The 57,671-nt window shown below is 62.7% G+C and carries 45 protein-coding genes; 9 read left to right on the top strand and 36 right to left on the bottom strand.

Annotated elements, in window-relative coordinates; translation table 11 throughout:
• Nucleotides 1-63 precede the first annotated feature (63 nt).
• A complete protein-coding gene (locus KIH81_RS05645; RefSeq protein ID WP_214304476.1) occupies nt 64-771 on the bottom strand; it encodes an SDR family NAD(P)-dependent oxidoreductase in 708 nt (235 codons plus the stop codon).
• A 110-nt stretch (nt 772-881) separates the two neighbouring features.
• Nucleotides 882-2,483: a ribosomal protection-like ABC-F family protein gene (gene abc-f, locus KIH81_RS05640; protein WP_214304475.1), complete on the bottom strand. Its 1,602-nt coding sequence runs from the start codon at nt 2,481-2,483 to the stop codon at nt 882-884.
• A 302-nt stretch (nt 2,484-2,785) separates the two neighbouring features.
• On the opposite strand from abc-f, the gene KIH81_RS12355 reads away from it, so the two are divergent.
• Nucleotides 2,786-4,636, top strand: coding sequence for an NAD(P)H-hydrate dehydratase (locus KIH81_RS12355; protein WP_420829129.1), 1,851 nt, complete (start codon nt 2,786-2,788; stop codon nt 4,634-4,636).
• A gap of 178 nt (nt 4,637-4,814) precedes the next feature.
• Nucleotides 4,815-5,444, top strand: a complete 630-nt coding sequence (locus KIH81_RS05625) for an HAD family hydrolase (RefSeq protein WP_214304474.1) — start codon at nt 4,815-4,817, stop codon at nt 5,442-5,444.
• Nucleotides 5,445-5,628: 184 nt separating this feature from the next.
• Here KIH81_RS05625 and KIH81_RS05620 read toward each other — a convergent pair whose 3' ends face one another.
• The 4 genes from KIH81_RS05620 to KIH81_RS05605 all read right to left on the bottom strand — a co-directional run bounded on the left by KIH81_RS05620 (nt 5,629) and on the right by KIH81_RS05605 (nt 8,209).
• On the bottom strand, nt 5,629-5,856 hold the full coding sequence (locus tag KIH81_RS05620; RefSeq protein ID WP_214304473.1) for a helix-turn-helix domain-containing protein: 228 nt from the start codon (nt 5,854-5,856) through the stop codon (nt 5,629-5,631).
• Between the two features lie 326 nt (nt 5,857-6,182).
• Nucleotides 6,183-6,491 carry a HigA family addiction module antitoxin gene (locus KIH81_RS05615; protein ID WP_214304472.1) on the bottom strand — a complete coding sequence of 103 codons (309 nt, stop codon included), beginning with the start codon at nt 6,489-6,491 and terminating at the stop codon, nt 6,183-6,185.
• Nucleotides 6,463-6,750: a type II toxin-antitoxin system RelE/ParE family toxin gene (locus KIH81_RS05610; RefSeq protein WP_214304471.1), complete on the bottom strand. Its 288-nt coding sequence runs from the start codon at nt 6,748-6,750 to the stop codon at nt 6,463-6,465. Before KIH81_RS05610 ends, KIH81_RS05615 begins: the two co-directional genes overlap by 29 nt.
• 181 nt (nt 6,751-6,931) lie before the next feature.
• Entirely contained in the window at nt 6,932-8,209 is a 1,278-nt protein-coding gene (locus KIH81_RS05605; protein ID WP_236029316.1) for a DUF4236 domain-containing protein, read from the bottom strand.
• Nucleotides 8,210-8,569: 360 nt separating this feature from the next.
• On the opposite strand from KIH81_RS05605, the gene KIH81_RS05600 reads away from it, so the two are divergent.
• Nucleotides 8,570-9,493 carry a LysR family transcriptional regulator gene (locus KIH81_RS05600; protein WP_214304470.1) on the top strand — a complete coding sequence of 308 codons (924 nt, stop codon included), beginning with the start codon at nt 8,570-8,572 and terminating at the stop codon, nt 9,491-9,493.
• Between the two features lie 267 nt (nt 9,494-9,760).
• On the opposite strand, the gene KIH81_RS05595 is transcribed toward KIH81_RS05600, so the two are convergent.
• The 17 genes from KIH81_RS05595 to KIH81_RS05515 all read right to left on the bottom strand — a co-directional run bounded on the left by KIH81_RS05595 (nt 9,761) and on the right by KIH81_RS05515 (nt 31,816).
• On the bottom strand, nt 9,761-10,540 hold the full coding sequence (locus KIH81_RS05595; RefSeq protein ID WP_214304469.1) for a hypothetical protein: 780 nt from the start codon (nt 10,538-10,540) through the stop codon (nt 9,761-9,763).
• Nucleotides 10,541-10,755: 215 nt separating this feature from the next.
• Entirely contained in the window at nt 10,756-11,517 is a 762-nt protein-coding gene (locus KIH81_RS05590; RefSeq protein ID WP_214304468.1) for a hypothetical protein, read from the bottom strand.
• A 109-nt stretch (nt 11,518-11,626) separates the two neighbouring features.
• Nucleotides 11,627-11,815 (bottom strand): hypothetical protein, encoded by a 189-nt coding sequence (locus KIH81_RS05585; RefSeq protein WP_214304467.1) that lies wholly within the window; start codon nt 11,813-11,815, stop codon nt 11,627-11,629.
• Between the two features lie 137 nt (nt 11,816-11,952).
• Nucleotides 11,953-12,648 (bottom strand): orotate phosphoribosyltransferase, encoded by a 696-nt coding sequence (gene pyrE / locus KIH81_RS05580; RefSeq protein ID WP_214304466.1) that lies wholly within the window; start codon nt 12,646-12,648, stop codon nt 11,953-11,955.
• Between the two features lie 6 nt (nt 12,649-12,654).
• Complete coding sequence (locus tag KIH81_RS05575; RefSeq protein WP_214304465.1) at nt 12,655-13,638, bottom strand: dihydroorotate dehydrogenase; 984 nt, start codon at nt 13,636-13,638, stop codon at nt 12,655-12,657.
• On the bottom strand, nt 13,626-14,450 hold the full coding sequence (locus KIH81_RS05570; protein WP_214304464.1) for a dihydroorotate dehydrogenase electron transfer subunit: 825 nt from the start codon (nt 14,448-14,450) through the stop codon (nt 13,626-13,628). The genes KIH81_RS05575 and KIH81_RS05570 overlap by 13 nt, the downstream gene beginning before the upstream one ends.
• Before the next feature lie 23 nt (nt 14,451-14,473).
• Complete coding sequence (gene pyrF, locus KIH81_RS05565) at nt 14,474-15,445, bottom strand: orotidine-5'-phosphate decarboxylase (RefSeq protein WP_214304463.1); 972 nt, start codon at nt 15,443-15,445, stop codon at nt 14,474-14,476.
• Nucleotides 15,446-15,597: 152 nt separating this feature from the next.
• Entirely contained in the window at nt 15,598-17,127 is a 1,530-nt protein-coding gene (locus KIH81_RS05560) for a dihydroorotase (protein ID WP_214304462.1), read from the bottom strand.
• Nucleotides 17,124-17,543: an aspartate carbamoyltransferase regulatory subunit gene (locus KIH81_RS05555; RefSeq protein ID WP_109056531.1), complete on the bottom strand. Its 420-nt coding sequence runs from the start codon at nt 17,541-17,543 to the stop codon at nt 17,124-17,126. The genes KIH81_RS05560 and KIH81_RS05555 overlap by 4 nt, the downstream gene beginning before the upstream one ends.
• Complete coding sequence (gene pyrB / locus KIH81_RS05550; protein ID WP_214304545.1) at nt 17,543-18,505, bottom strand: aspartate carbamoyltransferase; 963 nt, start codon at nt 18,503-18,505, stop codon at nt 17,543-17,545. The genes KIH81_RS05555 and pyrB overlap by 1 nt, the downstream gene beginning before the upstream one ends.
• A 161-nt stretch (nt 18,506-18,666) precedes the next feature.
• Entirely contained in the window at nt 18,667-21,480 is a 2,814-nt protein-coding gene (locus KIH81_RS05545; RefSeq protein ID WP_214304461.1) for a DEAD/DEAH box helicase family protein, read from the bottom strand.
• A 231-nt stretch (nt 21,481-21,711) separates the two neighbouring features.
• Complete coding sequence (locus tag KIH81_RS05540) at nt 21,712-24,900, bottom strand: bifunctional [glutamine synthetase] adenylyltransferase/[glutamine synthetase]-adenylyl-L-tyrosine phosphorylase (RefSeq protein ID WP_214304460.1); 3,189 nt, start codon at nt 24,898-24,900, stop codon at nt 21,712-21,714.
• Between the two features lie 182 nt (nt 24,901-25,082).
• A complete protein-coding gene (gene metF, locus KIH81_RS05535; protein WP_214304459.1) occupies nt 25,083-25,931 on the bottom strand; it encodes a methylenetetrahydrofolate reductase [NAD(P)H] in 849 nt (282 codons plus the stop codon).
• A 178-nt stretch (nt 25,932-26,109) separates the two neighbouring features.
• Nucleotides 26,110-28,413, bottom strand: coding sequence for a 5-methyltetrahydropteroyltriglutamate--homocysteine S-methyltransferase (metE, locus tag KIH81_RS05530; RefSeq protein ID WP_214304458.1), 2,304 nt, complete (start codon nt 28,411-28,413; stop codon nt 26,110-26,112).
• 185 nt (nt 28,414-28,598) lie between these two features.
• Nucleotides 28,599-29,156, bottom strand: coding sequence for a SixA phosphatase family protein (locus tag KIH81_RS05525; protein ID WP_214304457.1), 558 nt, complete (start codon nt 29,154-29,156; stop codon nt 28,599-28,601).
• 204 nt (nt 29,157-29,360) lie between these two features.
• Nucleotides 29,361-30,440, bottom strand: coding sequence for a tRNA (adenine-N1)-methyltransferase (locus KIH81_RS05520; protein WP_214304456.1), 1,080 nt, complete (start codon nt 30,438-30,440; stop codon nt 29,361-29,363).
• 134 nt (nt 30,441-30,574) lie between these two features.
• Entirely contained in the window at nt 30,575-31,816 is a 1,242-nt protein-coding gene (locus tag KIH81_RS05515; RefSeq protein WP_214304455.1) for an ATP-binding protein, read from the bottom strand.
• 267 nt (nt 31,817-32,083) lie between these two features.
• On the opposite strand from KIH81_RS05515, the gene KIH81_RS05510 reads away from it, so the two are divergent.
• Complete coding sequence (locus tag KIH81_RS05510; RefSeq protein ID WP_214304454.1) at nt 32,084-32,815, top strand: alpha/beta hydrolase; 732 nt, start codon at nt 32,084-32,086, stop codon at nt 32,813-32,815.
• A 6-nt stretch (nt 32,816-32,821) separates the two neighbouring features.
• Here KIH81_RS05510 and tenA read toward each other — a convergent pair whose 3' ends face one another.
• Complete coding sequence (gene tenA, locus KIH81_RS05505; RefSeq protein WP_214304453.1) at nt 32,822-33,565, bottom strand: thiaminase II; 744 nt, start codon at nt 33,563-33,565, stop codon at nt 32,822-32,824.
• Nucleotides 33,566-33,868: 303 nt separating this feature from the next.
• Complete coding sequence (locus KIH81_RS05500; protein WP_214304452.1) at nt 33,869-34,612, bottom strand: putative ABC transporter permease; 744 nt, start codon at nt 34,610-34,612, stop codon at nt 33,869-33,871.
• A gap of 574 nt (nt 34,613-35,186) precedes the next feature.
• On the opposite strand from KIH81_RS05500, the gene KIH81_RS05495 reads away from it, so the two are divergent.
• From KIH81_RS05495 to KIH81_RS05485, 3 genes are all read left to right on the top strand, one after another.
• On the top strand, nt 35,187-35,933 hold the full coding sequence (locus KIH81_RS05495; RefSeq protein ID WP_214304451.1) for a metallophosphoesterase family protein: 747 nt from the start codon (nt 35,187-35,189) through the stop codon (nt 35,931-35,933).
• A gap of 171 nt (nt 35,934-36,104) precedes the next feature.
• Complete coding sequence (locus KIH81_RS05490) at nt 36,105-36,959, top strand: aldo/keto reductase (RefSeq protein WP_214304450.1); 855 nt, start codon at nt 36,105-36,107, stop codon at nt 36,957-36,959.
• Between the two features lie 273 nt (nt 36,960-37,232).
• Nucleotides 37,233-38,084, top strand: coding sequence for an SDR family oxidoreductase (locus KIH81_RS05485; protein WP_214304449.1), 852 nt, complete (start codon nt 37,233-37,235; stop codon nt 38,082-38,084).
• A 119-nt stretch (nt 38,085-38,203) separates the two neighbouring features.
• Here KIH81_RS05485 and KIH81_RS05480 read toward each other — a convergent pair whose 3' ends face one another.
• A complete protein-coding gene (locus KIH81_RS05480) occupies nt 38,204-38,422 on the bottom strand; it encodes a hypothetical protein (RefSeq protein WP_236029314.1) in 219 nt (72 codons plus the stop codon).
• 161 nt (nt 38,423-38,583) lie between these two features.
• Here KIH81_RS05480 and KIH81_RS05475 point away from each other — a divergent pair, with 161 nt between their 5' ends.
• Complete coding sequence (locus tag KIH81_RS05475) at nt 38,584-39,420, top strand: hypothetical protein (RefSeq protein WP_214304448.1); 837 nt, start codon at nt 38,584-38,586, stop codon at nt 39,418-39,420.
• Here KIH81_RS05475 and KIH81_RS05470 read toward each other — a convergent pair whose 3' ends face one another.
• The 4 genes from KIH81_RS05470 to glgA all read right to left on the bottom strand — a co-directional run bounded on the left by KIH81_RS05470 (nt 39,421) and on the right by glgA (nt 43,764).
• Nucleotides 39,421-40,293: a nitrilase-related carbon-nitrogen hydrolase gene (locus KIH81_RS05470; RefSeq protein ID WP_214304447.1), complete on the bottom strand. Its 873-nt coding sequence runs from the start codon at nt 40,291-40,293 to the stop codon at nt 39,421-39,423. It lies immediately after the preceding gene.
• Between the two features lie 81 nt (nt 40,294-40,374).
• Nucleotides 40,375-41,223: an HAD family hydrolase gene (locus tag KIH81_RS05465; RefSeq protein WP_214304446.1), complete on the bottom strand. Its 849-nt coding sequence runs from the start codon at nt 41,221-41,223 to the stop codon at nt 40,375-40,377.
• A 228-nt stretch (nt 41,224-41,451) separates the two neighbouring features.
• Nucleotides 41,452-42,300: an ABC transporter ATP-binding protein gene (locus KIH81_RS05460; RefSeq protein WP_214304445.1), complete on the bottom strand. Its 849-nt coding sequence runs from the start codon at nt 42,298-42,300 to the stop codon at nt 41,452-41,454.
• A gap of 213 nt (nt 42,301-42,513) precedes the next feature.
• Nucleotides 42,514-43,764 carry a glycogen synthase gene (glgA, locus tag KIH81_RS05455; protein WP_214304444.1) on the bottom strand — a complete coding sequence of 417 codons (1,251 nt, stop codon included), beginning with the start codon at nt 43,762-43,764 and terminating at the stop codon, nt 42,514-42,516.
• A gap of 318 nt (nt 43,765-44,082) precedes the next feature.
• Between glgA and KIH81_RS05450 the strand changes: the two genes are divergently transcribed.
• On the top strand, nt 44,083-45,105 hold the full coding sequence (locus tag KIH81_RS05450) for a zinc ribbon domain-containing protein (RefSeq protein ID WP_214304443.1): 1,023 nt from the start codon (nt 44,083-44,085) through the stop codon (nt 45,103-45,105).
• A gap of 182 nt (nt 45,106-45,287) precedes the next feature.
• Here KIH81_RS05450 and KIH81_RS05445 read toward each other — a convergent pair whose 3' ends face one another.
• The 6 genes from KIH81_RS05445 to gltB all read right to left on the bottom strand — a co-directional run bounded on the left by KIH81_RS05445 (nt 45,288) and on the right by gltB (nt 57,308).
• On the bottom strand, nt 45,288-45,752 hold the full coding sequence (locus KIH81_RS05445) for a tripartite tricarboxylate transporter TctB family protein (RefSeq protein ID WP_214304442.1): 465 nt from the start codon (nt 45,750-45,752) through the stop codon (nt 45,288-45,290).
• A gap of 108 nt (nt 45,753-45,860) precedes the next feature.
• Nucleotides 45,861-47,813: a DUF5696 domain-containing protein gene (locus KIH81_RS05440; RefSeq protein WP_214304441.1), complete on the bottom strand. Its 1,953-nt coding sequence runs from the start codon at nt 47,811-47,813 to the stop codon at nt 45,861-45,863.
• 317 nt (nt 47,814-48,130) lie between these two features.
• Nucleotides 48,131-49,771 carry a peptide ABC transporter substrate-binding protein gene (locus KIH81_RS05435; RefSeq protein WP_214304440.1) on the bottom strand — a complete coding sequence of 547 codons (1,641 nt, stop codon included), beginning with the start codon at nt 49,769-49,771 and terminating at the stop codon, nt 48,131-48,133.
• A gap of 186 nt (nt 49,772-49,957) precedes the next feature.
• Nucleotides 49,958-50,863: a C39 family peptidase gene (locus KIH81_RS05430; protein WP_214304439.1), complete on the bottom strand. Its 906-nt coding sequence runs from the start codon at nt 50,861-50,863 to the stop codon at nt 49,958-49,960.
• Nucleotides 50,864-51,196: 333 nt separating this feature from the next.
• A complete protein-coding gene (locus tag KIH81_RS05425; RefSeq protein WP_214304438.1) occupies nt 51,197-52,735 on the bottom strand; it encodes a glutamate synthase subunit beta in 1,539 nt (512 codons plus the stop codon).
• A 1-nt stretch (nt 52,736) separates the two neighbouring features.
• Nucleotides 52,737-57,308, bottom strand: a complete 4,572-nt coding sequence (gltB, locus tag KIH81_RS05420; protein WP_214304437.1) for a glutamate synthase large subunit — start codon at nt 57,306-57,308, stop codon at nt 52,737-52,739.
• Between the last annotated feature and the right edge of the window lie 363 nt (nt 57,309-57,671).

The raw sequence follows: 57,671 nt of genomic DNA, 5'->3' as shown, positions 1-57,671 counted from the left end.
CTTTGCCTGCACGCGCAGTTACTGCCCCTACTTCGGTGAGTGTATCGCCACCTAACCGCGGTTTCAGCTGTTGCGGTTGATCTCGATGTCCGTGACGGTGAGGTTCGCCTCGTTGATGAGGTTGAACAGAATGACCTCGGCCAACGGGCCGGGCTGCATGAAGGTGTGCTGCTTGGCCTCGGACACGTAGTCGTGGCTGTCACGGTAGAAGGCGGTGTCGATGCCGCCGGGGTAGACGGCCACCACCTTGACGCTCGTGCCCTTGTATGCGGCCTGCAGGCTCTTGGTGTAGCCCTTCTCGCCCCACTTGGTGGCGCAGTACACGCTTTCGTTCGCGTTGCCACGGGTGGCGGCGGTGCTCATGATCTGAGCGATCTTGACGTCCTTCTCGTCGCAGGCCTTGAGCGTCTCCACGGTCCACAGGATCATGCCCTTGAGGCCCTTGAGGCACTTGTCCACGTCGGCGGCCTCGTAGGCGGTGGGCACCTTGAAGGACGGCTGTCCGGCGTTGTTGATGAGCAGGTCGATGTGGCCCAACGCGGCGATGTCGGCCACGGATTCACGCACGAACGCCTCGTCCGTGATGTCGCCCACGTACGCGCGGTACGATTCGGCGGGCCATTGCGCGGTGAGCTCGGCCTGACGCTCGGCGTTGAAGTCGATGCCGGCGACGAGCCACCCCTTGGCGATGAGCTGGCTGGCGAACTCGTAGCCGAGCCCCAGCGCGCTGCCGGTGACGATGGCGATCTTCTGTCCGTTCGCAGTGGTCATGGCGCTTCCCTTCATGGTGATGATTGAGGTTTGAGGATTACGGGATCACCTTCATTATCCCGGAAGGGCTCCCCCTCGGGAAGAGGAGCCGAAAAACAAGAGAGAGGAGATTATTCCTCGGCGACGAGCTCCAGGTAGGAGTCGTTCCACAGATCCTCGTCACCATCCGGCATGAGCAGCACGCGCTCCGGGTTCAGGGCCTCAACGGCGCCCTCATCGTGGGTGACGAGCACGATCGCGCCCTCGTACTTGGCGATGGCCTTAAGGATCTCCTCGCGCGAGGCCGGGTCGAGGTTGTTGGTGGGCTCGTCGAGCAGGAGCACGTTGGCGCGCGAGGTCACCAAGGTCGCCAATGCCAGACGGGTCTTCTCGCCGCCGGAGAGCACGTGGGCGGGCTTCATCGCGTCATCGCCGGAGAACAGGAACGAGCCCAAGATGGAACGGGCCTGCGTGTTGTCCAGTTCGGGGGCCACATGCTGCAGGTTCTCCAGCACGGTGGCGTTGAGGTCGAGCGTGTCATGCTCCTGGGCGAAGTAGCCGATCTTGCAGCCGTGGCCGTAGTCCACGGAACCGGTGTCCGGCTCCTCAAGATGGGCCAGCAGACGCAGGGTGGTGGTCTTGCCGGCGCCGTTGTAGCCGAGGATCACCACGCGCGAGCCCTTGTCGATGGCGAGGTTCACGCCGGCGAACACGATGTTGGAACCATACGCCTTGGAGATGTCCTTGGCCATGATCGGCGTCTTGCCACAGGGCGCGGGCTCCGGGAAGCGGATGTCCGCCACCTTCTCCTTCTTCTGCGCCTCCGAGGTTTCGGAGAGCAGCTTCTCGGCGCGGCGCATCATGTTCTGCGCGGCCACGGCCTTGGTGGCCTTCGCGTGCAGACGGATGCCCTGCTTCATGAGGCGTTCGGCCTTCTTCTCGGCCACCTCGCGTTCGCGGCGGCGACGCTCCTCGTCCACCACGCGCTGGTGCAGGTAGCCCTTCCAGCTCAGCGAGTACATGTCGATCTGGCCGAGCTGCGCGTCCAGATGCCACACCTTGTTCACGGTCTCGTCCAGCAGTTCGGTGGAGTGGGAGATGACCAGGAAGCCGCCCTCGTACTTCTTGAGGTAGCCGCGCAGCCATTCGATGGAGTCGGCGTCCAAGTGGTTGGTGGGCTCGTCGAGGATGAGCGTGTCAGCGTCGGAGAAGAGGATGCGCGCCAGCTCGATGCGTCGGCGCTGGCCGCCGGACAGGGTGCCGAGTTGCTGCTCCATGACTTCCTGGGGCAGTCCCAGCGAGGCCGCCATCGCGGTCGCCTCGGACTGGGCCGCGTAGCCGCCGGCCTTGTCGAAGTCCTGCATGGCCTTGTCGTAGCGGGTCATGGCCTTGCTCATCACGTCCGGATCCGGATCGGTCATTTCCTTCTCGGCCTTGCGGATGCGGCTGATGATGGTGGCGATGTCGCGCGCGCTCATCATGCGGTCGAGCGCGGTCTGCGTAGGGTCGGAGGCGTGCGTGTCCTGTGGCAGGTAGCCGAGCTTGCCGGAGACGCGCACCTTGCCGGCCGTTGGCAGCATGTCGCCGGTGATCACGCGCGTGAGCGTGGTCTTGCCGGCGCCGTTGCGGCCCACCAGACCGATCTTGTCGCCCTTGGCTACATGGAAGTCGGTGGGATGCAGCAACGTCCGCGCGCCGATCTGAATTTCCAGACCCTGTGCATCAATCGCCATACCTCACCCGTCGCTTTCCTTGTGATTCGTTGAAACTGCGATAAACCAACAGACCATGGTAGCGGAAGGCGTGAAGAACCATGGAAGGCGGGAGGGATGCCCGTGTTCGCCGAACATGACATTGGCGGTCCGCGACCAGCGAAACCACTAAAATCAATGATTGCATATGCCGTTTTGTGAAGGGGACTGCCATGGAATACGCCGATGACGCCGACCGCCGCGAGCTGCTGCTGCACAGCGCTTATGATGCCGAAACCGTGAGGGCCATGGAGCGTCCGTTGTTGGACAAGGGCGTGCCATTGATGCGCATGGCCGCGCAGGCCGTGGCCCATACCGCCGCCGGACTGCTCGACGATGAGGATCTGGCGTTGGAGGATACGTCGATCGTACTGCTGGCCGGTGCCGGCGACAACGGCGGCGATGGCCTGTTCGCCGCGGCCGCGTTGGCACAGGAAGGTGCCGCCGTCACGGCCGTAGCTGTAGGCCGGTCATTGCATGAGGCCGGATTCGCCGAGTTCGTGCGTGCCGGCGGCAAGGTGCTGGTGCTGGACCCGGCCGCCGAAATCCCCGGCTGCGCTTCGGGGTTCTCGGCGGGAGAGGCCGGCGAACGGTTGCAGGCCGCGGTCTCCCTGGCCTCGAAGTCGCATCTCATCATCGACGCCATGACCGGCATCGGCATCCATGGCGCGTTGCGGGGCATTCCGGCCGCGTTGGCCGCGGCGTTGGGCCTCGACGGTGAGGTGCCGGATACTCCGGCCATGCCGGGACGTGAACCGTCCGGCGATTTCCCGCTGGTGGTCGCCGTGGATACGCCCTCCGGCGTGGGGGTGGACGATGGTTCGCTGCCGGGTCCGTATCTGCCGGCCGATGTGACGGTGACGTTCGGCGCGATGAAGCCGTGCGCGGTCCTGCCTCCGGCGACGTTCGGCTGCGGACGCATCGAACTGGTGGATTTCGGGTTCGACATCGACGATGTGGAACCCGCCGTCGAGGTGGTGGACAACGCCTTCGCTTCGGATGCGGTACGGCTGCCGCACGTCGAGGACGGCAAGTATTCGCGCGGCGTGGTGGGACTCGTGACGGGCTCCCAGCGCTACCCCGGCGCGGCCGTGCTCACCGCGCGCGCCGCCGCACATGCGAACACCGGCATGGTGCGCTACCTTGGCCCCGAACGTGCGCAGAACATGGTGCTCGCAGCCCTGCCCGAGGCGGTGATGGGCAAGGGACATGTGCAGTCCTGGGTGGTCGGTTCCGGCGTGCCGAACGCCGATGCCGATATCCAACGTGAGACGATCGGCGCGCTGCTCCGGCATTACGCGCTGGACGGGGATCCCGCCGTGGATGATGCCGCCTACGACATGCCGCCCGTCGTGGTGGATGCCGGCGCGCTTGATCTGCTGCCGGAACGTGTGCCCGGCCAGGTGGTCATCACCCCGCATGCCGGCGAAATGGCATCGTTGCTGAATCGGCTTGAGCCGGTCGAGCGATCCGGTGAGCGCGGAGCGGACGATACCGGTTCGGTCGGATCCGTCCATGACGGTCCATCACAATCCGATACGGATGCTGCGGACTACCCAGACGATGATCAGCCGTACCGGGCTTCCGCAGTCGACTCGGACGAGACCGAGCCTGTCGTCACGTCCGATGACGACGAGGACGATGGCGAGGTCGTGCCGACCGGCAATGGCGTCTCCGTTCCGTCTGCTGCCAACGAGGATTTCCCCGCATACACGGCGCACGACGTGATGACACGTCCGCTGGCCTGTGCCCGTCGCGCGCACGAACTGACCGGCGCCACCGTGCTGCTTAAGGGTGCGGTGACCATCGTGGTGGACGAGGATCACACGTACGTGTCCGGTAGTGCGCCCGCGTGGCTGGCCACGGCCGGTGCCGGTGACGTGCTTGCCGGCCTCATCGGCGCGCTGCTCGCCCAGCAGGGTGATGAGATCACCACGGCGGAGACCGTGGCCTCGGCCGCGTACCTGCACGGCATGGCGGCGTCCATCGCCTCCGAGTCGGAGCAGCAGGGATGGCAGGAGCCGGAGCTGGTCGGTCACAGTCGCCGCCAGCGTTTCATGACGCTGGGTCACCCCATTGTGGCCGGCGACGTGATTCGCGCCATTCCCGAGGCCATCGCGGACGTGGTCGCGTAGCCGAATCGTGCGGATACCGCGAGTACACTGAAGCCGAACGGCTCTATTGAGCTTGGATTGCCCGCTCCTTTCCGGTTTTCCCGGTGAGGGGTGGCGGCGGCGAAGTCGACCGCCGAGACGGACAGTCCGGTTCGTAGGAGCAAACCGAATACCGTTTCCCGCTTGTTTGAGGAGCATCATGACCAACGCCCCCATCACCGATGTGATCTTCGATTTCTGCGGCGTGCTGCTGGATTGGAACACCCGCGCCTATCTTGAAGGCAAGTTCCCGGACGATGTCGTCGCCCGGATCTGCGCCGACGACGACCCGTGCGGCTTCTTCCATTACGAGGACCGGATGGACGCCGGCGAGGACTTCGCCAGCATCTATCCGGACGTGGTGCGCGAACAGGGCGAGGATATCGCGCAGATCTTCAAGTATTACATCGACCATTACGCGGACGCGCTGCCACGCACGCTGCCGGGCATGGTCGAGCTGATGGAGGACTTGAAGCGCCACGGTTACGGCGTGTGGGGTCTGACCAACTGGTCGCATGAGACCTTCCACTTGGCCTTCGAGAAGTTCCCGCGCCTCGAACAACTGTTGGACGGCACCGTGGTGTCGGGCGTGGAGAAGCTGCACAAGCCCAACGCGGACATCTACGAGCTGGCGCTCAAGCGCTTCGGTCTTAAGGCCGAGCAGTGCGTCTTCTTCGACGACACCGCCAAGAACGTGGTCGGAGCCAACGAGGTCGGTATCCACGGCGTCCTGTTCGAAGGCGCCATCGCCGCCCGCGATTCCCTCGCCCAGCTTGGCGTCGCATTGTAAGACGCCTTCGCTCCGGCTCCCCTCTTCCGAGGGGAGCTGTCTGCGATAGCAGAAGACTGAGGGGAGCATCCGGATTACTTCAGGAACATCCCCGGTCTCATTGCATCAGCAACCATGCTGCAGCTGAGTCTTTGGAATAGTTGCTCATCGACAATGGCTCCCCAGAGGGGAAAGTCACGAAGACTCACTCAACCGGATCGAAGCTGATCGTCAGCTTCCGCCCCATGCCCTGAGCCAGCGCCTCCAATGAACGGAACGACGGGTTGATATGCGCCTGTTCGATGCGGCTGATGGTGATGCGCGAGATTCCCGACGCCTCCGCCAGCTGATCCTGGCTCATGCCGGCGCTTTCCCGCGCCCTGCGCAGCGACTCCCCCACCTCCGGGTACACGTAATCCCTGTCCGCCATCATTGGCCTCCCTACTGACGTTTCGTAAGATTCATAAGAATCAATCGGACATCATCAGCATTGTCTCACGATTCGCCCACACGTATGGAATTTCCCGGCTATAACCTGTCTTACCGACCATCCCTGCGGCTATACGTCGGATTGCCCGCAGGGGCCGTGGAAAACGTTGGAATCATGCGGAAAACCCACTGTAGCAAAGTCGTTTGAAGGTGGAGACCGGAGACATCGGCCCACCCGGATGACGAACCACGCCATCCTCACCTAAACGGCGTCTCTGACTGTCTTGGCCCCGCCGGCATTCGCAGCGCCGGCGGAGGTCTTTTCTCGTTTCAGGCGTTGACGAGCGGGTGAATGTCTCCCAAGCTGCTGGGGTCGAATGTCAGCAGGTCGTAGTCGGCTTGCAGGTTCGACCAGAAGTCGGGCGTGGTGCCAAGCGCCTTACCGAGCCGCCATGCCATGGCGGCGGTGATGCGCCGACGGCCGTGGATGATTTCGCCGATGGCGGTCTCACTCACGCCGATGGCCTTGGCGAGCCTGTAGCGGCTGATGCCGAGGGGCTCGAGGAACTCCTCGTTGAGGATCTCGCCGGGCGTGCTGTAATAGTTGACGTTAGTCGTGGTAGTCGTCGAAGTAGACATCGGTTGCCTCCTTGCTTACGTCGTCCCATTGGAAGACGAGTCGCCATTGCTGGTTGACCCTGATGCTCCAATGCCCTTTCAGATTCCCTTTGAGCGGTTCGAGCCGGTTGCCGGGCGGTATCTTGAGGTCGTGAAGCTCATGCGCGGCCTTGAGCATCTGGAGTTTGCGCATGAGCTGTCGTTCGCAGCCGGCCGGAAAGCCTCTGGGATATCGGCCTCCATAGAGGAAGTCGTTGAGTTCCTTGTCTCTGGTTCTCATGTCCTTATACTATCTGTTTACGTTAGTATCGTCAAGCGTTAGTACCAAACTGTCCCCCGTACATACGTTTCGCACCCGTCTGTCTATGTTCTATTGTCCCTAATCGGCGATTTGGAACAATAGAACACGTCCAGTCATGGGGGTGCGGATATTTGGGAGGATGGCTAGACGGTCGCGCCGTTCATTGTCGTCCAAGTTTCTGCGCTATGCCTCCATGGCCTGAACACATGCCCCGATAGTTGGGGGCTCCCGGTGCCGATGCAGCCTGCGTACCGTCACTGCAGATAGCGATGAGCGAACCACTCCCATTGTCTGACGGGGACGTGGTTTGTTGTTGCTGCTGTTGCTGCTGCTGGACTTGCTGCTGTTGTTCAGCCTGAAGCTGCGCCTGACGCGAGGCTTCTTCCTCGGCCGCGCGTTGTTGTTCGGCCTGTTCCTTGGCCGCTTTCTCCTCCTCTGCCTTTTTGGCGGCTTCTTCGGCCTTTTTGGCAGCTTCCTCGGCTTTCTTCTTGGCGGCTTCGGCCTTTGCTTCACTCTTCGCTTTGGCCTCCTCGGCCGCTTTGTCATGGACCTTTATGACTCCGTCACCGGCTGACAGCACGATCCAGTCCGATGGTTTGTCCACCGTTTTTCCGGTGTCACTCTCTATCACGTAATCCGATGAAGAGTATCCTGCATGCTTCAAGGCTGTAATGACGGCGTCCAACCGCATGTCCTTTTTCGCGATATCCGCGAGATCGGAGTTATCGCGTTTCACGGTGAGTGTGATTGGCGTTGATGTCTTGAACTCGCCGCTTATCGGGTTCTGGCTTTCAACCTTCCATTTATCGTCGCCGCCCTTGGTCTCCGGTTTGACCGTGATGTTGTCAAAACCTGCGTTATTGAGTTCGGTCTTCGCCGCGGCGACGGTCTGCCCCGTCATGTCGGGAATCTCACCGTTCGGCGTGGTGGCGTATGCCACGATGCACAGCAGAATGAATGCAAGGAATACATAAAGCAGTATGGCCCACCAACGGCCGTACCAAGGCTTTTTCATCTTGTGAGAGCCACGGTTGCCATTGCCTCCGGCGTACCCGTTCGGCATAGGCGGAACAGGCGACGGTGGAATCACCGATACCGGTGTCAGGACTTGCGTCTGCCGGGGATTGACCGCCGGCATCGGTCTCATGGGTGTTGCCGGATGTATTGGCCGTCTGTTCATCACTGGTCTCTGTGATTCCGTCTCCCTTGACGGTTTATCGAGTCTTGTTTCATAGCTGATGCCCGTTCCGGGAATCACCGGCGTGCCGAAGCGTGTCCCGTTCTTTCCTACGGTCACATGCGGCGTACCGCGTTTCCCGAAGCTCACGCTTGTTATCCCATTCTTGCCGAGATTCAGTCGAATCCCTTTGCCCAGGGAAATGCTCTTGCGGATTCTGAAACCCATCACGGTCTCCCCTTCTTCAATTTGCATAATCATGCAGCAGCCGTTTGTGGTCGTCGATGACCTGGACTGTGCGATTCAACACCCAATCAGGGCTCTTCAAAATTGAATTCGCTAACATCATACATTTTTTCTTGCCCTGTGTTGTACCCACCGACGCTCACTGTTCGAACTGTGCTTTGGACACCGAAATCATCAATCAAATCAAGTCCCGCAGCAAGCTGGTCGTTCGCCGAGAGTCCACGTTCCATTCGAAATAGGTTCGCAAAATCGCCGATTTCGTTCCATCCGGCTTCACAACCGACGCCGAAAAATAGAGTGTACTTAGAGTGTACCTGTGCGGGGAATCGTTATAATTCCAACCTTTGACACACCGTACTGATATAAATGAACCTTATGACACTGCTGCAGCTGAAATACATCGTCAAAATCGTCGAATGCGGGTCCATGAACGAGGCCTCGCACGCCCTGTACGTCTCCCAGCCGGCGCTGAGCTCGTCCGTGAAGGAACTGGAGAACGAGCTGGGCATCGAGATCTTCACCCGTTCCTCGCAGGGCATCGCACTGACCGTGGACGGCGCCGAATTCCTCACCTACGCCCGCCAAGTGCTCGACCAGGCCGACCTGCTTGAGGAGCGTTACAAGCACGCCAAGCCGCGCAAGCAGCTGTGCCAGGTCTCCACCCAGCACTACATGTTCGCCGTCGAGGCGTTCGTGGAGATGATCAGCTCCATCAAGTCCGATGAGTACGAGTTCACCATCCGCGAGACCCGTACGCGCGACATCATCAACCAGGTCGCCAACATGCAGTCCGAGATCGGCATCATCTACCTGTCCGATTTCAACAAGGACGTGATCGGCAAGCTTCTGCGCGAGAAGCACCTCGAGTTCCATCCGCTCTTCCGCGCCCCGCTGCACGTGTTCATCTCCCGCAACAATCCGCTGGCCTCCAAGAAGGTCGTGACCATGGAGGACCTGAAGCCCTACCCGTTCATCCAGTACGAGCAGGGCGAGGAGGGTTCCTTCTACTTCTACGAGGAGGCGGTCTGGCCGGAGTACTCCCCCAAGCAGATCAACGTGACCGACCGTGCCACCATCCTCAACTTCATCATCGGCCTTAACGGCTACACGGTGTGCACCGGCATCGACAACGGCGACCTCAACAACGAGAAGATCGTCACCGTCCCGCTCGACACCGACGAGACCATGCTGGTGGGTTGGATCACCAACGAGCGCGCCAAGCTGTCCAAGGCGGCCGAGACCTACCTCACCAAGCTCAAGTCCGTGGTGGCCGACCACGGTTACAAGCTCATCGACTGACGCAATAACGTCAATGCCTTACACATGTGGGCGGCTCTCTTCCACAAGGGGCCGCCCACGTCATATCCACTGCCGCCAGATTCTTCACTAGTCCACGTCGACGGACTGTATGTTCGCGTTTCAACGATATCGGCGCGAACATACAGTCGTTTCGGGCCCTCAAATGGACTGTATGTTCGCGTCACCTTCGTTCAACCGCGAACATACAGTCCGTTTCCAGATGCGCGCCTAGTGGCCTGCCAATAACATGCTCCCGGCAAGCCCCCCCTAGAACTGCTTGCTCATCGCGTCGACGCCGTAACGGCCGTACTCGCTACTGCCGCCGGTCGCGGTCACACCCCAATAGGTGGGCATCAGCTTCGAACCAGACGGGTTGAAATCATCGAAGATGCTCAATGCACAGTCGGCGTTGGGCTCGCAGGTCGTCTCGCTCTCGCCCATCGCGTACGCCGAATGCAGCACATTACCGTCGCCGTCCACCGCTTGGAAATACACGTCGACCGAAGAATAGGCCTGCTGCGTGTTGTTGTGCACGGTTATCGGCGTTTCATAATAGAGGTAGCTCTGGGTGGGGTCCCCGATCGCGGTTACGGTAAGCGCCGGATCCTTATTCTGTTTCTGTGCTTGCTGAATCTCATCCACGATATTGCCGTATTTCTCGCGGTCCTGCTTCGCCTGATCGATGATGGCGTTGGCCTGCTTGATCTGCTTCTGACGGTTGGCCACGTCCTGCTCGGATTCCATCAGGTCCACGTTGGCCCACTTGAGATTCTGGCTTGCCTTCTGGTATTGCGGCGTGTCCTTGACCACCACGGACTGTCCGCCGAGACGGTAGGCGACCGTGCCCAGCCAAGCAAGAGCAAGCACGCAGACCACGATTACGGCCGCTTTGGCCGCCACGGCAAGCGGACCCTTGGCTGCATCCCAGCGCACTCGCTCGTCCGCACTGGCTTTTCCGGAAGCCACCCGCGCAATTATTCCCGTAACCTGTCCGAGACCGGTGAACGCCTTGTCCAACAGCAGGAACACCCGGTCTCCCATGGTCATGTTCTCATTGGTGGGAACCGACGTGTTCAGCGGTCCTTGATGAGCGAGCAGCCGCTGGAGCTCCGGTTCCGGTTCACGCCGTTTCGCCGAGTCAGTGGCACGCGGCTTATCGGATGATCCGTTTCCCGTGTTCCCCTGATTATCGAATGCGCGGGAACCTTCGTGATTCCCGGCGCCATGCCTGCCGTGCTCAATGTGCTCGCCGTGTTCGTCGCTCATGGAATCACCACCGTCTTGACATCCTTGCCGAATTCGTGACTGTCGGTCGTCTTGTCGGAGCCGCCGTCACCACTGGTATCGGGGATGCTCATGTAGTATCCGGTCGGTTTCAGCGTGGCGCCGGAGAATCCTTCATCTTCGATCATGCCTTCGCACACCGCGGTTTTTCCGGGGTAGAGCACCACGTAGTTCACGTATGCGGAGGCATCGTTCTTCAGCACCTTGCCGTCCGCTCCGATGATGTCCATGCGCAGGCTGATGTCGTAGATCACGTGCCCTGAAGTGTTGCGTACCGTGATTTCCGGGTACAGGTATTTGGCCAGGCCAGATTGCGCACCGTATTCCTCGTAGAACGTATCCGGTTTGAGTGTGATGGATTCGACGGTCAACGGCTCGGCCCCCACCTCCGTGTTGCCGCCATACTGGCCGAAAGCCTTCTTGTCGTTTTCGAGTTGTTTTTCGGCTTTGGCTGCCTGTTCGCGCAGATCGTCGCGCTGCGTGGTCAGTTCCGCCGTCTTTTTACGGTTGTTCGCAACCTGTTCCTCGATTTTGGCGGCTTTCGTCTCCACGTCCAGATAGGCCTGATCCTTCGTGGGATTTTCGGTGGACCGGCCTACGGCGAAGGCGCCTGCGAATACCAGTACGGCCGCGACGATCACCGCAATGGCGATGCGCGCTATGTATCTCCGGTGGCCGCCCGTCTTCCCCGACGGCTCTCCCCCATCCATCGGCACTTGGTCCCGCGCATCATCACTCATACTTCCACTGTAATGAGCCGATACCGCAGGCTATAGCAAAGTCACCCAATGTTCATCTCGACGTCGCCGAATACGTCGCCGAACGGACACCTGCGGCCACACGCCGGCATCAAATCGATGGATAGTACCTGTTCGGATCCACCTTGTCGGCGAGCTCGCGAATCTCCTTGGCATTCCGCCGATCCAACGTGCCGCCTTTCGCCAGCTTGTCCGCGCGTGCATCGAGATAATGCTGCGTGCCGGCGAAATGCCCCAACGCCATCACAGCCACCGCGATAATAGCAACCATCATGTCCATGGCCGATATCCCCTCCATGCAAGTTCCGCTGCATCCGGCTTCATGATAGGCCCGGTAACGAAGAAACGCCCCTTGGGCTGCAAGGAGCGTTTCTTTATTCCCGATGATTTCGGATTGACGAGCGCGATGGTGCGCTATCAGGCGCCGTACTGTTCGAGGTACGCCTCGGCGCGCTGCTTGATGTCCTGGTCGAGCAGCGGGGTGCCGTCGGCCTTCTTCATCTTGGCGGCGGCGTCGAAGATCTCACGCACGTTGGCGATGGCGAGCACCGGGAAGCCAAACTCCTGTTCCACGGCCTTGACGGCGGACAGGTCGGAGTCCTTGGTCTTCTCCATGCGGTCCACGGAGAGCACCAGGCCCACGACCTCGACGTTCGCCTCGGCCTTGAGCTTGGGGATGACCTCGCGTACGGCGGTGCCGGCGGTCATCACGTCGTCCACGAGCAGCACCTTCATGCCGTCGGTGAGCGGGGTGCCGACCATCCAGCCACCGTCGCCGTGGTCCTTCTTCTCCTTGCGGTCGAAGGTGTAGCCCACGGTCATGTTGTGGCCGGCAGTCAGCGCGATCGCGGTGGAGACGGCCAGCGGGATGCCCTTGTAGGCTGGGCCGAACACGGTGTCGATGTCGCGCGGGATGGTGTTATGTACGATCGCCTGGCTGATCTTCTCGGCGTAGAAGGCCCCCAGGGTGGCGATCTTCTTGCCGTCGTCGAAGGCACCGGCGTTGATGAAGTAGGGGCTCTGGCGGCCGGACTTCAGGGTGAAGTCGCCGAATTTCAGAGCGTTGGATTCCAGCAGGAATTCCGTAAAACGATGTGCAAGCGTTTCTGCCATGATCATTTACCTCCAGGTCTGTCCAGCGGCCAGTTTAGCAGCGAGTTCGGGACGTGCGTCGAGCAGGTCATCCAGTTCGCGGGCGATGCGCAGCGGCGCCACCGGGTCGAAGAGCGCCGCCGCGCCCACCTCCACGGCGTTCGCGCCGGCGTACAGGTATTCGAGGGCCTTCTCGCCGGAGTCGATGCCGCCGATGCCGATGATCGGGATGTCCGGCAGAGCGGTGCGGGTGCGGTACACGGCCGCGATGCCGACGGGCAGCACGGCCGGGCCGGATACGCCGCCGGTCTTGTTGGCGATGATCGGCTCGCCGGTGCGGATATCCAGACGCATGCCCAACAACGTGTTGATCATGCTCAGCGCGTCCGCGCCATGTTCCACCGCCGCGCGCGCCGGCACGGTGATATCGGTGACGTTCGGCGTGAGCTTGACGATCAGCGGCTTGTCGGTCATCGGACGCAGCTTGTCCATGAGCGCGGCGAGGGCCACCGGATCGGTGCCCACGCTCATGCCGCCGTGGGTCACGTTCGGGCAGCTCACGTTGATCTCGAGCATGTCCGCCGGGGAATCGGCGAGCTTGGCCACCACCTGCATGTAGTCGTCGTCGCAGTGGCCGGCCACGTTGGCCACCACCAGGGCACCGGCCTTCTTGAGCTTGGGCAGGTCGTCCTCGAGGTAATGGTCCACGCCGGGGTTCTGCAGTCCCACGGCGTTGAGGTTCGAGGCGGGGCCTTCGGCGGTGCGCGGGGACGGGTTGCCTTCCCACGGCACAGGTGAGCAGCCCTTGGTGCTCACGGCGCCCAGCTGGCTGACGTCGTAGAACCGGCGCACGGCGGCGTACTGGAACGTGCCGGAGGCGGTGCCCACGGGGTTCTTCCAGGTCACGCCGGCCACCTTGGTGGAGTGCTTCCACTCGTGGGCCTCGTAGATGTTGATGTGGTTGTCGTTGGCGTTTGCCGTGGTGTTGACGGTCATCGTCACTCCCCCCATCCGAGCTGTTCGCGGGTGAACACCGGGCCGTCGGAGCAGACCTTGAGTCGGCCGTCCACGGTGTCCACGGTGCACAGCACGCAGGTGCCGTAGCCGCAGCCCATACGCTGCTCCATGCTGAGCTGCGCCGGGATGCCGCGCTTGGCGGCCCAGGCGGCCACGGCCTTCATCATCGGCAGCGGGCCGCAGGAGAGGATGACCGGCTTGAGGCCGTCAACGTCGAGGTCGCCGGAGGCTTCCATCTGGTTGAGCAGATCCACCACATTGCCTTCGGCATTGGTGATGCTCCACGAACGGTCGGTGTAGCGGGAGACGAAGTCCTCGGCGAAGCGCTCGTCGCGGTAGCCGATCACGGAGGTGGCCACGGAACCGGCCAGGGAGGCGATCCTCTGCGCGGCGCAGATCAGCGGGGGCACGCCGAGGCCGCCGCCCACAAGAATGTAGTTGGCGTCCTGTTTGAGGTTGAAGCCACGGCCAAGCGGGCCAAGCACGTCCACGGTGTCGCCGGCCTTGAGCTGGGCAAGCTGTTCGGTGCCATGGCCGATGACGGCGAAGATCACGGAGACCTCGTCGCCTTCGACTTCGCTCACGCCGAACGGGCGGGGCATGAGCATGAAGTCGTCGTGGGTGAACAGGTTGACGAACTGGGCGGGCTTGGCGTGGGAGGCGATGAACGGGTCACGGAAGGTGAGCCGCATCACGCGATCGGCCAACGCACGCGCGTCGGTGATCTCGACGGTGTGGCGGGGCGGGAAGAAGCCAGCCGCCTGTGCTTCCGCCACGACGTCATGAGTCGGGGTGAAGGTAGTCATGTAAGTCCTTTTCGATGTCGGTGTCAGCGGTACACGGCCACACGCAGGTTGTCGCGCATGTCCAGCGCGGCCTGGCGCGCGCTGTCGGCCACGAGACCGAGCGCCTCGTCGGCGGTCATGGATTCGGAGTACTTGCCGGTCTTCTTCCAAGCGCCGATGATGCCGCGCGAGGAGTTGACGATGGCACCGGATCCCTGTTCGTCGAACATGCCGGCCACGTCCTGGGCGGTGCCGCCCTGGGCGCCGTAGCCGGGCACCAGGAAGAACGTGTGCGGCATGCGGGCGCGCAGAGCACGGCCCTCCTCGGGGTGGGTGGCGCCCACCACTGCGCCCACGCGGGAGTAGCCGTGCGAACCGACGGTTTCGGCGCCCCAGCCTTCCACGAGGTCGGCCACATGTTCGTAGACCTTCTTGCCGTCCGCCAGATCGAGCATCTGCAGCTCGCTGGAGGACGGGTTGGAGGTGCGTACGAGCACGAAAATGTCCTTGTCCGCGGCCGTGGCGGCCTCGACGAACGGGGTGATGCCATCGGTGCCGAGGTACGGGTTGACGGTCACGGCGTCCTCGTGCCACGGGTCGAAGGCCTCGCCGTTTTCGTTTCCGGCCACGCCGCTCAGGTGATGGGCGTAGGCGGCCGCGGTGGAGCCGATGTCGCCGCGCTTGACGTCGCCGAGCACGTACAGGCCCTGCTGGGCCGCGTATTCGCAGGTCATGGTGTACACGTCCACGCCGGCGGGGCCCAGCGCCTCGTACATGGCGATCTGGGGCTTGACGGCGGGCACGATATCAGCCACGGCGTCGATGATGGTGCGGTTGAACTCGAAGTATGCCACGGCCAGTTGGGCGGCGGGCAGTTCCTCCGGGGATTCGACCGAGTCGCGCACCTCGTCTGCGAAGCTGGCCACCACCTGCGGCGGCACCAGCGCCTCGGTGGGGTCGAGGCCCACGACGGACGGGTTCTGGGTGTTTTCGATTGCTTCGATCAGACGATCCATCGAAGTCCTTTCCTTCTTTTGGGGTTGCTCACCTCAGTCGACTTTGCCGACGGCCCTCTCAGAGAGGGAAACCGGCATGGAGTGAATCAGCTCCCTTCTCTGAGGGAACCGACTCACGTAGCGAAACTGCAGGGAGCTCCGTTCTCTGTTCTCTACAGCCGGCTGAACATGAACTGCGAGCCGATGATGGTGGCGAGAGGGCGTCCGGTGACCTTCCAGCCGCCGAACGGGGTGTTGCGTGCCTTGGAGTGGAACGCTTCCGGATCCACGGTCCATTCCTCGCCGGTGTTGAGCACCACGAGATCCACGTTCTCGGAGCCTTCCACGTTGCTCAGGTCAAGCAGGCGGTTGACGCCCTCGCGCTTCGATCCGTCGGCGGCGTGACCGGCGGCATCGTCCGTCTCCCCCGCGATCACGCCGTCCGGATCGTCCCCAGTGGGTGCGGGTTCGGCGAAGTCCTCCACCAACGCGGCGATGTCCGTGGGCTCGTGGCCCAGCAACTCGTCCGGTCCCACGCTCATGAGCTCGATGAGACGTTCATCGGAGATGAAACCGCCGTCCACGAGCACCTTGTGGCATACGCCGTACGCGCATTCGAGGCCGATGATGCCGTTGGGGGCCTTGAGGAAGCCGAGCTCCTTCTCCTCCATCGTGTGCGGCGCATGGTCGGTGGCCAGCAGGTCCACGGTGCCGTCCGCGATGGCCGCGATGGTGGCCTTGCGGTCCTCTTCGGAGCGCAGCGGCGGGTTCATCTTGGCTAGCGTGCCGTATTCGAGCAGCGCCTCGTCGCTCAGGGCCAGGTAGTGCGGCGCGGTCTCGCAGGTGATGGGCAGTCCTTCGGCCTTGGCCTTGCGGATCGCCTCGAACGAGATCGCGGTGCTCACGTGCTGGAAGTGCACGTGGATGCCGGTCCTGCGGGCCGCTTCGATGTCGCGGGCCACGATCTTGAGCTCGGTGTCCTCAGGGATGCCGGGCACGCCGAGCTTGCGGGAGACGGGGCCTTCGTTGACGGCACCGGTGTCATGATGCTCGCAATGTTCGATGAGGTACAGGCCGGACGCCTTGGCGTTGGCGAGCACATCATCGAGGATCGGCTCGGGCACGGCGGAGCCGTCGTCGCTGATCGCGGTGATGGGGTGCTCGTTCATGGCCGCGGTCTTGGCATCGTCCTCGAATCCGGGCACGTACCTGAGCCAGTCGGCGGTGTCACTGGCCTCGTGACCGGCGCGGTCCTTGGACGCGCAGACGCACAGGTCGTAGCGGACCGGCAGCTTGACGTCGTGGGCGGTGTCGTACTGCTGCAGGAAGTCGATGACGTTGGAGAAGCCGGCATCACGTACCTCGCGCGCGCCGGGTTTGTCGGCGACGGCATCCTCTTCGGTCACGGGCTGGCCGTCGAGCGCGGGCAGCGTGTTCGGCATGATGAGCACGTTCGTGTATCCGCCGGACGCGGAGGCGCGGCAGCCGGAGACCATGGATTCCTTGTAGGTCTGGCCGGGATCGCGGAAGTGGACGTGCGGGTCGGCGAAGCCGGGGGCCAGCGTCAGGCCGGTGGCGTCGATGTCGGCGCCGTCATGCACGGCGTCCGTGTCGGCGAAGTAGGCGTCGGCAAGGCCCGGAACCACCAGGTCGATGATCTCGCCGGTGTTCCAGACCTTGATGTTGCGTAGGGTGATGCTCACAGTTTGGCTTCCTCGTCGCAGTAGTCGCAACGGTATTCCATGCGCTCGGAGTGCACGAGGTGGAACATCTGCTTGATGCCGGGCTCGGTGGTGGTCACGCAGCGCGGGTTCACGCACTTGATGACGCCCACGATATGCTCGGGCAGGTGCGGGGTCTTCTTCTCCACGATCGTGCCGCCGCGGACCACGTCCACGGTGGCCTGGCGGGCCACGAAGCCGAGCACGTCGAGGTCGATGTCCTTGTCGTCCTCGATCTTGATGATGTCCTTCGAGCCGTAGCGCTGGGACGTGGTGTTCATGATGAGCGCGAGCTTGGTCTTGGACGGGTCGATCTTCAGGTATTCGAGCACCTTGAGCGAGGTGCCGGCCGGCACGTGGTCGATGATGATGCCGTTGACGATGCTGGTGACTTCCATCAGGCCTGGACCTCCTTGGGGTTGAGCGGTTCGTATCCGGGCAGTTCGTCGCCCACCACGGAGCTTTCGAGCGCCATGCGCATGAGCATGCCGTTCTTGACCTGCTCGAAGTAGGCGGCGCGCGGGTCGTCGTCCACCTCAACGGCGATCTCGTTGACGCGCGGCAGCGGGTGGAGCACGGCCATGTCCGGTTTGGCGAGGGCGAGCTTGTCCTCGTCGAGGATGTAGGTGTCCCGCAGGCGCAGGTAGTCGTCCTCATTGAAGAAGCGTTCCTTCTGCACGCGGGTCATGTACAGCACGTCGAGGTCGCCGATCACGGAGGCCAGGTCGCGCACCTCCACGTAGGAGCAGCTCGGGGTGGCGTTGATGCGGTCGATGACGTATTGCGGAGTCTTGAGCTCGTCCGGGCTGATGAGCACGAAGCGCACGTTGCCGAAGCGGCACAGGGTCTCGATCAGGGAGTGCACGGTACGGCCGAAGGTCAGGTCGCCGCACAGGCCCACGGTCAGGTCGGTGATGCGGCCGAAACGGGACTGCAGCGTGGCCAGATCGGCCAGCGTCTGCGTGGGGTGCATGTGACCGCCGTCGCCGGCGTTGATCACCGGCACGCTCGCCGCACGGGAAGCCACCAGCGCCGCACCCTCCTTCGGGTGACGGATGGCGACCACGTCCACGTAGTTGGAAACGGTCTTGAGCGTGTCCGCGATGGACTCGCCCTTGGTCACGGAGGCCAGCTGCGCGCCGGCGAAACCGATGACCTTGCCACCGAGACGCAGCATGGCGGTCTCGAAGCTCAGGCGGGTTCGAGTGGAGGGCTCGTAGAACAAGGTGGCGAGCACGCGGCCCTCACAGGTGTGGGACACCTCTTTGCGATGCGCGTCGATGTACTCGGCCTTATGCAGCAGTTCGAGAATCTGATTGGTAGACAGGTCGTCCAGCGTCACCACGCTCTTGCCGACCATGGGTGTTTCTTCAGACAAGGCTCACCTTTTCGCTCGTTGGTTTCAGGTGGCCACCCTTGTGTGACCTAATCTAACTTACGCCATTTTTCGGACAGCCGCGTTCACCGAGTGTTCACCCTTGATTCCGGGGTTTGCCGGATTTGGTTTGTCAGATTCCCCGCTTAGCACGGGCAGTGGAACGAGGTGGTGAGTCTGCGCTGCACATGCTGGTCGAGGTTCAGGAACGAGCGGGTTCGGCAGCGCAAGAGTATGTGTCGGCCCTCCTCCGTGCGCGTGTAGACCAACGAGCAATGCGTGAGACTCCGATTCAGGTGCCGCCGTAGTATCTCCGCATCCTGTTGGCGTCGGGAGAACGCATCCGGGCATGCAAAGCTCACTCCATATGCGCGCACGCCCCACTCCTTGCCGATAATCACATACCTCGGATTACCGATAGGAGCCAACAGTTCATTCATGGCTTTGGCGAAGAGCACCTGCTCACGCCGTGAACCGCCAATCAACATGACTCGCAGTGCGGTCGACTCATCCTCGTCATCAAACGACACTTCATCAACAGTGCTCACCGCTTCCGCACTGGTGATCGATCCCATCTCCCGCAACGCATTCAGCATGGCGCAGGAGAGCGCGAATATCGTACGCTTCGGCGTCATCAACGACCACCAGCGCATGATCGCACCGCCGATCGGCACCACGAACATAGCCGCCGTGCAGAGCGTCACGCCCAGCGCATCGGCACCATCGTCAATCCTCAAACCAATCCTGAACAGCAGGTTGGCGATGTACCAGAGTGCGGCCAGCACCATGATTTTCACCGACTGCAACAATACCGCCTCGCGCGGCGCAGTAGGCTGCACCATCTGCACGGCTTGGGTGACGCGCCCGCCGGTTCCGGTTGCATCCACGGCATCATGCCAGAGCTCAGCCGTACGTCCTCGGTCGGCACTGCGCCGCAACATAATATCGTTGATACGTTCTATGCCATTGCGGTCGAAAGGCGGATCGAAGGCGTCAAGCCGTCCGATACCGCTTTCGATGGTGCGATTCACATACGACGGCCCGATAAAACAATCGAAACGGCGAGTAAGCCGTATGAAATCCTCACCGTGAATCTTCCGTGTATCCGGCGGATCAAGAAAATCGTGCGCCACCTCCCCCATGGTGCTGTCATCCAGATGCTCCGGCTCCGCAGTGGCCAGATGCCAGACATTGGCCACCTTGCCCGGATCCGAGGCCACGGCACGAATGGCGCGCCCGCGCATCTGGTTGGTCAGCATGAACGATCCGACCGTACTGGCCAGAATCAACGTATTGATGCTCGGCGAATCCCACCCCTCCCCCAGCAAGGATTTCGTGCCGATCAGCACCTGGATCAATCCCGCTTCGAACAGTTCGGTAATCACCGCGATTTTCACGCCATTGGAAGCGCCCAGGTCAACCTCGCAATAACGTTCATCATTGAGCGGTTTGAAGCGGGCGGTTACACCATGGGCGGCCGCACGGCGGAATGCTTCGCTCCGCAACGAAGCCGGCAGTATGGTGAGACTGCCGGAAATCACGGCGATACCAGGCTGCCGCGCGGATGTCTTCCGCGTTTCCCGCAGCATCCTACGCAACGTTTCGAAAATAGGCACAACGCCTATGTGCGTCATGGGCCGGCTGCCGCCGACCGCACGTTTGGCATCAGCGCGAATGTAATCGGTAAGCACCAGCAATCGCAGCCGTTCTCCCAGTGCCGAGCTTTCATGGCGCACAATGCGCGCAATTGAATCAAGCTTGCCGGCCGAGGAGACCAACCAGCGCATGGTGGCATCATCATTCAACAATGCGACTTGTCCGCGATCCGTAACACCCAGCTGGGTGAGCTCCTTCTTCAACTCGTCGGACAGCGCTTTGCCGAACAGTTCAGGCGCACGAATCACGAATTGGAATGCCTGCTGCGCGTATCGCACACGGTATTCAGGCAAGGCATGTTTCACCGTGACCAGCCGCACCAACCGCTTAGGCACCGTCATATCCCGGCGCTTGCCCATCAGAATCATAAGCGCGCAATATTCGTCGGGATAGTCGTATATGGCCTCGGGAATGCTCCGCTGTCGTTGCCGGTCATCTGCCGCGATACCGGCGGCTGCGATGATGCGCACGAACAGTTCGCCTTCGATAATGGATTCGACGGCTTTGGCTACCTTGATACGATACCGTTTGATCACCGCGGTTTCGCTCGGAGTCGGGTAGTTCAACATCACAAAATCCTGATGCGGGCACAGATTCCCCTGCTTCACCAGTTCCGGGGTCGCGATCTCCTCATCGATATCGCCGCACAAAGTGATGTAACGTTCCCATTCCGCAGGCTGGGCATCATAAGGCGGAGTGGCGGTCAGCGCGATGATCATCACGGAGCCGGCAGCGCGCGGGTCCGTACGAAGCGCGGAAACGAACGCCTCCAACGCCTTTTGCCATTCGCGACGCAGGTGGTGCGCCTCGTCCAGGCAAATCGTACGGATACCGGCCGCGATGATGCGATCGACCAGAGCGGAGAGCGCTTGCGACTGTGCGACCGCGCCCTGCCGCACATCACCGACCGCAGCGTGCAGTGCCTGATAGGTCACCGAAGTCAACGCATTTGGATGATGCAGATCCGCGGAAGTCATCGCGGTTATCGAATTCGACGCATCGCCGGGCCGCAGTGTGCCTTTCGGCGCATCAGCTGGCGTATCAGCCGTAGCATCCGTCAGGGTGAAGTGATTTGTAAAGCGGTCAAGCCATTGATCGGCAATCGCAATCGTGGGCGAAAGAATCAGTGCCGCTTCGCCTCGCCGGCGAATCAACTCAAGTCCCAGAATGGTTTTCCCACTGCCGGGCGGAGCCACGATATGCACACGACCGTCCGCAAAATAGCGATCCGCATTATCCAATATATGCTGCTGATAATCACGGAACCCGCCATTGAAGCGTACGGCGCCCCATTGCCTACCCATCGGACGTCCCCTCTTTCGGCAGAACCACCGTGCGCACCGCACACCGGATTACCACCCGGTATATTACGTCGGCTGACTGCACATATAATCGCACCGATCCACCACGGCATTACCCCTAAAGAATGCACCCAGGACGAAGCAGGGCGAATACCCGAAAACTCCTCTCAGCCACCTACGGTGACGACTCCCCTCAGCGAGGGGAGCCGGAGAAACGCAAACCGAAAGTCTTCCCTACCGCTGGGCGCGGCGACGGTTCTCGACGAGCCTCGGAGCGATCACGTGCATACGCGGCGACGACGGCTGTTGTGCGGCCTCTTCAATCTGGCCGTAGAAAAGCCGCTGGCACACGTCACGGCATTTGCGCATGACGCCCAGCAGGTCGTTTTCGAAGTGCTGGCCGCGATGCGCGCCGTAGCCGAGGTATACGGCGATGCCGCCGAGCGAGTACATGTCATCCGGAAGGATGTCCGCCTGGTTGGCGCGTCCGGACCACAGGTAGTTGCCGTTGCGGGCCGCGGTGCACAGCGTCCATGCCTTGCGCAGCTGGATGGCATCCACCGGGCTGATGAGTTTCTTGGCCTCCAGCACGTCCAGCGCCTCCAAGGTGCCGTTGACCCGGAGGTCGCGGATGTCTCCGGCATGCTGCAACTGCATGAGCTGCACGGTCCACTCCACATCGGAAAGACCGCCCTTGCCGAGTTTCAGATGACGCTCGCGGCGCACGCCGCGCGGCAGTCGCTCGGCCTCCATGCGGGCCTTGAGCCGGCGGATGTCCTGCAACTCGGTTTCGGTCAGTTCCGTAACCGGATAGCGAAGCGGGTCGGCGATGTTGATGAGGAAATCGCGGCCGAGTTCGGCGTCGCCCGCCGCATACCGGGCGCGCAGCAGTGCCTGCCTCTCCCAAGTGGAGGACCACGACTCGTAGTACTCCTCGCAGGAAGCGTACGAGCGCACGATCGGCCCGTTCTTGCCTTCCGGCCGCAGATCCAGATCGAGTTCGATCTTGGGCTCGAGCGTGGTGGGTCCCTGCAGGATGTTGCGCAGATCCTCCACCACCTTCTTGGCGAAGGCATTGGCCTGTGCGTCGTCCGCGTCGTCGGCCGGCCGGTAGATGAGGATCGCATCTGCGTCGGAGCTGAAGTTCACCTCACGGCCGCCGTACCTTCCCATGGCGATGACGGCGAGGCTCGCCGGCGCATGGTCCACGCCGAACGCGGCGGTCTGCCGGCGCACGGCCCAGGTCAGGGAGGCGTCGATGATGGCGTCGTACACGTCGGTCATGGCTTTGAGGCTGGCGTCGTCGGTCATGACGCCGCTCATCCAGGCCAAGCCTATGCGTTCGATCTCGTGGCGGCGCATGGCACGCACGGAGTTGGCGAATTCGTTGATGCTGGAGCCGAACCGCTCCAGCGCGGAGTGCGTCTGCACGTCCAGCGCCTCGCGCGTGCGGGCCTTAAGATCGTCATCATCGCCCAGCCAGCTGATGGATTCGACCGACTTGTTGAGCGCGTCACCCAGGAACCGGGAGTTGGACAGGATGTGGCACAGGCGCTGCGCCGCCGAAGTGGAGTCGCGCAGGAAGCCGAGGTAGCTGGAGTCGGTGCCGAAGTTCTCCTCCAGCTTGCGCCAGTTGAGCAGGCCCATGTCCGGGTTCTGGCCTTCGCCCAGCCACTGCAGCACGGCGGGCAGGATGATGCGGTTGATCTTGGCCGCTCGGCCCACGCCGGCGGTGAGCGCCTGCACGTGGCGGATGGCGGCCTGCGGATCGCCGAAGCCGATGGATGCGAAACGCTCCTGGGCCACTTCGACGCTCAGGTTGATCTGGTCGTCCTCAAGCTGGGCGTTGACCGGCAGCATCGGACGGTAGTAGATGTCGAGGTGCAGGTGACGGACTTCACGGCGCACGTCGTCGTACTTTTCGACGAGCTCCTCCGGGTGCAGGCCGAACGCGCGGGCGAGGCGACGCAGCTCCTGGTTCCGGTTGAGCTCGTCCACGTCGATGTCGCGCTTCTTCTCCAGTCCGCCCACCGAAGCGCGGCCGAGATCCGGGAACAGGTGCGTGCGCTTGAGGGACCAGATCTGCTGGCGATGCTCCATCACACGCTCGAACCGGTAGTCCTTGGACATGCGCACGGCCTGTTTGCGGGAGATGTAGCCGCCTTCGGACAGACGCTGCAGCGAGTCGAGCGTGTTGCTGGTGCGCAGCGATTCGTCGGTGCGGCCGTGGACGAGCTGCAGCATCTGCACGGTGAATTCCACGTCACGCAGGCCACCGCGGCCGAGTTTGATCTCACGATCCTTCAGGGGCGCGGGGATCAGGTTCTCGACGCGCTGGCGCATCTTCTGGCAGTCGTAGACGAAGTTCTTGCGTTTGGAGGCCGTCCAGACGAACGGGCGGGTCATGTCCATGTACGCCTTGCCGAGGTCGGGGTCGCCGGCCACCGGACGGGCCTTGAGCAGGGCCTGGAACTCCCAGTTCTCGGCCCACTGCTCGTAGTAGGTCTTATGTGATTCGAGCACACGGACCAGCTGGCCGTCCTTGCCTTCGGGGCGCAGACCGCCGTCGATCTGCCACAACGGCTGTTCGGCCACGCCCATGATGGCGGACTGGCAGACGCGCTGCAGCATGGTGCCCATTTTGGTGCCCACGCGGATGAGCGTCTGATGGTCGGTCTCCTTGTCCGCCGGTTCGACCACGTAGATGAGATCCACGTCGGAGACGTAGTTCAGTTCCTGGGCACCGAGCTTGCCCATGCCGATGACGGTGAAGCGCACATGTTCGCTGTCAGGCACTTCGTGGCGGGCGATGGCCAGTGCTCCCTCGAGCGCCGCGTCGGCAAGATCCGACAGTTCACGGCTGATGGTCGGCTGGATGGCGGTGGGGTCGTCCGCCACGGCATCCTGGGCGATGATGGCGGCCAGTTGCTTGCGGTAGCTGGCGCGCAGGGCCGTGGCCGCCTCGGCCAAGTCCTTGGTGGCCACCGGATGCGCCGGTTCGTCCGGGTCCGCACCCACCGCCCTGAGCAGGTGCGCGCGACGCTGGGCATGGTTGAACAGATGGCTTTCGCAGTTGTCCACCGCCGCGGCCTCGACGAGATCCGGTTTGAAGCGCATGAACTTGCCCATGGCGTCCGAGACGCCGAGCACGGTGATGAGGCGCTTGAGCGCGGCACCGTCCGGCATCACGCGGCTCAGGTCGCGACCACTGGATTGCATGGCGTTGACGATGTCCACGAAATTGCGCAGCGCCACGTCCGGGTCGCAGGCGTGGGCCAGCATACCGAGCAGTTCGGCACGACGTTCGTCGGGGATGCCGTCCGCCTTGAGCTGGTCGAACAGCGTGCGGGATTTGTCGAGATCCTGCAGGCCCGCCCGGATGAGATCCATTGCGCTGGGATTGAACGTCGTCTTTAGCTCCATGGAATTCCAGTGTAACCGGTCTGCGGCGGTGTTTCGCGTCAGTCTGGCGGAAATCAGAGAATACACGCTCCTCGGCTCCCCTCGACAAGGGAGCTGTCGGCAAAGCCGACTGAGAGGTAGCCGGACGAGCTGCCGAGAGGCGGCGGAAAACAGCGTATCGGTCCTATGGCCGACACCTTTCGTCAGTCGACGGTGAACAGCGGCTCCACGTTACGCCAGATGCGGCGGGTGGTGGCCGCGTGGTTCATCGAGTACAGGTGGATGCCGTCCACGCCGTGGGCCACCAGATCGGCGATCTGCTGGGAGGCGTAGGCGATACCTGCCGCGTGCAGGGCTTCGGCGTTGCCTTCCCAACGGTCGAGCATGGCGGCGAGATGGTCCGGGATGCGCGAGGCATTGCGCTCGGCCATGCGGCGCACGGATTTGGCTCCGCGAACCGGCATGATGCCGGCCTCGATGGGCACGTCGATGCCGGCCGCACGGGCCTTGTCGAGGAAGCGGTAGAAGTCGTCGTTGCAGTAGAACAGCTGGGAGATCAGGTGCGTGACGCCCGCGTCCACCTTGATTTTCAGGTGCTCGATGTCCTCGTCCAGCGATGCGGACTGGTAGTGGCCTTCCGGATAGCAGGCGCCGAACACCTTGAGCTCGGGCTTGCGTTCGCGGATGTAGGCCACGAGGTCGCTGGCGTGGGGGAAGACGCCGACGGTCTCCTCCCCTTCGATGTAGTCGCCGCGCAGGGCGAGCACCGCTTCCACGCCGGCCTGTTCGAACATGTCGAGCGCCTCGTCCACCTTCGCCTTGTCGGAGTAGAGGGCGGTCAGGTGGGCCACGGCCGGGATGTGGTATTCCTGGCGGATGGTGTTGGCGATGCGCGCGGTGGCGGTGCGGTCCGTGTGTGTGCCGTGGCCATAGGTCACCGAGATGAAGTCGGGATCCAGGCCTTCGAGCCCGTCGAGCGTGTCATAGATGGTGCCGACCGGGGCGTTGCGCTTCGGCGGGAACACCTCCAGCGAAAACATCGGGGTATGCATGTTGCTTCCTTAGCACAATTGCGACATAATGCGGCTCCCCTCCCTGAGGGGGAGCTGTCAGCGAAGCTGACTGAGGGGAGCGTCATGAGCTAATCGCCCCGACTCCCCTCAGCCGCCTACGGCGACAGCTCCCCTCAAAGAGGGGAGCCGATAACCTATTTAACCTGTCCAGCTGCTACTACTTCGCGAGCTTGGCGCGCACGGCCTTGGCGGCGGCCACCAGATGCTCCAGGCTCGGCCAGGTCTCGGCGTTGCCGCGGGTCTTCAGACCGCAGTCCGGGTTGATCCAGACCTTCTCGACGTCCATCTTCTTGAGGATCTCGTAGATGCGGTCCTCGATCTCCTGCTCGGAGGGGATGCGCGGCGAGTGGATGTCGTAGACGCCCGGGCCGGCTTCGGTCTCGAAGTGGGCGTCGTGGATGGCATCGAGCACCACCAGATCGCCGCGGGAGGCTTCGAAGGAGATCACGTCGGCGTCCATCGCGTCGATGTCGCGGATGATGTCATTGAACTCCGAGTAGCACATGTGGGTGTGGATCTGGGTGGTGGGCTTCACGGCGGAGTGCACCAGACGGAAGGCGGGCACGGCCCAGTCGAGGTACTTGACGTGCCAATCGGACTTGCGCAGCGGCAGCTTCTCGCGCAGGGCGGCCTCGTCGATCTGGATCACCTTGATACCGGCGGCCTCGAGGTCGAGCACCTCGTCGCGGATGGCGAGGGCCAGCTGCTTGGTCTGCTCCTCGTGGGTGATGTCCTCACGCGGCCAGGACCAGTTGAGGATGGTCACCGGGCCGGTGAGCATGCCCTTCATCACATGGTCGGTGCGGGACTGGGCGTACGCGGACCATTCCACGGTGATCGGCTTGGCGCGGGAGACGTCGCCCCAGACGATCGGGGGCTTGACGCAGCGGGTGCCGTAGGACTGGACCCAGGCGTTCTTGGTGAACAGGAAGCCGTTGAGGTTCTGGCCGAAGTACTCGACCATGTCGTTGCGCTCGAACTCGCCGTGGACCAGCACGTCCAGGCCGATCTCCTCCTGGTGCTTGATGCAGGCGTCGATCTGGGCCTTGATGAACTCGTCGTAGGCTTCCTTGGTGATCTCGCCCTTGCGCAGCTTGGCACGCTCGGCGCGCACCTCCTTGGTCTGGGGGAAGGAGCCGATGGTGGTGGTGGGCAGCAGCGGCAGGCCGAGGGCCTCGCGCTGGAGCTTCTGGCGCTCCTCACGGGCGGGCTGGCGCACGTAGTCGTCGGCGGTCAGGCCGTTGACGCGGTCGGCGACGGCCTGATCAGCGGCCACGCGGGTGCCATCGAACAGGGCCTGGTTGGCGGCGAGGGCCGCGGAGGCCTTCTTCTCATCCTCGGTGGCGTCGGCGAGGACGGCCACTTCCTTGAGCTCGCCGAGCTTTTCGACGGCGAAGGCGAAGTGCTTGAGGTCGTCGGCCGGGATGCCGGTCTCGCCTTCGGTGCTGAACGGCACGTGCAGCAGGGAGGAGGCGGTGGAGACGGCCACGTTCGGCGTGACCTGCTTGAGGGCGTCCACGAGGCCGAGGGAGGTGGCGTAGTTGTTGCGCCAGATGTTGCGGCCGTTGATCACGCCGGCGAAGATGGTGGTGCCGGAGGCGACGCCGTACTTGGCCACGGCCTCGAGGTTCTCCTCGCGGCCTTCGTTGAGATCCAGGCCGATGCCGTCGAAGCCGAGCAGGTTCACGGTCTCGTACACGTCGGCGATGTGGCCGAAGTATGTGTTGAGCAGCACCTTGACGCCGGCCTTGGCGGCCAGGATCTTGGTGTAGAGCGTCTTGAAGAGCTCCACGTCGCCCGGTTCCTTGTCGAGCACCAGGTAGGGCTCGTCGAGCTGCAGCCACTGGGCGCCGAGCTCATTGAACTTGGTGAGCACTTCGGCGTAGACGGCGGCCACGGCGTTGACCAGGCCCTTGTCGTACTCCAGTTCGGTGGCCTGGTCGGTGCGGGCCAGCTTGAGGAAGGTGTACGGGCCGATGAGCACCGGCTTGGTGAGGATGCCGAGGGCCTTGGCCTCGTTGAACTCGTCGAACGGCTTGGTGGAGTTGAGCTTGATCTCCTCGCCGGGCTCGACCTCGGGCACCAGGTAGTGGTAGTTGGTGGTGAACCACTTCTTCATCGGCAGGGCGGTCACGTCGCCCTTGTCGCCCTGGTAGCCGCGGGCCATGGCGAAGAGCGTGTCCTCCGGGTTTTCGAAGGCCAGACGCTCGTAGCGCTTGGGGATCACGTTGAGGAGGATGGCGGTGTCCAGCATCTGGTCGTAGTAGCTGAAGTCGTTGCTGGGAATCAGGTCGATGCCGGCGGCCTGCTGCAGCTTCCAGTGCTTGGCACGCAGTTCGGCGGCGGTGGCCTTGACGGCGGCGAGGTCGTTGGCGCCCTTCCAGTAGCCTTCGATGATCTTCTTCAGTTCGCGGTTCTGCCCGATGCGCGGGAAGCCGGAGACGGAAGTCAGAGTGGACATGAATCCTCCAATGTATGCGTTCGTAACCCGATTAGGGTATCAAACCATCGGCGTTTCAAGCCCATAAGAAAGTGCTGGGTGTCGTTATAGGAAATACTTATATCACCCTTGGTTCCCCTCGTCGAGGGGAACTGTCCGCATAAGCAGATTGAGAGAAGTCTCCGGCTCCAGACAGAAGAGACGAATCAGTCGAAATCCTTGACGTTGATCACCGCGAGCAGATCGCCGCTGTGCACCTGCCATTCGTCGAACGGCTTGTTGGAGCCCATGATCACCACACCGGCCGGCGATAGGCCGAGGTTGAGCAGGTCGAGGCGTTCGGCGTCGGAATCGGCGGAGGCCAGCCACTGGGAGGCGATGGAGACGGTGGGCTCGTGTCCCACGATCATGAAGACGCGAATCTTGGGCTTGACGTGGGCGAGCTCGTCGAACACGGACTGCACACCGCCGTCGTACAGGTTGATGCGGTAGTCCACGATCGGGTCGTCGCCGAAGATCTTGAGCATGCGGTCGAGCGTCTGGCGCGTACGGGTGGCCGCGGAGCAGGAAATCTGGTCGGGCTTCAGACCCAGCTCCTCCAGACCCTTGCCCACGATCTTCGCCTGCTTGAGGCCCTTGTCCGTGAGCCGGCGCTCCACATCGCCCTTCTCGCCGAACGGCTCCGCCTTGGCGTGGCGCATGATGACGAGGATATGCTCGTACTTCTTGGCCGCCTTGGCGACTTTGCTCAGCTTGATACCCATCAATGGCTCCCTTCGAGGGCCCGATTGCGCGACAGCAACGCATACATGCATGGCATCGCACGGGCATGTGTTACCGTCGCACTGCGGCCGCCCGCCATACGCATCGCACAGCGGGCCGCTCATTCGATTATTCGTGTCCTACCATCATAGGCGAGTGCGGACATCCGTGAAAATATCGGGGCGCGTAGGGGGGTATCGCATTCGTCATTCGTCCGATTCGCCGCCGATCTCGCCGAGCGCACCGACCTGACGATCGAGGTCGCGCAGCACCTTGCGCAGCTTGTGGTCGGATATGTCACGCAGCTCCAGCTCCTCCAGACGGGCCTCGCGCTGCTCGTCGGTCAGCTCGTCCACGTCGGTGACGGTGTCCTTGGAGTAGCGTTCGCGCTTCTTCAGCGCCTCGAATCCGAGAGCCATCGCGCGCGAAACCACGAGGAAGCCGGTGTGGCCGATCATCTGATGATCCGGACGCACGGCGAGTCCCTGCGCCTTCCACGTACGCTCCAACGTCTCCTGAATCTGTGGTTCGGTCCAGCAGCCGGCCGCGCGCAGGGCCTCGGCCATGCGGCTCATCTGCGTGGTGGTGGTCACGTATGCCACGAGCACGCCGCCGGGGGCGATCACGCGGTACGCCTGTTCAAGACGGTTCCACGGGTCGAGCATGTCCAGCATGATGCGGTCGTACCAGTGTTCGGGCAGTTCGGCGGCCACGGAGTCGAAGTCGCCGGTCTTCAGATCCCACCAGGCCGGCTGCTCGCCGTAATAGAGCGTGGCGTTAGCTTGGGCCACGCGCGCGAATTCGGCGCGCAGCTCGATGGTGGTCAGGTGGCCGGACTCCCCCACGGCGTCGAGCAGGTTCACGCTCATTGCGCCCGAGCCCGCACCGGATTCCAGCACGCGCATGCCGGAACGGATGTCGCCGAGCTGGATCACCTGCGCGATGTCCTTGGGGTACATGATCTGCGCGCCACGCGGCATGGACAGCACATAATCGGCCAGACGCGGGCGCATCACCGCATACTCCCAGCCGCCGATCGCGCGTGAGGACTTCCACGGCTTGTTCTTGTCCTTCTCCGGGTAGACCTGGTTGACCTGCGCCTCGCGCTTGGCGTGCACGGTCACGATCACGGCACCCTCGGACTGACCGATCACGCTGTCATGCAGGATGAGCCCGTGCTCGGTCTGCGTGGACCCGCCGGTCACCAGCTGATCGGTGATCTTCTTGCCCTTGCGGTCGGTGAACTGCACCTTCTCCCCCGCGCCCAGCGGCCCGCGCCTGACCATAGTCCCTCCTTGAAGTGTTCAATCCGTTCCGATGCGGAAACCCGGAAAACCGTTTTAGTGTAATGCCGGCGCGGGAGAATTGCTCATGGTCCTGCTTCGCGCCGACGGACAGCATACTGAAGCATTCCCCATACTCATGCTTCCCGCTCATTGCTCAGCAGCCAGTCCAAAGCATATATCTGCTGTATTCCCTCATGAGAGATCGGACGTTCGTCGTCCAACGTAATCAGCATTTTCGGATAGTTGTCCCGCACCGCGCGCAGTGATGACAATTCACGTTCCAATGTATTCGGGTCATGCACTGACTCACTGACTTGGTAATACCGGGGTCCTCCCGCACCGTTGGTGATGAAATCGATTTCGCCACCTGCGCCTTGCCCAACGTAGACGTCACCTTCGCGGCGCATCAGTTCGAGAAATACCACATTCTCCAGCAAACGCCCGGTGTCGCGGACTTTATTGGAGCAAAGCACTCGCCGTATACCGAGATCCACAGCGTAATACTTGCGTTCCTGCCGTAATGCACGCTTGCCTTTGACATCATAACGCTGTACCGGGTAGAAGATGAATGCCGCCACCAATCCTTCCAGATAATTGGACACCGTGGGTGATGATATCTTCGTTCCCATCGAAGTCATGGCATCCGCAATCGATTTGGGATTCACCAGATTGCCCACATTATCGAATAGGTAACGAGTCACTGTTTCCAATGCGGCGATATTGGAAACACCAAGGCGTGCAGCTACATCTTTGAACAATACGGTATTGAGAATGCCGTCAAGATAGTCATGCAGCATCGTCTCGTCACCGGAAAACCCAACCGTAGCAGGAAGCGCGCCATCATGCAGATATTCCGACCATGCACGTTGCATAGACAGACCGTCCCCGGCACGCGCGCTCCAATATTCGGCGAACGACAAAGGCGTCATGGATATTTCCATGGATCGGCCGGAAATCAGGGTTGCCAATGTTCCAGAAAGCAGCATGGCATTCGATCCGGTGATGTACAGATCGATGTCCCCTCTGGCTTGCAGGCTGTCAAGCGTTTTTTGGAAGTCCGGCACGTTCTGGATCTCGTCAATGAGCACATAGTATCGGCCTGTCGTCAGTCCGAAAGATGTTCCCGACCGGGCCCCACATCGACGAAGAATCTCCTCATACAAATGATGGTATTCAAGTAACGGCTCGTTTTCCAACAGCTCAAGATTGATGTGCACTATGGATTCCGGAGCAACACCATAGTGTTCTATAAGCCGTTGCTTCCACAGCAGCATCAGCGTGGACTTGCCGCATCGACGCACTCCGGTAATTACTTTGACTACGTAACGGTCTTTCCATGCGTCAAGTTTTTGCAAGTACTGCGGTCGACCAATCATCACTTCACCAACCCTATCGCAAATGTATTTGCAATATTATCAGTTTCCACCAGTATTTAAAATAGACTTAAAATAAGCGACGTGATTTCTCTTCAGGCATGTGCATACTACACGGTAGCGAATGCTTCACGCTCAGCAATTCAGCAGTATTCCGCATTAATCCGGCCGCCGCGAATCTTCGAAGCCTCCATGCATTCGATGGTCTGATAAGACCCATCCAAGACTGCGGATGACCGGCTACACTCGCTGGTTAAGAGGTGATTCACTATGCGTCTTCGGATGACCAGTCAGATCAACGCGGGCGGCAGCGATCCACTGTTCGTGATGTTCCATGGGTATGGCAATGACGAAAGCGAGATGGTGCGCATCATCGACGCGGTGTATGCGGACCGCGCGACGAATGGTGCGGACCGCACGATGCATTCTGCGGCCAACGCAGACGGCGCGAATGACGCAGCCACCGAAACCGATTCGGCCAACGCCGCGGCACCGACCGAATCGCCCGCCGAATCCGCAATCGAACCAAGCTATTTGTCGTTCCGCGGCACGTACGACCGGCCCTATATGGGTGGCACCTACTGGTATCCCGATGGGTGCAGCGCCGAGGAGCGTCGCCGCGAATGCTCGGCGGTCGGCGAGGCTGTGACGCAGCTGTTGGACTCCCCGATGTTCGCGCATCGCAAGAAGGTGCTGGTCGGCTTCTCGCAGGGCGGGTACCTGTCGTATCGGATGGTCAAAGCGTATCCCGACCTGTTCGATGCGGCGGTGCTGCTGAGCCCGTCCTTCAAAGGCGAGGAAGCAGCCCGGCTGGATTCACCGACCCGCTTCTTCCTGGCCTATGGCTCGAACGACCACACGATTCCGCTGCTCGACCAATGCACCGCACGTCAGGTGCTCGACGACGCGGGCCACCTCGACTATCACGGCTACCCCGGCATGGGCCACGCCATCTGCGACGAGGAAATCAGAGACATCCGCGCTTTCGTGCGGTCGCTGTAGCCGGCGTCACGCGCGCGGTGCGTCCCACTCCGGCTTCCAGGAGTACTGCATGTCGTAGGCGGAGGCCCAGAACATGTATTCGTTCTGCACGCCGGTGACGAAGATATCGGTCAGCTCGGCCTTGCGCTCCTCGCTCAGGCCCTCCGCCAGCTGCTCGATGTGCGCGATGAGCCATGCGGACGAGCTCCAGAACTCCTCGGTTTTGTACATGTCGACCCAGCTCTTGTACGGGTTGGCGTCAAGCGTGTCGGCGAATTCGTGGGCGAGACGCTGGCCATAGTCGGCGTACACCCAGGCGCACGGCAGCACGCCCACCAGGACATCGACGAGCGGATTGCCGTAGGCGATGGCGAGGATGTTGGAGGTGTAAGCACGGGCGAACGCGGACTGGCGGACGTTGTTCATCTCCTCGGCGCTGATGCCGTAGCTGGCCATGTACTTGCGGTGCATGGCGGACTCCACGTTGAAGATGCCGTTCTGCACGTCGGCCATGAACCGCATGATCTCCGGGTCCTGAGTCTTGGTGAGTGCAAGCGCGTGGACCTTGGCGTAGTCATTGAGGTAGCGGTAGTCCTGCAGCAGGTAGAACGCGAACTTCTCGCGGGCGAGCGTGCCGTTGCCGAGCTCGCGCAGGAACGACTGGTTGTAGCCTTCCTCCCACACCTGGTCGGCGGCCTCGCGCAGGTGCTGCGCGAACGGCGGGATATGGTCGAGCGTGATTGGTCCGAATGCGGATGCGTCGAAAGTCATAGGTGATTGCTCCCTTCGATGGTGTTGGCCAACAGGTTCCAAGGGTCAGGCCGGGCCTTTCTCAACCCGCCGGACGGCTGGCGTTTTGGCCGCTGGATGCTGCGGTCCGTTCATACGTCCGCACGTTTGCTTCCGGTGAGGGTTCCCCTGCAACGCCGACCATTATACGTTGCGCATGCCGGCAGGTCGAGGGTCGAGCTGGGAATATGGCATTCGCGGGCATAATCGCTCCGATATCGGGCGTATCCGCCATGTCAGGTATCCATACCGGGCGAATCGGGCCTCACCGGACACCGGACACCGTCACCAGCCGCGACGCTCCAGTATTCGGCGGATGCGGGAGGCGACGTCCGGGTTGCGCAGCGAGGTGAGGCCCGGGAAGATGCGCACCAGTCGGCGCTGCTGCCAGCTGAGCGCGCGGGTAAGCATCTCGTCGGCCATGTCGATGCGCGTGTCGATAGCTTCGATCTGTTCGAGCTTGAGCATCTTGATCTGTTCGGAGACGCGCGCGAGGCGGGAGTCGAAGCTGTGCAGACCGGCCTGAGTGATCGCCCAATCCACCGCCGCGGCCACGAACAGCATGGACGCCGCGATGCCGGTCATGAGGTTCGGCCATGATTCCACGATGGCCGTCATCCACGGCTGGACCACCAGCACCACGGCAGTGGCCCCGGCTCCGAATGCCAGGAATCCGTTGAGGTACACGCGACCGTTGATGTTGAACGGTTTGCCCGTGTAATCCCAGAACCGCACATGGTACAGCTTCTCGATGGCCCACGATGATGCGTACTCCAACGTACAGGCGATCACGCCGCTGGAAAGGAACAGCGGAACCGGATCATGCACGTCATGCAGCAGTCCCAGCACCAGGAGGGCGCCGAAACCGTAGATGGGGCAAATCGGTCCGTTGAGCATGCCGCGGTCCTCGAACCGTTTGCGCAGCACCACGCTGAGCATCGTCTCCCATGCCCAGCCCACGAATGAGTACGCCGTCCAGTAGAGGAACCATCGTGCCATGACCAGCAGCAGTGCCGGCAACGTTTCCATGTGCATCCTTCCCGTGGAATCCGTGATACTGACAGCTTAAAACCAAATCCTCGTCTCCCCTGATTCCGACTTGGACTGCCCGGACGCAGACCGGCAATCGCAATTCAGCGTGGCGTTTCCGGCACAAAATGACTGAATCACCCCGCCGAGGGCGGTATCCGAGGGGCTGGACGGTCATATGCCAACCGTTTTGCCGCGCTGTCCGACTCCGCAGCACAGCGAATCAGTCATTCGATAGCGGATTCGCTCCGTTCACAGGTATTCAGCGAGGCGAATCCGATACCTACCGCCATGTTCGCCGCGTCAGCACTCCCTCTCCGCGGCAAATCGGGCATTAGGCAACGAATCCGCCCCGCCGACGACCCGCCAAACGCGGTATTTCCGTCATCAAGTGCCTACAATTACCCGCCAGAAGATGCCCGAAGACAAAAACCACCCGCCTTCCCTTCCAATTGACCGGAATCATGCCGACGTCCTCCCAAAGCCACCGCGCACACCTATTCTGGAAGCTGGAACGGATGCATCGAAGCCGCAGCCGCGAGCGTCAACTGCCAGGAAGGAGCGAAGGAAAACAATGCAATACTTCACCACGGACACGCATTTCGGACATCCTCTGGTCACGGTGCTGCGCGGGTTCACTACGTTCGATCCGAACGGTTTGACCTATCGGGACATCCTGCATGTCCATGGCCGCAAAGCCGCCGAGGACTGGGCCAGGCAGACCACGCTCGATTCGGGTCTCACCTTCCGCGAAGCAGCCGATACCGACGCACATGATCAAGCGGTCATTGACAACATCAACGCTTCAGTCGGACCGGATGACGAACTCTGGATCCTCGGTGATATCGGTTTCCGCACCTCCCTGAACCATCTCAAGGCCTGTCTGCGGGAGCTCAGATGCAGGCACCTGCACGGCGTCATCGGCAACCATGACAACTGGTGGATCGACGACCGCCCGGCACGCAACCTGTTCGAGACGCTCGAGGCCAACGGTTCAGCCACGATCGCGGGCCTCGGCGCGGTCAATCTCTCGCACTTCCCATACCGGGAGGACCTCGCATACGGCTGGCCCGACGACGTGGCGAAGTACAGCGGGAAGGCATTGCCGTTCGACGGCCGCAGACTCCTGTACGGGCACACCCACCAGCTCTCCCCCGACGGAGCCCGACCGGAGTCGGTCAACGTCGGACTTGATGCCTGGAACCTGCATCCGGTGAGCGAGTCGCAGATCATCGCATGGTTCAACGATCGGCCAACGGCGCATGGGATGGACGGTAACGCCTCACCTTCTCCCGTATCGCTCGACATGCCCACGTTCTGAAGGCAAGCCTCCGTCGATTCGATGCCATACCGGCCATACCGCAACAGTCAATCGGCTCCCGGCTTAACGAGAACACGACGAGTACAGTGGTGCGTGGCAGGGCATCCGCCCGGCGCAAACCTCGGTTCCCACCCATTCGTGTGGGGCAGGCACAACGGCAAAGGAGCGATTATGACGCTTATGGAACCACCGGCGATTCCGGTGCGCAAGGCTCATGATGGGCTGGAGCTTCCGGCCATCGGTTTCGGCACGTACAAGGTCAACGGTTTCGCCGGCGTGGAGGCCATCAAGTCGGCGCTTGAGGTCGGATACCGTCTCATCGATTCCGCGTTCAACTATGAGAACGAGGGCATCGTGGGCAAGGCCATCCGCGAGTCGGAGGTGCCGCGCGAGGACATTATCGTGGCATCGAAGCTGCCGGGCCGCCACCACCAGTACGACGAGGCGCGGACGACCATCGAGGAATCGGTGGCGCGCATGGGCCTCGACTACATCGACCTGTATCTCATCCATTGGCCGAACCCCTCGCAGGGCCAGTTCGTGGAGGCGTGGCAGGCGCTGGTCGACGCGCAGAAGCAGGGCATCGTCAAGCACATCGGCGTGAGCAACTTCCTGCCCGGTCACATCGATCTGCTGGTTCGCGCCACGGGCGTCACCCCGGCCGTGAACCAGGTGGAACTGCATCCGTTCTTCCAGCAGAACGAGCAGCGCGCCTACGATGACGCGCACGGCATCATCACCGAGGCATGGAGCCCGCTTGGCCGCGCCAACCAGATGTTGAAGGATTCGACCATCGTGCGCATCGCCGAAAAGCATGGCGTCTCACCTGTCGCCGCGATCTTGCGCTGGCATCTGCAGCTGGGCGATGTGGCGATTCCGAAGTCCATGCGCGCCGAACGTCAGCGCGCGAACCTGGACCTGACCGGTTTCGCGCTGGACGAGCAGGACATGCGCGACATCGCCGCGATGGACAATCCGGAGGGGTATACCTTCGGTCAGAACCCGCATTGGCACGAGGAGGCGTGAGACCGATCGCGTATAGCCTGACTACCTAGCTATCTGGCTACTTGGCTGTCTGAGCCCGTCCAGCCGCAACCGATCGCACATTGGCCGGGGAACCGGCTCACTGACTCATCCAGTATCCAGCATCTCCGGTAGCGCCATCCCCGTCCATTCGACGGAGTATTCGCTACCGGAGATTTTCGTTTGCGCAATCCCATATTCATCAGACCTCTTGTGGTACGCTCGCTCTGACGATGGCGACGATGACGCCGCCACACGAACAGAACGGAGGACCATATGACCGACGCAGCAATCTTCGACCAGTACCCGCTCGATCAGTGGAAGGACCCCGCCCATCGCATCATGGACCGGTTCTCGCTCAAGGGCAAGAAGGGATTCGTCACCGGTGGCGCAGGCGGTCTCGGCCGCAATGTGGCCGCCGCATGGGCCGAGGCGGGAGCCGACGTGGCGATCGTTGACCTGCCGCGCACCAAGGAGACGCTTGAGCCGCTCGCAAAGGAACTGTCCGAGCGATACGGCGTGAAGGTCGTGCCGCTGTACTGCGACGTTTCCGATAAGGAGCAGGTCGATGCACTGAAAACCTCACTCGTCGACGAGCTCGGCACCGTGGATATCGCGTTCATCAACGCCGGCGTGAACGTGCCCGGCGACGACGCGGACGAACCGTACGAGGTCTGGCAGAAGACCATCGACATCAATCTGACCGGCGCGTACCTGACCGCGCAGATCGCGCAGCACATCATGCGCGAGCACGGCCACGGCGGCTCGCTGGTCTTCACCTCGTCGCTGTCCGCGCACAACGCGAACTTCATCGCCGGCGGCCCCTCCCCCGTCGCCGCCTATGGCGCTTCCAAGGCCGGCATCTACGAGTACGCGCGTTATCTGGCGGCCGCGCTGGCCCCGTATGGCATCCGCTCGAACGCGGTCTCGCCCGGTTACGTGTGGTCCGGCATCTTCGAAGGCCGTATCGTGCCCGAAGCGCATGACGTGATGACCGCTCCCGTGCCGATGCATCGTTTCGGCACCAACGAGGAAATCGCCACCGCGGTACTCTTCCTTGCCAGCGACGCTTCCTCGTACGTCACCGGCACCAACCTTCAGGTCGACGGCGGTTATTCCGTGTACTAATCGCTCACCAATTCAGCTCCCCTGCCGGCTGATACCGAGTCCACGCAACTTCGGCTCCCCTTGTCAGGGGAGCTGTCGGCGCAAGCCGACTGAGGGGTAGTTTCTACGGCACACTCAGCTCAACTCCCCTGCCGGCTGATACCGCCCTTGTGACCGGTCGCCTTGAACGGCTGCGCACGCTGCACCGATGTTCCGAATGCGGCGTGCGCAGTCGTCTTGCGTGTGCCCTTCCGCTCGATTCCGGTCCGACCCGCTTCGCTACTCGCTTGTCCGCGAACGGTGATGTTCTTGGCCCGCAACGCCTTCAGCCATCGTTCGTCCATATCCTTACCGCTCATCCCGTCCTCCTTTATCAGGTCAACATCGCGGTACGCCGCGCACATTCCCGCACATCTTCGCATCCGCACTCACGTTCCTCAACCATCCTGAATATATACGCCCGTCCTCTTCGGAAACGCCGCGCCATTCTCCGTTCACCTTGCGGTGATGGAATGGTGACATGGGAATTCCTATGGATGCCGGGCAAACCAGCGGACGGAATGGCATAGGCACGACCGTGTATGTATTGCCTCATCCGATATGGTTGCGCGGTTCGCATCACATCGCCCGTTCGGCGTTGTGGCGCAGAAGAGGCGGCAACGTTTTCACCACGCTTGTGGGCGTCATCGGCGTGATCGTTCTGCTGTCCTTCAGCATCACAGGCATTGGCGGCATCCAGTACCGGTTTCAGCAGATGCTGGTCACCAATCACGGTGACGACCCGCATCTTGTGGTCACGTTCACCGATGTGATCCTCATCCTCATCTGCGTACTGATGATCATCATTCCTGCTGCAATAATTATCGGCGCCGCGTGGAGCCTGCTCTCCGATCTCTTTCATGGCGGGAATCGCCGCAGGTTCGTGCGCGACCCACGAACGCTTGGCGTGCGCACCGATGACTTCGGACCGGAGATTTCCATAGTCCGACAGCCCGATCGCGATGACGGCGACGACGATATCAGCTCATATCCCATTCCCCGCATCCTCTTCCGGTCGGGAACCGCACCGATTGAATTCCGTATGCTTGCCTATGTTCCGGCATTGCTCTGGGATGAGGCCGGCGGCGGAACGGATCCCCGTCCCGCATGGAAGGTCCGTCATCACATGGCATGGCTCACCATGCGGGTCGCCAACGATTCGATCGGCATCACGAAGCTGGAACCCATTGCCGTGCAGCCGGTGATTCGCGCATTCGATGGCAATCTCAATAGGACCGTTTTCGGGTATATGAGAACGCCCGGCGTCGAACGCTACGATTCGGACTACATCATTCTTGGCGACCCGCAAAGCATGTGATCAGCACAGTTGCGGATCGGCGAACCGGCGGTTCTCGAGTACCGGCAACGCTTGCCGCACGGAGTCGAGACGATTCCGATCCAGTGTCGCCGCGATGAGCCCGGCATGCGTTTCATCCGTTTCAGTGATAACCGCGCCCATAGGATCGATGATACGACTGCAGCCAATATTGCGTTTGCTTACCTCACTGCAGGCCAGTACATAGCAGGTGTTCTCCACCGCGCGGGCGGCCGTCAGCAGGCTCCAGTGATATTCCTTGTGCGGACCTCGCACCCATGCGGCGCTGACCACGATTGCATCCGCCCCTCGCACGGCCAAGGAACGCGCGGTTTCCGGGAAACGTACGTCATAGCAGGTCATCACACCGATATGCCAGCCGTCAATGGTCACGACCGGAGGCAGCTTCCTGCCGGGAAGAACCACGTCGGATTCCCTCGCGGCAAACGCATCGTACAGATGAAGCTTGCGATAGGTCGCCACGATCTCACCGTCTCGAATAACGAGGAACATATTGGATACGCGACGGTCCACACCAGCCGCGGAATTCACCCCTGCCTCATCCCATACCGTCTTTTGGCCCGATGGCACGACATGAACCGTACCCATCAATACGATGTGACGTGCGCTGCTAATCCGGCGCAATCCCGTCACGAACGGACCATCAATCGGCTGGGCATGGGCGGCCGCAAACGAGTCATCATCCCCGTCACGCGCGATAAGCCCTTCCGGCAGCACCAGCATCCTCGCGCCGCCGGACGCCGCGTCCCTGGCAAATGCGTCAATCATCTCCAGATTGCGTTCCGGCTCCCGCGCCACCGTAAACTGCGCGATTGCCACCGGCAATTCGACCGTATCCAACGAGATTCCGGACATGTTTGTCGCTCCCCTCAGTCAGCTTTGCTGACAGCTCCCCTCAGAGAGGGGAGCCGGAATTCCGAGACAGGAATGTCTCGGTCACACCAGACCGAGGGTGGCGAAGGCGTTGGCTAGGCCGTCGTCGTGGATGTCGGTGGTGGTGATGTCGCAGAACTTCTCGATGCCGTGGATGGCGTTGCCCATGGCCACGGATGTGCCGGCGGCCTTGAGCATGGCGGTGTCGTTGTCGGAGTCGCCGATGGCGATCGTGTCGGCGATGTCGTAGCCGAGCGCCGCGGCCACGTCGCGTACGGCGGTGCCCTTGTCGTACCCGGCGATGAGCAGTTCGCCGTTGTTCGGCGAGATCTTGTCGTAGGAGCCGTGCACGAGCTCGAACCACGGGCTCAGGTCGCGCTTCGTCTCCTCGAAAGTCACATCCGGATTCGGCGCGGTGAAGTACGAGCCCTTGCTCACGTGAATCGTCTGTCCCAGGGTGGAGCCGGCAGGAATCTCCACCTCGTCGATCAGATGCCAGAACCGGGCGAACTCGCCGCGGTTGAATGCCTTGCCCTTCGATTCCAGATGGCGGCGGTACCCTTCCGAAATGTACATGCCGTCCGCGCCCTGCCACTGGTAGCTTTCGATGTGATGCTCACGGAAATACGCCATCGCCGCGTCCACGGCCTCGGCCGGTACGAGGTGCTGGAACAGCACACGATCCCCCACGTTCGCCTGTGCTCCGGCCACGGAGACCACGCCGTCGAAACCGAGATCCAGGATGCTGCGTTCGATCTTCGGCATGGACCGGCCGGTGCAGATGAACAGCTTGTGCCCGTTGGTCTGCGCCTTGCGGCACGCGGCCTTCGCCGATTCCGGCACGATGTGCTTCTCATCCGCCAACGTGCCGTCGATGTCGATGAACACCAGTTTGCTTGAGACCATTGCCATCCTCCATTCCGAGGCCCGACCGATTATCCGCCTGTATCCTACCAGTGATGCCACGTTCCGGCATGACTCGGCAACCGGCAACGGCCGGAATCAAAAAGGCTCTGTTAAACCAAGATTGACATGTCCCTTATTCTTGGCTCCCCTTGTCAGGGGAGCTGTCGGCGGAGCCGACTGAGGGGTAGCCCGGTGGAATTCATGTCAATCTTGGTTTAACAGAGCCATCAAAAATCACACCGCGTAGGCGGACCAGCGACCGTGACTGTGCTCGACTTCGATGGGCATGCCGAACAGGTCGGAGAGGCGTTCGTCGGTCAGGCCTTCTTCGAGCGGACCGGAATAGACGATGGTGCCGGCGGACGGATTGCCCATCGCGTCGATGCCGTCGTTGGTGGCGTCCTCGGCGGAGACGGGCTTGCGGCCCATGATGGCGATGTGGTCGAAACCGGCCGGAATCTCCTCCAGACGGTGGGTCACGAGCACCACCGCACGTTCGGAGTTCTCCTCGCCGATGCGGCTCAGCGTGCGCATCACCTGTTCACGGCCACCCAGGTCAAGGCCGGTGGTCGGCTCGTCCATGATGAGCAGTTCCGGGTCTCCCATGAGCGCGCGGGCGATGAGCACCCGCGTGCGTTCGCCTTCGGACAGGCGCCACATCTGTTTGCCCTCCAGGTAGCCCACGCGGAAGTCATGCAGCAACTGGCGTGCGCGCGCGTATTCCTCTTCGGTGTACGTGTCCTGCCAGCGGCCGGTCACGGCGGACAGGCCGGTGACCACGGCGTCCAGCGGATCCTCGAAGTCAGGGAACTGACGGCCCAGGTCGGCGGAGGCGAGGCCGATGCGGGTGCGCAGCTTGAACACGTCGTACTTGCCGAGCTGATGGCCGAGGATGAACACACGCCCCTCGGAGGGGAAGGTTCGTGTGGCGAGCATGCCGACCGCCGTGGATTTGCCGATGCCGTTGGGGCCGAACAGCACCCACCGCTCCCCCGCCTTGACGGTCAGGTTCACATCGGTGATGATGACGCGGCGGTTGCGGCGGAATTCGACGTTGTCGAGCTGGAGGACGGTTTGTGGCATGTGGGCAATTCCTTTGTAAACGAGATTCATGCTCCCCTCAGTCTGCTTACGCAGACAGCTCCCCTCAGCGAGGGGAGCCGGTAAACATACAAGGCTCTACGCAACAGAGCCAATGACCTATACAGAAAACCGGCTCCCCTCACTGAGGGGAGCTGTCGCGCGAGCGACTGAGGGGAGCCGTTATCCGGGAACTACCGGGATTTGTTTCCGGATTTACTTCTTCTGCTCGTCGAGGACGGACTGGTAGACCTTGACGGTCTCGTCGGCGATGGACTCCCAGCTGAACACGTCGCGGGCGCGCTCGTAGCCGGCCTGGCCCATCTTCTTGCGCAGTTCCGGATCGGCCATGATCTTGTTGATGGCGTCGGCCATGTCGTGCACGAACTTGTCCGGATCGGTGGGGGTGCCAGTGCCGTCGTGCAGCTGGTCGATCGGGACCAGGAAGCCGGTTTCGCCGTCCACCACGACCTCGGGGATGCCGCCGGTGGCGGAGGCGACCACGGGCAGACCGCAGGCCATGGCCTCAAGGTTCACGATGCCCAGCGGCTCATAGATGGACGGGCAGATGAAGGCGTCGCAGCCGTGCTCCAGCGCGCTCAGCTCGTTCTTCGGCAGCATCTCCTCGATCCAGATGATGTTGCCGCGCTCCTTGTCCAGCTCGGCGAAGGAGTTCTTAACCTCCTCCATGATCTCCGGGGTGTCCGGAGCGCCGGCGCACAACACGATCTGGACGCCGGGGTCCACGAAGTGCAGGGCCTTGAGCAGGTACGGCAGGCCCTTCTGGCGGGTGATGCGGCCCACGAACAGCAGGGTGGGCTTGGAACGGTCGATGTTGTAGCGTTCGAACACCTTCCAACCCGGATCATCGTCGGCCGGAGTGGCGAACTCGGACATGGTGATGCCGTTGTAGACCACAACCACCTTATCCGGGTCGAGGCTCGGGTAGGCGGCGAGAATATCCTTCTTCATACCGCCGGAGACGGCGATCACGCGGTCGGCGTGCTCGTAGGCGTCCTTCTCGGCCCAGGAGCTCAGGTTGTAGCCGCCACCGAGCTGCTCGCGCTTCCACGGGCGGAACGGCTCCAGGGAATGGGCGGTGATGACCAGCGGGGTGCCGTGCAGCATCTTGGCCAGGTATCCGGCCAGGCAGGCGTACCAGGTGTGGGCGTGGATGATGTCGGCGTCGACATCATTGGCGATCTGCAGGTCCACGCCGAAGGTCTTCAGCGCGGCGTTCGCGTCGGACAGCTCGGCCGGCACGTCGTAGCCCACGACCTTCAGGCTGCCCTTGGCCTCGTCCGCATGCGGGATGGCGGGGATGTCCGCCTCGGTGCGCTTGCCGTCGAACGCGCGCACAGTCACGTCGATGCGCTCGGCGAGCACCTTGGACAGCTCCTCGGCGTGGACGCCGGCGCCGCCGTAGACCTTCGGCGGGTATTCACGGGTCAAAATATCAACTTTCATCTGCCTGCTCTCCTTCGTGCGTGCGTCAGTAATCAAGCACCTCCTACTTTAAAACACCGCATACGGCAAAACGCACAACCTCCAACGTGCGTTTTGCGGAAAACGTCACGCTGCCGGTCTCCGGCGGCCTGCCTGGAATCGCCCTGAGACCCTGACCCCCTGCCCGTCCCCTCGCCGGACTCGACCCATAGGAATTCTCTCCACCGTCCCGGCGCGTTCTTCCGCGCGAATCCCGTCGTCAACCTGGAGCGCCCGGCAGGCCTTCCCCGTGCGAATGCATGTGTAATGTGGGAGCCAAGCAAAGGAAGGGAGCATGTCATGAACTGTCTGCATTGCGGTAATCCGTTGCAGCCCGGCGATACGTTCTGCCAGGCGTGCGGCGCTCTTCAGGATGACAACGGGATACTGACCGATAGGACGCTGCGTGACAACATCCCGTCCGACGGCATTCCCACCTCCCCCATTCCGGTCAGCCCGGTGCCGTTGCCGCCCGCCGCGCCCGCGCATACTTCCGCGGCCGCTCCCCAGCAGGGTTATCAGTTCCAGGCCGGTGCGGGGAACGCATCGCGAACGTCCGCCGCCGCGACTACTCCGTCGCCGGCAACCGGTTCCCCGGCGACAGGCAAGACGGTGAAGTCCCAGATCGTCATCGTCGTGCTTATCGCCGCCATCGTCGCAGTGGTGCTATGCATCGTCGGCATCGTGGCGTACGGCACCGGCCGCCTCGGCCAGTCGAGCGATACGACGACCTCGGTTTCGGCGGGCAACGGCAATTCCGGCGCCTCATCATCCGGCGACGATGCCAAACAGTCCGGCAAGTCCAAGTCCAAGACCAAGTCCGATGCCAAGGATTCGACTGGCACAAAGAGGAAGTCCGGCACCGACTCCGACGGCCAATCGGAAACGAAAAACAGCAAAGACAAGAAAGTCACGGACGCCGGCACCGCCACGTACTCCAACGGGCGCTTCGCCTATGCCGTGGACGTTCCGGCGAGCTATGACCGCGGCCCGGAACCGGACAACGGTGACGGCGTGAAATTCTCCGATCCTGATTCCGGCGTGCAGATCGCCGTTTGGGGCCAGTACAACGCCCTGTTCCATTCGCCGCAGGACGAGCTGGACTTCCTCAAGGAGAACGCCGGCGCCGATCCGGCATTCGAGCTGGTGGCCGGCCAGTCCGTGTACCTGAGTTATGAGAAGGACGACACCATCTATTACATCCGCGAAATCGTGACGGACGAAAAGATCGCGGCGGTGAAGATCACCTATCCCAATACCGATCGCGCCGCCGGTGACCCACTGACCGAAACCGTGCCCCCGACATTGCACTTCCTTCAGTAGACGAACCGACAAGGTCCGGCCGGCACTGTACGCACTGTGCCGGCGGGAAACGCCGCGGAATGGCTCATCGCCATCGAACAGCGGACAACGAATAAGGGTTGGTGGGTTGCTCCCGTACGAGGAGCAACCCACCAACCCTTACGTATGTGCCGCAAGACACGGCGTCTCGGCATCGAAACGAATCAGACGGCGGTGCCGTTCTGGTCCAGGTTCGGGTTGTGCTTGGAATCGCCGGCGGTGAAGAACAGGCTCACCACACCCACGATGAACACGCCGGACACGGTGGCGATCAGCCACATCGGGTGGCTCGGCAGCCACATGACCACGAAGAACGCGATGATGGCCAGCGCGATGAGCGTCCAGCTGCCCACGCGGAACCACTGGCGCACGGAGTGCGGTGCCTTGAACATCTTCGGATTCGTGTAATCCGGGTTGGTGTTCAGCACGGTCTCCGGCTCGGACTCCACCACGGCGCTCGGCTTCCACGGGCCCAGGGACTCGCCGTCCTGCAGCCTGCGGGAACGCTCCTGCAGCTGGTATTCGTCGATCATGCCCGCACGGCCGCGACCGCGGGTGGAATCATACTGGGAAGGCACTCCCCTGCGGTTGGCCTTGGCCTGGGCGCGACGCTCGGCGCGATTCGCCATCTCACTACTCCTCTACTACGAGACGGATAAACACTGTTGGCTATATTACTCGCATGCCGGCGAACTCAGCGCGAGCCGTTCAGCCGGCGATGCCAGCAGCACTGCCCATCAGCGTTCTTCGCCGTCGGCGGACTCCTCGATGCGGTAGGTCTGCGTGTGGAAGTCGCAGGTGACCGACGCGCCGCCGGCGAACACGGAGCGCTGCACGAGCGGGTCGCCATCGACGAATTCGTGGCGCACCAGCTCCTGCATACCCACCTTCTCGTGGAACGCGGCGACCGCGTGGCAGCGTTCGATCTCGTTCTCGGTGCGGGCGCGCTGCTCGGCGTCCATGTCGCCGTCCACGCCGATGTACGCGGCGTCACGGATGAGGTACGGGGCGCCGCCGTTGAGCAGGGCGTACAGCATGTAGTCGTCGCCGTCCACCACGCGGTCCATCATCCACGGCTCGATGACGCAGTCGTGGTAGACGAGGTTGTACAGCGGCACGGGCACGCCCTGGCGCGGCGCGTCCGGGGAGCGCATCTGGAAGTCGTAGGGCGCGTAATGGCAGAACACGAGGCTCGGCACGGCCCAGTCGGAGACCTCCTCGGAGGAGGACAGGATGCCGTGCGAGAGCAGGTATTCGAAGCATTCGGCGCGACGCTCGTAACATTCGCGGCGGGTCATGCGGTGCTCGGGGTTGGAGCATTCGTCGCCCTCGTTGCAGGTGAACACGTCGAGATACGCGCAGTCGAGCCTGATGCCGTGCGCGGCGATCTCGGCGAAGTTGCGGCGCACGTAGTCCGGCGCGAGTTCGGCGCACAGGTAGGTCTGGTGGCCGCCGGCCCAGCGCGCGTGCTCGGGCATGGTGCCGTCCGCCAGGCGGATGGCGTTGTTGGTGTCGAAGGTCTTGGCGGTGAAGTAGTAGTCGCGGTACTGGTCGTGCGTGCCGAAGATGTCGCCCTGCTCGTGGCAGGTGTCGACCAGCTTCTTCATGCCTTCCCAGCCGCCGGCCTCCTGGCATGCGGGCAGGTAGTCGGGGTGCTCGTTGTCGTATCCGGGCTGCGCCCAACCGTCCAGGTGCATGTACAGGCGGCCGGCGCCCATCTCGTGCAGCGTGCGCATCTGCTTGACGCGCTGCGCGAAGGTGACGAGTGAGCCGTTCTTCTCCGGATGGTCCTTGTCGTAGTAGTAGGAATCCGGCTGGACCTTGGTCTTGATGCCGACGTGCACCCAGGAGCGGCCGATGAGGTCGTGCACGGAGGGGTTGCGCGCGGCCTTCTCGGCGAGGGTGCGCAGGCGTCCGCGTTCATTGACGTAGGCGCGATAGGACTTGCAGACGGCGTTGTGATCGGCGTGGTCGAGGAAGCGGTAGCGCACCACGCGGCGGTAGTCCATCGTGCCCAGGCTCGGGTCGAACCAGGTGCCGACGTGCGTGTAGGGGCCGTCCGCAGGATGGTCGATGCCGTAGCCGGCGTTCCACGGGGTCTCGCAGATGGCGATGTAGGCGTGGCCATCCGCGCGCAGCTGGGCGAACCAGGGCATGTAGCCGCCGGCGGTCTCGAAGCGGCCTTCGAAGGCGATGTCCTTGGTGGCGACCGCCGTGGGCCAGGTGTTGGGGATCATGACGCCCTGCTCGTGGGTGATGAGGGTCACGTCGTGGCTTTCGGCGCGGTCGAACGCCATTTCGGCGGGCCAGACCACTTTGGTGACGTCCAGTCCGCTTTCGTTGAGCGGGATCCATTCGAACAGCAGGTCGCCGGAGGCGCGCTCGATCCACACGTAGGTGGCGAACGAGTAGGCGCTGTGGCCGAAGCCGGTGTACACGCTGCGTACGCCGACGCCGGTGCCGGTCTCGCGGCTTTCGTGGGTGATGGCGACGGCGTCCGTGAACGTGAACGTGCCCTGCTTGGTCTCCAGTCGCGGCTGTGCGGTGATGGTCCCGGCGTCGGCGGATGTCTCGGTGCCATGGGTTCCGTCATCGATGACGGTGTTCCATTCGGCGCCGTTACGCTGGAACGCGAACTGCCCCGTCCGCTCGTCGAATCGCACGGTGGTGCCGGCTGCGGTGAATTCCATGATGTGCTTGTGCTCCTGTTGTTCTATGTCCTTGGCTCCCCTATCCGGGGCGCCGTTGTCCTGATAAGTACGACTGTCCCGCGATGTTCCGCCGCGAACCGACTCGCGCGAATCGTATGGCTCGTACGAATCGCACGGTACGTACGGTGCGTACGGGCCAGTTCACGGCAAAACGCCCGCCGGTCACATAGGGCCGGCGGGCGTCGACGGACGTTCGTCTCAAGCCTCATCCATGGTACCGGACCGGACGGTATCCGACCGGCACCGACGGACGCGGCACAGCGAACGTCGCTCGCGATATCACCGATATCGCATTATCACTTCTTGGTCAGTTCGGTGAACACCGGGCCGCCACCGTAGTCGAATTCGACTCCGGAGACGCTGGTGGTGCTCACGGCAGTGGCGTTCTGGTTCCACAGCGGGATGGCCGGCAGGTCCTGCAGCAGGATCTCCTCGCCCTGCTGGTAGTACTTGTCCGCTTCCTCGGTGGAGGGCGCGGAGAGGGCCTTGTCCATGAGCGCGTCGAACTCGGGGTTCTTGTAGTTGCCGGAGTTCGCGCCCTTGCCGTCGGCGGAGCTGGAGGCGTACAGCTGCACCAGGTAGTTGTCGGCGGACGGGTAGTCGGGGCCCCAGCCGCTGCGGTAGGCGGTGGTCATCTTGCCGGAGTCCACGTTGGACAGGAACTCGTCGGAGGTGGACATCGGGGCGCCCTCGGCCTTGATGCCGAGCGTGTTCTTGACGTAGTTGCACACGGCCTCGACCCAGCCCTTGGCGTTGCCGTCGGCGTTGTAGGCGATCTTGAAATCGCCGCTCCACGGGGAGATGGCGTTGGCCTTGGCCCACAGCTCCTTGGCCTTGGTCGGGTTGTACTGGAGCACCTCGTTGCCCTTGAGATTCTTGGAGTAGGCGCTGATCGGAGCGGCGAGGAAGTCCACGGCCGGCGTGGAGGTGTTGTTGAAGATCTTCTCGGCGATGGTCTTACGGTCGATGGACATGGAGATGGCCTGACGACGCAGGTTGCCTTCCTCGTTCTGGCCGAAGTGCTCAAGCCATTCGGGAATGGTGAAGGTCAGCGTGTTGCCGCCGGGCTGGTTGTACGCCTTGATGGTCTTGTCCGACTGGAAGGTCTTCAGCGCGGTGGCGGGGATCGCGTGCGTGAAGTCGAGGTTGCCGCCGCGCAGGTCGGCGTAGGCGGAATCGGGCGACGTGTAGATCATGAAGTCAAGACCGTCGTTCTTGGCGACGCGGTTGCCCTTGTAGTCGGGGTTCTTGACCATCTTGATGCTGCGGTTGTGCGTCCAGGAGACGAACTTGTACGGGCCGTTGCCCACCGGGTTCTCGCCGTACTTCTTCGGGTTCTTGAACGCGGATTCGGGCAGCGGCATGTAGGCGTGGCTGCCGGCCTTGACCGGGAACGCCGAGTCGGGCTGGCTCAGCTTCACGTCGATGGTGTAGTCGTCCACGACCTTGAGGCCGGAGAGCGTGGCGCTGGGGTCCACGTCCGACTTCTGCAGGTCGTCGTAGCCCTCGATGGTGCTGAAGAAGCTGGCGCTGCCCTGCTTGTTGGCGCTGTTGGCCGTGTAGTTCCAGGCGTCCACGAAGGAGTGGGCGGTCACCGGCGTGCCATCGGTGAACTTCCAGCCCTTCTTGATCTTGATGACGTAGTGGGTGGCGTTGTCGCTGGAGGTGATGCTGTCGGCGACCTCGTTGTGGATGCCGCCCTTGGCGTCGTAGGTGACCAGGCCGGCGAACAGCTGGTCGACCACCTTGCCGCCGCCGGCCTCGGTGACCGCGCCGGGGAACAGCGGATGTGCCGGCTCGCTGCCGTACACGGAAATGATGTTGGAGCCCGCGGTGCTGCCGGCGTCGTTGGATGTGCCGGTCGATCCGCAGCCGCTGAGCAGCATGACGAGCGCGGCGCCCGCCGCGACTAGCGTCGTGATGTGACGATTCTTCATGAACCTCTCCCAAAGTAGATGTGCCGTCTTTTTGACAACGGGCTGATACTTTAGGAGCCGTTTGTTAACTATGTATGCATATTCCGAAATACAGACGTGCTCAGAGTGGCGCGGTGAACTTGCAGACGGACATGCGGAGCAGGAAACGGATGCCGGAGAATCCCTCGTACGCCCGTTTCGCCCGCCTCACCACACGTAGGCGGGCTCCTCGTTATCCACGATGGCGCTCATCATGGTGGCCGCATCCACGACCTTGTGGCCCGCATGGACGGGATCCTGCATGTTGTAGGACGGGTCGAGGATGTGGTATTGCGTGATCGTCCCGTTCTCGTCGGTGTCGTAGCCCATGACGACCACCACATGGTTGCCATGGCCGAACCATGGGTAGAGCACGTGGACGTCCACGGCGGCGAACACCGGATAGTCGTCGGCGAGATCGGCCTTCACGCGATCGGCGAACGTCTGTGCGACGGACGGGTCCCTATCCCCTATGGCGATGGTCTGCACGCGATATCCCGCGCCGGAAGGCGTCGCGGTCTCATCTCCGAACAGATAGGCGTTGGCCACGCGCGCCAGATCCACGTATTCCGTGCCGGTCACCGGCTTGGTGTTCATGCGTTCGGCCAGCGTGGTCTGGTCCGCGTCGATTCCCTTGTAGGCCAGCACCATCTGCAGGGCACCCGGCACGCACCAGTAGCCGGTCTCCTGCACACGCTGCGGCACGTCAAGCATCACGCGGGCGGTGCTCGGCTCGGTCTGTACTTCCCGGTCCACGCATTCCGACGACGCACCCGCTTTTTCGCCGGCCGCATTACAGAACCAGTCGTCGCCGGGATAGGAGTCATCCACGCCTGCGTTGAGTCCGGCGAGTTCCTTGGGATCGTGCAGTGACGCGGGTTCAGGGACGGCCTGTTTTGTCCCGGATTGGTCTCCGCCGGGCGCGATTTCCTGCGATTGACCGGTCTGGTTCGCGTGGGAGCTCTCGGCAAAACGCGAAGGAATCCGGCCCGCATCCCACATCAGCGTGCTGATTCCGAGCAATGCAGCAAGAACGATGATGGCCGCCAATACGGCTGGTTGCGTGCGCTTCATTGCGTACCGCCTTTCCTATGACTCCATGGTACCGTGCGCGCACGCAAAACGACACTATGTATGCGGCTGAACGAAGGCCCCGCATACATAGTGTCGGTTAGGAACGCAAAAGTGACACTAAGTATGCGGGAGCATGGTCCAGCCGCATACTTAGCGCCGGTTCCGGGTGATGCAGCGTTCCCGCGATCAGGGCCGCTCAGCTACTACCCCTCAGTCGGCTTCGCCGACAGCTCCCCTGACAAGGGGAGCCAAGGTCTCCGACAACAAAAGCTCCCCTTCCGGGAAGGAAGGGGAGCTAGTGGAAGACGAATCTGCGGACCGTATCAGCCCGTATCAGCGGGGCAGCATCATCGGGCGGGCGCTGGCCTTGATCGGGGCGGGCAGCTCGCTGGTCTTCTCGCTGGAGAGGTACTCGTCCACGGCGGCCGCGCAGGAGCGGCCTTCGGCGATGGCCCACACCACGAGGCTCTGGCCACGGCCGGCGTCGCCACACACGAACACGCCGTCCTGGCTGGTGGCGTAGTTGTCGTTGCGGGCGATGTTGCCGCGCTTGTCGAGTTCCACGGGCAGCTGGTCGAGCAGTGTGGTGGTGTCCGGGTGCAGGAAGCCCACGGAGATGAGCACCAGGTCGGCGGGCAGCACGCGCTCGGTACCGGGCTGGCGGGTGAACGGGCCATCCTCGCCGGGGGCCACGGAGACCACCTTGAGGCCGGTCACGTGACCGTGCTCGTCCGCCACGAAGCCTTCGGCGGTGGTGGAGTTCTCGATCTTGACCTTGGCCTGCTCCTCTTCGGAACCGATGAAGTTCACGGAGTCGGTGCTGTACAGGTAGGTGCCGCCCTCGGCCATGGACGTGGTCTTCTGGTAGGTGCGGGCGAAGGTCGGCCACGGCTGGTTGGCCGGACGGGTCTCGGGCTCCTTCGGCATGATCTGCAGCACGGTCACGTCCTTCGCACCCTGGCGGATGGAGGTACCGAGGCAGTCGGAACCGGTATCGCCGCCGCCGATGACGATGACGTGCTTGTCCTTGGCGGTGATGTCGTTGACGGGCTTGACGCCGAAGACGCGACGGGTGGCGTCCGGCAGGAAGTCGAGGGCGAAGTGGATGCCGTCGAGCTCGCGGCCGGGGATCTTCATGTCGCGCGGCACGCGGGAGCCGATGGCCACCACGACGGCGTCGTAGCGATCGCGCAGGTCATCCCAAGAGATGTCCTTGCCGATCTCGACGTTCGTGTAGAAGCGGGTGCCTTCGGCCTCCATCTGCTTGACACGGCGGTCGATCAGGCCCTTCTCGAGCTTGAAGTTCGGGATGCCATAGCGCATGAGGCCGCCGATGGCGTCGTCCTTCTCGTAGACGACCACGGTGTGGCCGGCGCGAGTGAGCTGCTGAGCGGCGGCGAGGCCGGCGGGACCGGAACCCACCACGGCCACGGTCTGGTCAGTCAGACGCTGCGGCGGCAGGGGCTTGACGTAGCCGAGCTCCCAGGCCTGGTCGATGATGGTGACCTCATCGTTCTTAATCATGGTCGGCGGCTGGTGGATGCCGAGCACGCAGGCCTGCTCGCACAGGGCCGGGCAGATGCGGCCGGTGAACTCCGGGAAGTTGGAGGTCTGCGACAGACGGTTGTACGCATCCTCCCACTTGCCCTGGCGTACCAGGTCGTTCCACTCCGGGATGACATTGCCCAACGGGCAGCCGGTCATGCAGAACGGGGTGCCGCAGTCCATGCAGCGGGCCGCCTGCTCCTTGGTCCAGGGCTGCAGGCCGGATTCGGCGTGCACGTCGAACCAGTCCTTGATGCGTTCCTCGACGGGGCGTTCGGCCAGCTCGCGGCGGGTACGGACCTTCAGGAATCCTCTCGGGTCGCCCATGTCAGCGCACTCCTTCCGTAACGTGCTCGTAAACCTCTTCCCAGGCTCCGGGCGAATTGAAATCGATATTGTTGGCCTTGGCGTCTTCCATGGCCTTGGTCATGGCCAGGTACTGCTTCGGCACCACGTGCGTGAAGCGCTTGACCGTGTTGGACCAGTCCTCAAGCAGGGCGGCGGCGAACTGGGATCCGGTCTCCTCCGCGTGCTGCTTGATCAGGCCGTACACCAGCTTGGCGGTGTCGGCATCCAGGGACTTGAAGAGCAGCGAGCCGGACTTGATGGCGCCCGGGTTGACCTTCTTCATGTCGAGGTCGAGCACGTAGGTGTTGCCGCCGGAGAAGCCCGCACCGAAGTTGCGTCCGGTGGGGCCGAGCACCACCACGGTGCCGCCGGTCATATACTCGCAGCCGTGGTCGCCCACGCCCTCCACCACGAACGTGGCGCCGGAGTTGCGTACGGCGAAGCGTTCGCCCGCGCGGCCGGCCACGAACATCTGGCCGGAGGTGGCGCCGAAGCCGGTCACATTGCCGGCGATGACGTTCTCGTGCTTGTCGAAGGTGACGTTGTCCTCCGGGCGCACGATCATGCGGCCGCCGGACAGGCCCTTGCCGGCGTAGTCGTTGACTTCGCCGTAGATGCGCATGGTCTCGCCGCGCGGGATGAACGCGCCGATGGACTGGCCGCCGGAGCCGTGCAGGGTCATGTCGATGGTGTCGTCCGGCAGGCCCTCCTCGCCGTAGCGGCGGGTGATCTCGTAACCGACCATGGTGCCGACCGTGCGGTTGACGTTGCGGATCGGCATTTCGATGCGCACGGGCTCCTTGTGGTCGAGCGCGGGCTGGGCGAGCTCGATGAGCTTGTTGTCCAGCGCCTTCTCGAGCTCGTGGTTCTGCTCGATGGTCTGGTGCAGGATGGTGCCCGGCACCGGGCCGGCCTGCTTGAGCACGTTCGTCAGGTCGATGCCGTCGGACTTCCAGCGCTTGATGGCCTCGTTCTGGTCCAGGCACTCGACGTGGCCGATGGCCTCCTCGAGCGTCTTGAAACCGAGCTGGGCGAGAATCTCGCGCACTTCCTCGGCGATGAACATGAAGAAGTTGACCACATGCTCGGGCTTGCCGCGGAAGCGGGCGCGCAGCTCCGGATCCTGGGTGGCGATGCCCTGCGGGCAGGTGTTCTTCTGGCATGCGCGCATCATGACGCAGCCCTCGACGATCAGCGCCGCGGTGGCGAAGCCGAATTCCTCGGCGCCGAGCAGGGCGGCGATGACCACGTCGCGGCCGGTCTTGAGCTCGCCGTCGCACTGGACGACGATGCGGGAGCGCAGACCGTTGAGGATCAGCGTCTGCTGGGTCTCGGACAGGCCGATCTCCCACGGGGTGCCGGCGTGCTTGATGGCGTTGAGCGGGGCTGCGCCCGTACCGCCGTCGTAGCCGGAGATGAGCACCACGTCCGCATGGCACTTGGCCACGCCGGCCGCGATGGTGCCCACGCCGAACTCGGATACGAGCTTGACGTGGATGCGGGCCTTCGGGTTCGCCATCTTCGCATCGTTGATCAGCTGCTTGAGATCCTCGATGGAGTAGATGTCGTGGTGCGGCGGCGGGGAGATGAGCTCCACGCCCGGGGTGGCGTGGCGGACCTTGGCGATCCACGGCGGGACCTTGGCGCCGGGCAGGTGACCTCCCTCGCCGGGCTTGGCGCCCTGGGCGAGCTTGATCTGCAGGTCGGTGGCGTGCACCAGGTAGTCGGAGGTCACGCCGAAGCGGGCGGATGCGATCTGCTTGATGCGGCTGTAGCGCTGCGGGTCGTTGATGCGGTCCTCGGACTCGCCGCCCTCGCCGGAGTTGGAGCGCGCGCCGATGGAGTTCATGGCCAGGGCGAGCGTCTCGTGGGCTTCCTGGGAGATGGAGCCGTAGCTCATGGCGCCGGTGGAGAAGCGCTTGACGATCTCGGAGGCCGGCTCGACCTCGGAGATGTCGATGGGCTTGCGGTTGGAGTTGAACTTCATCAGGCCACGCAGGGTCATGAGTCGGTTCGACGTGTCGTTGATGTGGTGCGAGTACTTCTTGAACATCTGGTAGTCGCCGCGCTGGGTCGACTGCTGGAGCAGGAAGATGGCCTCCGGGTCGTTGAGGTGGTCCTCGCCGGTGCGACGCCACTTGTAGTCGCCGCCGGTGCGCAGGTTGCGGTGCGGGGCCGCGGTCCACTGGTTCGGGTAGGCCACGCGGTGGCGGATGGCCACTTCCTCGGCGATCTCGTCGAGGCCCACGCCGCCTACGCGGGAGGTGGTGCCGGTGAAGTATTCGTCCACGACCTGCTGGTTGAGGCCCACGGCCTCGAACAGCTGGGCGCCGCGGTAGCTCATGATGGTGGAGACGCCCATCTTGGACATGATCTTGAGCACGCCGGTGGAGAGGGCCTTGGTGAGGTTCTTCACGGCGGTGTCCGCGTCGACCTTGAGGTAGCCGGTGCGGGCCAGGTTTTCCACGGATTCGAACGCCAGGTACGGGTTCACGCATGCGGCACCGTAGGCGATGAGCAGTGCCACGTGGTGAATCTCGCGCACGTCGCCAGCCTCCACGACCATCGAGATCTGGGTGCGGGTGTGGCGACGCAGCAGGTGATGCTGGACGGCGGAGGTGAGCAACAGGGACGGGATCGGGCCCCAAGTGTGGTTGGAATCACGGTCGGAGAGCACGAGGAAGTTCTTGCCGGCTTCGATGGCCTCGTCCACCTCGGCGAAGATCTCATCCAGACGCTCCTTCAGCGCCTTGCCGCCACCGGCGACCTGGTAGAGGCCCTTGACCACGTACGGGCGGTAGTAGTCGCCGAGCACGCGGGCGCGGTCGAGGCGCTTGAGCTGGGCCATCTCGTCGGAGTTGACCACGGGCAGCGGGATGAGGATCTTCTTGGCGTGCAGCTCGGAATCGGCCAGCAGGTTCGGCTCGGGGCCGATGGCGGATTCGAGGGAGGTGACGATCTCCTCACGCTCCCAGTCCAGCGGCGGGTTGGTGACCTGTGCGAACTTCTGGGTGAAGTAGTCGAAGAGCATGCGGCTGCGGCTGGAGAGGGCCGGCAGCGGGGTGTCGTTGCCCATGGAGCCCAGCGGTTCCTTGCCGGTGTTGGCCATCGGGGTGAGCAGGAGCTTGAGGTCCTCCTCGGTGTAGCCGAAGGCGCGCTGGCGGCGCTGGACGGACTGGCCGGAGTGGTTGACGTGCTCGCGCTTGGGCAGGTCGGAGAGCTCCACGGAGTTGCCCTCGACCCACTTGCGGTACGGGTGCTGGGAGGCGAGGCTCTTCTTGATCTCCTCGTCCGGGATGATGCGGCCTTCGGCGGTGTCCACGAGGAACATCTTGCCCGGCTCCAGACGGCCCTTGGACACGATGTGCTCCTGGGCGATCTCCGGGATCACGCCGGCCTCGGAGGCCAGCACGATGTAGCCGTCGTCCGTGAGCTGCCAACGGCCGGGGCGGAAGCCGTTGCGGTCGAGCAGGGCGCCCACCTGGGTGCCGTCGGTGAAGACGATGTCGGCCGGGCCGTCCCACGGCTCGATGAGCGTGTTGTTGTACTCGTAGAAGGCGCGCACGTCCGGGTCGAGGTCCGGGTTCTTCTCCCATGCCGGCGGCAGCATCATGCAGATGGCATGCGGCAGGGAGCGGCCGGCGAGGTGCAGCAGTTCGAGGCACTCGTCGAAGGTGCCGGAATCCGAATATCCCGGAGTGGTGATCGGCAGCAGCGGCTTGAACTCGCCGAGCAGTTCGGAGCTCAGGCGGCCCTCACGGGCGGACAGCCAGTTGCGGTTGCCCTGGATGGTGTTGATCTCGCCGTTGTGCGCCAGCAGGCGGAACGGCTGGGCCAGCGGCCAGCTCGGGAACGTGTTGGTGGAGAAGCGGGAGTGGACGATGGCCACGGTGGCCTTCATGCGCTCGTCGTTCAGGTCCTCGAAGAAGTGGGTGAGCTGCATGGTGGTGAGCATGCCCTTGTACGTGATGGTACGGGCGGACAGGGAGGCGAAGTAGACGCCCACCTCATGCTCAACGCGCTTGCGGATGCGGAAGGTCTTGCGGTCGAGTTCGAGGCCGCCGAGCGAGCCGTCCGGGGAGGCGACCACGAGGGTCTTGAAGCCCGGCATGGCGGCGAGGGCCTGCAGGCCGAGGCCGTCCGGGTTGGTGGGCACCACGCGCCAAGCGAGCACTTCAAGGCCCTCCTCGCGCACGATGTTGGCGATGGCCTGCTCCTGCTGGCCAGAGGTCTCGATGTCACGGTCGAGGAACGCGATGCCGGCGGCGTAGTGGCCGGCTTCCGGCAGGTCAGCCGGGACGGTGGCGCGCATGAACTCGTCCGGCATGCTCATCAGGATGCCGGCACCGTCGCCCGTGTTCTCCTCGGCACCCACGGCACCACGGTGGTCGAGGTTGACCAGCACATCGATGGCGTCGGTGACGATCTTGCGTTCGGGGCGCTTATTCAGGGTGGTGACCATACCCACACCACAGGCGTCATGCTCGTTGGAGGGGTCATACATGCCGTCCGGAGCATGGACCGTGAGATCAAGCGGGGCTTTGAATGTCACCGAAATCACCTCAATTGGTTATGGGCGCGCTCACAACGTGCCTCTTCCTCTAAGTTGCTGTTGACAGCGTAGCGTCGCGGTATGTCTTTTACGTTTCGCTGTCCATATACCGAGTTGCGGAAAAAGTCAATACCCAATCGTAACCGATTTTTCGATTGGACTTCCCCGGTTGGGATCAAACGCGGCATCGTGCCCGGATTGATGCGTAACCGACGCAGCGATTAGGGAGAAAAAATGAGAGGCTTCTGCTGTTTTCGTGGGTTAGGTTGCTGGTGTTGGTAGTTGGATGTTGAGTCCGCCGCATCTGAGCATGACGAGGCTGATGAGGTTGGTGACGTGGTGGAAGCCGTAGGCCATGCGGAT

It is taken from the genome of Bifidobacterium miconisargentati, from assembly GCF_019331675.1.
Taxonomy (GTDB): Bacteria; Actinomycetota; Actinomycetes; order Actinomycetales; family Bifidobacteriaceae; genus Bifidobacterium; species Bifidobacterium miconisargentati.
Note: the sequence above shows the minus strand (reverse complement) of the source record. Positions and strands in the feature narration are given on the sequence as shown.

Coding starts and splice junctions, on each gene's coding strand:
- KIH81_RS05645 (WP_214304476.1), bottom strand. CDS start 771: ATGACCACTGCGAACGGACAGAAGATCGCCATCGTCACCGGCAGCGCG.
- abc-f (WP_214304475.1), bottom strand. CDS start 2,483: ATGGCGATTGATGCACAGGGTCTGGAAATTCAGATCGGCGCGCGGACG.
- KIH81_RS12355 (WP_420829129.1), top strand. CDS start 2,786: ATGCGCATGGCCGCGCAGGCCGTGGCCCATACCGCCGCCGGACTGCTC.
- KIH81_RS05625 (WP_214304474.1), top strand. CDS start 4,815: ATGACCAACGCCCCCATCACCGATGTGATCTTCGATTTCTGCGGCGTG.
- KIH81_RS05620 (WP_214304473.1), bottom strand. CDS start 5,856: ATGATGGCGGACAGGGATTACGTGTACCCGGAGGTGGGGGAGTCGCTG.
- KIH81_RS05615 (WP_214304472.1), bottom strand. CDS start 6,491: ATGTCTACTTCGACGACTACCACGACTAACGTCAACTATTACAGCACG.
- KIH81_RS05610 (WP_214304471.1), bottom strand. CDS start 6,750: ATGAGAACCAGAGACAAGGAACTCAACGACTTCCTCTATGGAGGCCGA.
- KIH81_RS05605 (WP_236029316.1), bottom strand. CDS start 8,209: ATGATTATGCAAATTGAAGAAGGGGAGACCGTGATGGGTTTCAGAATC.
- KIH81_RS05600 (WP_214304470.1), top strand. CDS start 8,570: ATGACACTGCTGCAGCTGAAATACATCGTCAAAATCGTCGAATGCGGG.
- KIH81_RS05595 (WP_214304469.1), bottom strand. CDS start 10,540: ATGACCATGGGAGACCGGGTGTTCCTGCTGTTGGACAAGGCGTTCACC.
- KIH81_RS05590 (WP_214304468.1), bottom strand. CDS start 11,517: ATGAGTGATGATGCGCGGGACCAAGTGCCGATGGATGGGGGAGAGCCG.
- KIH81_RS05585 (WP_214304467.1), bottom strand. CDS start 11,815: ATGGACATGATGGTTGCTATTATCGCGGTGGCTGTGATGGCGTTGGGG.
- pyrE (WP_214304466.1), bottom strand. CDS start 12,648: ATGGCAGAAACGCTTGCACATCGTTTTACGGAATTCCTGCTGGAATCC.
- KIH81_RS05575 (WP_214304465.1), bottom strand. CDS start 13,638: ATGGGGGGAGTGACGATGACCGTCAACACCACGGCAAACGCCAACGAC.
- KIH81_RS05570 (WP_214304464.1), bottom strand. CDS start 14,450: ATGACTACCTTCACCCCGACTCATGACGTCGTGGCGGAAGCACAGGCG.
- pyrF (WP_214304463.1), bottom strand. CDS start 15,445: ATGGATCGTCTGATCGAAGCAATCGAAAACACCCAGAACCCGTCCGTC.
- KIH81_RS05555 (WP_109056531.1), bottom strand. CDS start 17,543: ATGGAAGTCACCAGCATCGTCAACGGCATCATCATCGACCACGTGCCG.
- pyrB (WP_214304545.1), bottom strand. CDS start 18,505: ATGGTCGGCAAGAGCGTGGTGACGCTGGACGACCTGTCTACCAATCAG.
- KIH81_RS05545 (WP_214304461.1), bottom strand. CDS start 21,480: ATGGGTAGGCAATGGGGCGCCGTACGCTTCAATGGCGGGTTCCGTGAT.
- KIH81_RS05540 (WP_214304460.1), bottom strand. CDS start 24,900: ATGGAGCTAAAGACGACGTTCAATCCCAGCGCAATGGATCTCATCCGG.
- metF (WP_214304459.1), bottom strand. CDS start 25,931: ATGCATACCCCGATGTTTTCGCTGGAGGTGTTCCCGCCGAAGCGCAAC.
- metE (WP_214304458.1), bottom strand. CDS start 28,413: ATGTCCACTCTGACTTCCGTCTCCGGCTTCCCGCGCATCGGGCAGAAC.
- KIH81_RS05525 (WP_214304457.1), bottom strand. CDS start 29,156: ATGGGTATCAAGCTGAGCAAAGTCGCCAAGGCGGCCAAGAAGTACGAG.
- KIH81_RS05520 (WP_214304456.1), bottom strand. CDS start 30,440: ATGGTCAGGCGCGGGCCGCTGGGCGCGGGGGAGAAGGTGCAGTTCACC.
- KIH81_RS05515 (WP_214304455.1), bottom strand. CDS start 31,816: ATGATTGGTCGACCGCAGTACTTGCAAAAACTTGACGCATGGAAAGAC.
- KIH81_RS05510 (WP_214304454.1), top strand. CDS start 32,084: ATGCGTCTTCGGATGACCAGTCAGATCAACGCGGGCGGCAGCGATCCA.
- tenA (WP_214304453.1), bottom strand. CDS start 33,565: ATGACTTTCGACGCATCCGCATTCGGACCAATCACGCTCGACCATATC.
- KIH81_RS05500 (WP_214304452.1), bottom strand. CDS start 34,612: ATGGAAACGTTGCCGGCACTGCTGCTGGTCATGGCACGATGGTTCCTC.
- KIH81_RS05495 (WP_214304451.1), top strand. CDS start 35,187: ATGCAATACTTCACCACGGACACGCATTTCGGACATCCTCTGGTCACG.
- KIH81_RS05490 (WP_214304450.1), top strand. CDS start 36,105: ATGACGCTTATGGAACCACCGGCGATTCCGGTGCGCAAGGCTCATGAT.
- KIH81_RS05485 (WP_214304449.1), top strand. CDS start 37,233: ATGACCGACGCAGCAATCTTCGACCAGTACCCGCTCGATCAGTGGAAG.
- KIH81_RS05480 (WP_236029314.1), bottom strand. CDS start 38,422: ATGAGCGGTAAGGATATGGACGAACGATGGCTGAAGGCGTTGCGGGCC.
- KIH81_RS05475 (WP_214304448.1), top strand. CDS start 38,584: ATGGGAATTCCTATGGATGCCGGGCAAACCAGCGGACGGAATGGCATA.
- KIH81_RS05470 (WP_214304447.1), bottom strand. CDS start 40,293: ATGTCCGGAATCTCGTTGGATACGGTCGAATTGCCGGTGGCAATCGCG.
- KIH81_RS05465 (WP_214304446.1), bottom strand. CDS start 41,223: ATGGCAATGGTCTCAAGCAAACTGGTGTTCATCGACATCGACGGCACG.
- KIH81_RS05460 (WP_214304445.1), bottom strand. CDS start 42,300: ATGCCACAAACCGTCCTCCAGCTCGACAACGTCGAATTCCGCCGCAAC.
- glgA (WP_214304444.1), bottom strand. CDS start 43,764: ATGAAAGTTGATATTTTGACCCGTGAATACCCGCCGAAGGTCTACGGC.
- KIH81_RS05450 (WP_214304443.1), top strand. CDS start 44,083: ATGAACTGTCTGCATTGCGGTAATCCGTTGCAGCCCGGCGATACGTTC.
- KIH81_RS05445 (WP_214304442.1), bottom strand. CDS start 45,752: ATGGCGAATCGCGCCGAGCGTCGCGCCCAGGCCAAGGCCAACCGCAGG.
- KIH81_RS05440 (WP_214304441.1), bottom strand. CDS start 47,813: ATGGAATTCACCGCAGCCGGCACCACCGTGCGATTCGACGAGCGGACG.
- KIH81_RS05435 (WP_214304440.1), bottom strand. CDS start 49,771: ATGAAGAATCGTCACATCACGACGCTAGTCGCGGCGGGCGCCGCGCTC.
- KIH81_RS05430 (WP_214304439.1), bottom strand. CDS start 50,863: ATGAAGCGCACGCAACCAGCCGTATTGGCGGCCATCATCGTTCTTGCT.
- KIH81_RS05425 (WP_214304438.1), bottom strand. CDS start 52,735: ATGGGCGACCCGAGAGGATTCCTGAAGGTCCGTACCCGCCGCGAGCTG.